This is a genomic window from Roseibium sp. 10G30-5 (assembly GCF_055809635.1).
Map to the genome: position 1 here is coordinate 284959 of NZ_JBVVUH010000001.1, position 57671 is coordinate 342629.

The following is a 57671-nucleotide window of genomic DNA, read 5'->3' on the forward strand; positions in this document are numbered from 1 at the left end:
ATCGCAGAGCGATCAAGGCTTAACCCCGCGGACCGCTACGGAATTCCGAGGACTCTTCGCACCATCTGGCGAGGATTTCCAAACGTCTGACCCCAGTGGTTCAATTGAATTCCTCCTAGCTCAAAGCCGGTCACCTGACAAGTCTGACAGGCCTTTAAAGGGATAGGTCGTCTGGATGAACGATCGTATCGTGTTGTTGATCGGGCAGAAAACCACGGCGTTTGGACAAAGATATTGCGGAAGCGCTGCGCCTCTGTCACGGTCCCGTGACCGGCGCGGCGACTGTGTTGGGATAAGGGCGGATCGCGCGCGTTGACTTAACTGCCACACTAGCATATTACTTTGCTTGATTGATAGGTTTGCCAGTCTGGAACGGCAAGATCCTCCGCCTCTCCTGAAGGGGAGAAGCCCAGTTCGGGCCGGGAGGGTCTGGAGTAGGACCGCCATCGTGCGGTCTTCGGGAAACCGTCAATCAACTCGACAGCATTATCGCCTGTCGAGGGCGGGCAGGAGGTCCGTCACTGTGGGGTCGGTCTCGCAATATGGGGCCGGGCCAATCGGGGCGCCAGGTTTCGTTGGTGGACGAGGCCGGGTTGCACGGAGGTTGTCCGGTTGATGTCAGCCGGGCTTGTTTCGAAACTTTGACACACCTGTGTTGGGGTTCAGGGAGGGGCTGTTGAGGCCCGTTCCGCTTCTGGGAGGAAGTTCTTATGAAGAATTTGAAGGTTCTGGCTGGTGCCCTCATGGCCGGCTTTGCAATGACCAGCATTGCATCCGCTTGCGAGACGACATTGCGCTCGTCTGATACGCATCCGGACGATTATCCGACGGTTTCTGCTGTCAAATACATGAGTAAAATCCTTGAAAAGAAGACCGATGGTCGTCTTTGTATCAAGGTCTTTCCGTCGTCGCAGCTCGGCGAGGAAAAAGACTCCATTGAGCAGACCAAGTTCGGTGTAATTGATCTCGACCGTGTGTCGATGGGCGTGTTTAACAACATCGTGCCGGAAACGAAGGTCACGACCCTGCCCTATATCTTCCGCTCGACCGAGCATGAGCATCACGTTCTGGACGGACCGATCGGCCATGAAATCCTGGATGCCTTCAAGCCTGCGGGTTTCATTGGCCTTGGCATTCTATGATTCCGGGTCACGCTCGTTCTACAACACCGAAAAGCCGATCCGGTCCATCAAGGACCTGAAGGGCATGAAGTTCCGCGTCATGCAGTCAGACATGTTCGTGGACATGATGAGCGCGCTTGGTGCCAACGCAACGCCAATGCCCTATGGCGAAGTCTATTCGTCACTGCAGACCGGCGTGATTGACGGTGCCGAAAACAACTGGCCGTCCTACGTCTCTTCCGGTCACTACCAGGTTGCCAAATACTACACCCTCGACCAGCATCTGATGGTGCCGGAAGTTCTGGTGATGTCTCAGGTGAGCTGGAACAAGCTGGACAAGAAAGACCAGGACGCCATCCGCGAAAGCGCCAAGGAATCCGTTCCTTACATGCGCAAGCTGTGGGCTGAAAAGTCTGCTGAAGATGAAAAGAAGGCCGTTGCCGCAGGTGTTCATGTCGTCAAGAACATTGACAAGGAGCCCTTCATCAAGGCGATGGACAGCGTCTACGCCAAGCAGGTGAAGTCCGACAAACTCAAGGATCTGGTCAAGCGTATCCGCGCGACCAAGTGATGAGCGTCCACCGCAGCCGGGTTCCCTCTTGATGAGGGGGCCCGGTTTCGGGGCCAGTCAAGTTAGCAGTCCCATGAAATCAGTTTCTGCCTTTCTGTCGATCGTGTCGCGCTACACGCTCTATCTGTCCGGAGCCGGTCTTGTCCTCATGACCGCCATCACCGGGGTTCAGGTGTTCTTTCGCTACGTCCTGAACAATTCGCTCGTCTGGAGCGAGCCGTTGTCCGTCATCCTGATGAGCTGGTTCATCCTGCTCGGGGCGGCCGCTGGCGTGCGCGAAGGCTATCACCTCAACTTCGATGTTCTGCTCTACGTTTTGTCCGAGCGTGCCCGCAACGTGCTGTTCACGATCTCCGATCTTGTGGTTGGGGCCTTTGGCTTCGGCATGGCCTTGGTTCGGCTGGCAGCTCATGATGGGCCAATGGGACATCATGCTGCCGTCGCTCGAAGTTTCGGGGGCGGTCAAATACATTCCTCTCGTTGCCGGGGGTATTGATCGATCTGTTTATTCTTGAACGTCTTGCACGACGTGCGGTCGGATTGCCGACCCGTCGGTTCGGAGACAATGCCGACGTGGTGGAAGGCTGATATGGACGCTTTTATTCTTTTCGGCACCTTTGCCGTACTTCTGATCATCGGAACGCCGGTGGCCTTCTGTCTGGGCGCTGCGTCCTTCGCCACCATTCTTTATCTTGGCTTGCCGCCCATCGTGGTGTTTCAGCGCCTGAATTCCGGCGTCTCGGTGATTACGCTGATGGCCATCCCGTTCTTCATCTATGCCGGGGAACTGATGGTGCGTGGCGACATTGCCCGCCGTCTGATCGCGTTGGCCGGGGCGATGGTTGGCCATCTGCGCGGGGGGCTTGGTCAGGTGAATATCGCGGCCTCTGTCATGTTCGGTGGCGTGTCCGGGTCGGCTGCCGCTGATGCCAGCGCCATTGGCGGGCTGATGGTGCCGCAGATGGTCAAGCGCGGTTATGATGCGTCCTATGGCGTCAATATTACAGTGGTGTCCTCGCTGATTGCGCTGATGCTGCCACCGTCACAGAACATGATCATCTATTCCATCTCGGCAGGCGGCAAGATTTCGATCGCCGATCTGTTCACCGCCGGTATCATTCCGGGGTTCGTGCTGGCTGCTACCTTGATGGTGACGGCCTGGATGGTGGCCCGCAAGCGCGATTATCCGACCGAGCCGTTTCCCGGCTGGCGCAAGTTTGCCTATTACTTCTTCAATGCAGTGCCAGGCATTCTGTTGATTGCAATCATCTTCGGCGGCGTCCGTTCCGGCGTCTTCACGGCCTCGGAAAGTTCTTGCATTGCTGTGCTTTATGCTCTGGCGGTAACGGTGTTTGCCTATCGGACCATGGGCTGGGCCGATTTTGTTGGTGCGACCATGGCGGCCGTCAAGACCACCGCAATGGTGCTCATGGTGATCGGCTCTGCGGGCGCCTTCGGCTGGTTGCTTGCGTATCTGCAAATTCCGTCGGAAATCGTCGGCTTCCTGAAAAGCGTTTCCAACGACAAGCTGGTGATCCTGCTGCTGATCAATGTGGCCTTGCTGATCCTCGGCACGTTCATGGATATGTCACCGCTGATCGTGATCACGACGCCGATCTTTCTGCCTGTGGCACAGGCCTTTGGCGTTGATCCGGTGCATTTCGGTGTGATCCTTATCCTGAACCTCGGCATTGGCCTGTGTACGCCGCCGGTTGGAACGATCCTGTTCGTCGGCTGTGCCGTGGGTAAGATCTCGGTCTGGGAATCGATCCGTACCATCTGGCCGTTCTACGGCGCGGCCTTCGTGACCTTGATGCTGGTCACATACATTCCAACCTTGTCGTTGTGGCTGCCGTCGCTGTTCCATTGAGCCGGCAGGTCCGCAGACGACTTCAAGCGAGAGACGGTGGCCCTCCCTGCCGCCTCTCCATCGGACCGAGGCATGGGCGAAAGGTGTTTTGCCCTGTCTCTTCGCACAATCGGTTGCGCTTGCGGCGCGACATGATTTTCAAGATTTCGAGAACAAAGGACTTTGCCAATGCTTACCGTAGAAACCCGCTATGCCATTGATCCGGAAACGGCTAAAGGGCTCGACACGGATGGCCTGCGGAATAATTTCCATATGGCCGGTCTGTTCCGCGAGGGCGAAATTCGCCTGACCTATACCCATTATGACCGAATGATCGTTGGTGCCGCTGTGCCGGCAGGCAAGAGCCTGACCCTTGATGAAGTCAAGGAAACCGGCACGCCGAGCGTTCTCGATCGCCGCGAAATGGCCGTGGTCAACATCGGTGACGAAGGCTCGGTGTCGGCGTCCAACGTCGATGAGACCTTTGAAATGAAGCGTGGCGATGTCGTTTATCTGCCGATGGGCGCAGGTGTCATCACCTTCGCAGGCAACGGTCGGTTCTACATCGTGTCGGCACCGGCACACCATGAATACCCGGCCCGTCTTATCCGCATCGAAGATGCTGCCAGTGTCCACCTGGGATCGCCGGACACCTCGAATGAGCGCACCATCTACCAGTTCGTTCACCCGACAGTGATGGAAAGCAATCAGCTTGTTGTCGGTTACACCAAGTTCCACAACGGCTCGGTCTGGAACACAATGCCTGCGCATCTGCATGATCGTCGCATGGAAGCTTATTGCTACTTCGATATGGAGCCGGACGCGCGCGTCTTCCACTTTATGGGAAAGCCGGATGAGACCCGTCATCTGGTGATCAAGAACGAAGAAGCCATTGTCTCCCCGCCCTGGTCGATCCATTGCGGCGCAGGCACAGGGAGCTATACCTTTATCTGGGCCATGGCAGGCGACAACGTCGACTACAAGGATGTTGAAATGGTTGCCATGGAGGACCTGCGGTGAGGTCTCCCTTCTCGCTTGAAGGCAAACGCGCGCTGGTGACCGGTGCCAATACAGGCATCGGTCAGGCTATCGCGCTTGCCATGGGTCGTGCCGGTGCGGAGGTTCTCTGCGCGGCACGGCGCGATTGTTCGCAAACCGTGTCGCAGTTGGCCAAGGGCCGCGAAGTCCGTGTCGATTTCGCCGATCCTATGGCGGCTGTGCCTCTCTTTGCCGATGAGCCGATCGACATTCTCGTCAATAACGCCGGGATTATTCGCCGTGCCGATGCGGTGGAATTCTCGGAAGCCGACTGGGATGATGTGGTCGATGTGAACATGAAGGCGGTGTTCTTCACCTGCCGGGCTTTTGCCAAGGCAGCATTGGCGCGTGGCACGGGTGGCAAGATCGTCAATATTGCATCGCTGCTGTCGTTTCAGGGAGGCATTCGCGTGCCGTCTTATACGGCCTCGAAGCACGGCGTTGCCGGTCTCACCAAGTTGATGGCGAACGAATGGGCGGCCAAGGGCATCAATGTGAATGCCATTGCGCCGGGCTATATTGAAACCAACAACACCGAGGCCCTGCAGCCAGGATCCTGATCGCAGCAAGGCGATTCTGGAGCGGATTCCGGCAGGGCGCTGGGGAGATGCAGCGGATATTGGCGAGACGGCCGTGTTCTTGTCTTCTCCCGCCGCCGCTTACATTCACGGGGCAGTGCTCAACGTGGATGGCGGCTGGATGGCCCGCTAAGTTTTCTAGTCTCGGATAAAAAAGAGCCGACCGTTTCAGAAACATTCTCGTTTCCTCAAACGGTCGGCTTTTTTCTGGAGGTGGGCCGGCTTGAACAGGCCGCCTTATTGCAGATCTTCTGGCTTGAGTGTCATGCCTTCGAGGGTGTCGAGCATCGGGTCCGACAGGTTGGCTCCGGCGAAAATACCGTTCATGCCTGCCATCAGTACCTTCTCGTGCTCGGTTTCCTTATAAAGCGGCCAGCTCACGCCGGTGCCCGTCGGGATGCCGGTTTTGGCGAAGGCCACCCAGCGATCCGCCAGTTCGCTTGACAGCGCTTGTGACCCGGCATCAGCATCCGGATCTGAGGCAATGTCGCCAAAGATATACGGCACTTCGTCGCGGTGATAGGCGCCCGGCTTGTCGGAACGGTCACTGGGACGAACCCAGTCAAACCGATAGACGAACACCGGCGAGCGACGCGATGCAGTGCGGGCGATGCGACGGGTATCCAGCCCGGCAAACAGTTCACTGGTGATCTGTTCGGCGCAGGCGCCGTCGCTTTGTGCGCCATATGTGTAGCAAAGGCTTTGCAGCTCTTTCCAATCTTCAGCCCCAACGTCCTTGGCAAAGTCAGACCAGTAAGACTTGCCGAAATAGCCGGTTTCCGCGCTGTTCCAACCAATGATCATCGGGATCGCCATGGCATCCTTCTCGGCGAAAGACTTGACGATGGTGTCCTTGACGACCTGCCCGTCAATGAAGGGCATGGTTTCATCCGGGGTGGTGTTCACATGCAGCAAGGCTTGTGCGGGCAGCGCCCGCATGTCGCCGAGGCCCGCGGCTCCAAGCTGCTCTTCAACCTTGCGAGAATCATCAATTGCCTGTTTGCGGCTGCGCACAGGCAGATCCAGCGCACCGGATTCGACAATGGCCTTTTGGAACAAGCCGCGCGCCAGTGGCGAGGTCATGAGATAAAGACTCGAAACGCCGCCGGAAGAGGCTCCAAACAGCGTGACATTGTTGGGATCCCCGCCAAATACGGCGATATTGTCCTTCACCCAATGCAACGCTGCGATGATGTCCATAAGGCCGTAATTGCCGTCAGCATGGTCGGATGCCTGCAATTTCGGGTCGGCGAAAGTGCCGAAAACGCCGAGACGATAATTCAGAGTGACGACAATGACGCCGCGTTTTGCCAGATTGTTGCCGTGATACAGCGACATGCTGCCTGAGCCATGGCGAAAGTCGCCGCCATGCACCCACACCATGACGGGCAAAGGCTTGGCCGTTACATCTGCAACCGGTGCAGCAGCGGTGCTGGTGGCTGAGGCGTCTGTCGCAACGTCACCGGCGGCAGCGCTTTTTGGCGCAATGCCATTGTGCGGACGCCAGATGTTCAGCGTCAGACAGTCTTCACTTTGCGGTTGTCCGGCAATGGCATTATCCGGTGCAGTCTTGGAGATTGTTTGCAGACAGACCGGGCCGAACGCCTGTGCGCTGCGGATGCCTTCCCACGCCTTTGGCGGTTGCGGGGGCATCCAGCGCAGGGGACCAAGTGGTGGTTGGGCATAAGGAATCCCACGAAAGACATCCAGACCCTTGTCGGTCGCAACACCTTTGAGACTGCCCTCTTTTGTTTTGACGACGGGGGCATCTTGCGCGAGAGCGGCAGACCCTGTCAGACACAGGCCGACTATGAGCACCAAAAGGGTGCCCAGGGCGCTCAATCGCGGGCTGGGGGCTGCCATCGTATAGGGTCCTCCTTGGGAGCCGGGGTGTGCCGTTCGAACTGTGGCACAAAGCTGCCCGCTTCTGCGGGCGATTTGTGTCCTACCTGTGACGGGCTTCGAAATATAGACGCTTTTAACATCCAGCAGAGGATTTTCCAGCTCTTTGAAGGAAACTCCTGCGGTTTAGCGATGTCTTCCGCTTGAGGAATGCCGGTCTGCCGCGCGTGTCAGCGCTTCATCGAGCGCGTTCAGGATTATGTGAACCTCGTTTTGCGTGATGACAAGAGGCGGCGAGAGAATGATGGTGCCGCCGGCCCTCCGGATCATGATGCCCGCTTTGAAGGCGATGTCCTGAACGTCACGGCCAAAGGCAATTGACACGGGAATGCGCGTTTCACGATCTTCGACCAGCTCGATTGCTGCCATCAGTCCCTGTCCGCGCACATCTCCGATCACTTCGTGTCTGTCTTGCAATTCTTGCAGGCCTTGCAACAATTCCTCGCCGCGCACTCTGGCGTTGTTGGCAAGATTGAGCCGCCGTGTCTCAGACAAGGCGGCCAGCGCTGCCGCCGCGCCGACCGGATGCCCGGACGACGTGTATCCGTGGCCAATGGCGCCGCGACTGTCGGTGTTTGCTTCAAAGGCCTGGGCGATCTGATCGCTGATCATCACGGCACCAAGTGGAAAATACCCGCTGGTCAGCGCCTTGGCTGTCGCCATCAGGTCCGGTGTAACGGACCACAGCCGCGACCCGCTCCAGGCTCCTGTGCGACCAAAGGCGGTCACCACCTCGTCGGCAATCAACAGAATGCCGTGGTTGTCGCAGATCCGGCGCAACAGAGGCAGAAGACTTTCGTGTGGCACCAGAACGCCGCCTGCCCCGAAAACCGGTTCGATGATCAGCGCAGCAATGGTATCGGCGCCTTGCAAGGCAATTTCGTCTTCCAGTGACTGCGCAATCACCGAGGCCAGGGCAGCAGGGTTTTCGATGCGAAAGGGATTGCGGTAGGTGTCGGGAGCCATCAGGTGAATAACACCGGGCAGCAATGGCTCATAATTGCGGCGAAAGCCGATGTTGCCATTGACCGAGGCCCCGCCGAAATGCGTGCCGTGATAGCCGCGCTTGAAGGCGATGAACTTGGTACGTTCTGGCTGACCAGCGAGCTTGTGATACTGACGCGCCAGTCGCAAACAGGTCTCTACGGAATCCGACCCACCTGAGGTCAGAAACGACCGGGTCAGGCCGTCGTCTGCGAACCATGCAGCCAACTCGCTTGACAGCTCGATCAGCGGCATCGTGGTGGTGTTGTCCAGCGCCGTGTAGAAAGGCAGGACGTCGAGCTGGCGCGCCATAGCGTCCTTGATCGGCTGACAGGAATAGCCAAGATTGACGTTCCACAGCCCTGCAACGGCATCCAGAACCGTGTGGCCATCTATATCGGTGATCATATTTCCCGACGCTGAAGCAATGATGCGGGGGGATGATCCTGGGTTTGGGCCGGATGCGCCATTGGATGCCAGACATGGCGGGCGTTCTGATCTCGGAAAAAGTCGTTATCACGCAAAAGTTGTCCTCCCTTGGAATGGCGCGCAATGCTCTTTCGCACATTCCAAGTGTCCTGACTACCGGGGCAAAGGGGCGCTGTCAAAGAGCAAACGATCACATTCAGGGCAGACATGAAACACCCCAGCCGCAGCGATCACTGCGACTGGGGGTTGTACTCCCGACGTGGCTTTCAAGCTCTGCTAAGGCGAAGCGGTTTCACACCGGCTGGGGGGCTCAGAGGCAAGGTGTGGCTGGCGTCAGGAGTGTGCCGGGCGCAAGTTTGGAAGGAACACGGTCAGCAGCCCGAAGGCAGGCAGATAGGAACAGACATGATAGACGAACTGAATGCTCGTCATGTCGGCCACTTCGCCCAGAACAGCCGCGCCAATGCCGCCCACGCCAAAGGCAAATCCGAAGAAAATACCACCAATGAAGCCCACTTTGTCGGGCATCAATTCTTGTGCAAAGACGATGATGGCCGAGAAGGCCGAGGCTAAGGACCACGCCGATAATTACGGTGAGGATCGCCGTCCAGAACAGGTTGGCATAGGGCAGCGCCAGCGTGAATGGCAGCACGCCAAGGATGGACACCCAGATGACTGCCTTGCGGCCGATACGGTCACCAACCGGGCCACCAATGATCGTGCCGGCAGCAACGGCTGCCAGGAACAGGAACAGCAACATCTGTGACTGGCGAATGGATACGTGGAACGTCTGGATCAGGTAGAAGGTATAATAGCTCGAAAGGCTGGCCAGATAGACGTATTTGGAAAACACCAGCAGACCAAGCACCAGCAGTGTGATGATGATGCGGCCCCTGGGCAGATCCGGGGCGGCATGAATGGCAACACGCTTGGACCCGGAGCGGCGTTGTTCGGCATACCAGTTGCCCACCCGCCACAAGACGACCATGGCGACCATGGCAGCGAAGGAGAACCACGCAACACTGGACTGGCCATGCGGCAAAACGATGAGAGCCGCCAGAATAGGACCAAGCGATGTGCCGAAGTTGCCACCAACCTGAAACAGCGACTGCGCCAGACCGTGACGCCCGCCGGAGGCAATACGGGCCACGCGGGTGGATTCCGGATGAAAGATCGAAGATCCCATGCCGATCAGCGCACTGGCGACAAGCAGCAGCGTGAAACTATGTGCATAGGCCAGCAGGATCAGGCCGAAGAAGGTGAACCCCATCGCCGTTGCCAACGAGTAAGGCTTGGGATGTTTGTCTGTATAGATGCCGACGAGCGGTTGCAGCAGTGACGCCGTGAATTGGAATGTCAGCGTCAGCAGGCCGATCTGGCCAAAATCGAGGGCATAGGTTTCTTTCAAAAGCGGATAAAGGCCAATCAGCATGGACTGCATCATGTCGTTGAGCATGTGGCAGAAACTGATAGCGCCGATAATGGCAAAGGCGGTGCCGGTCGCAGACGGAGGCGGGGTGCGCGTGGCAGTGACATTGCTCACGAGGAGGTCCTTTCCGGACGGGCCTGTTTTCGGTAGATCGTGCTTGGCACACCGGGATTCGGTGGAAGCATGAACGGTCCGGGCCCTCCATAAAGAAGACCGGGACGCACACCAAAACAGGCGAGGCTGAAGATGATGGCGTGAGCAGTCTCCGGGGTGTCTCCAGTCAAGCTGGACCGGGCGAGCTGCTTAGCTTGATCTTGTTTTAGGCAAGCATTGCGTGATAATCTCGCGCTTGAATATCAACTATCGTCGCGAACGGATCAAAGATGGACACGAAGGTCTACGTCGTCACCGATCACATCAAGATCCTGTCCCGGGATGATCCCTTGCGTTACGAAACGCAGCCGCATTCCCATGTTGAAGGGCAGTTGCTGTATGCCATTCGTGGTGTTGTCTCGCTGACCACTGAGAAAGGTACATGGTTTGCCCCGCCGCATCGCGCCGTATGGGTGCCTGGCGGGCTGGAGCACATCACCAGTTCGCTGGCTGGAATTCAGCTTCGCTCGGTCAAGGTTGCGCCGCCCGCCCTTGCCGGTTTGCCGCAGGAGCCGATGGTAGCGGAAGTGTCGCCTTTGTTGCGAGAGATCATCCTGAAGATGGTCGAGGTCAGTCAGTCGCCGGGCGATGCGGGTTATACATCTGCGTTGACGACCTTGCTTTTGAAGGAATTGGCCTTTTTGCCCTCGGTTCCGCTCAATCTGCCGACGCCCAATCACACCGAGTTGGCCGCGCTGTGCAGATCTTTTCGCGCGGCCCCTGCCGAAGATATTGCGCTGGAGGATGGCGCCCGCCGGCTTCATATGAGCCGTGCCAGTTTCATTCGTCTTTTCCAACGGGAAACCGGCATGAGTTTCGGGCGCTGGAAGCAACAGGCCCGGCTGATGAGTGCTGTGCCCCTGCTGGCAGAGGGGCGTTCGGTGCTTTCCGTTGCCCTGGACTGCGGGTATAGCAGCCCAAGCGCCTTCGCCAATGCCTTTCACAAATCTCTCGGGCACACGCCGAGCAGCTATTTCTCATCAACACGATCATCGCCATCGCAGCAGGAGCATCCGGGTGTGTCGCCGATGATGCCTTCGCTTGTCGTGGGGGGAAATTCGGAATGCCCGGCTTTTCCGGATACCTCGGAAAATACCGCTAGGGCAGCGAGAGGGACGGTTAAACAGTTTTCTTAAATGGCTGATTTTACGTATATACTTGGTCAAACTTCTGCTTAGTTTGCCGCCGAAATCTGCCACCCCGAGAGAACAGGACTGCCTATGTCTCATTCGCTTTTTGATCGACTTGATACCCCATCCCTGGTTCTCGATGAACATAAGATGCTGGCCAATATTGCCCGCTTGAAGAATCACATCCAGGTTATGGGAGCGACGCTGCGACCGCACCTGAAGACCGCCAAGTCGATTGACGTTGCGCGACACCTTCTTGAGGGCGGGAATGGGCCGGCCACCGTCTCCACCCTGGCGGAAGCAGAGTATTTTGCCGCAGCCGGGGTGCAGGACATTCTCTATGCCGTCGGCATTGCCCCGCAGAAATTGCCGCGGGTGGCCGCAATTCGGGCCGCAGGCTGCGATCTGTCGATTATTCTGGATTCCATGGCGCAGGCAGAAGCGGTGATTGCTGCCAATGACACAGATACCCCTTTTGCTGTGTTGATTGAGATTGATTGCGATGGGCATCGAGGTGGGCTTAAAGCGAACGATCCGGCGTTGGTTGCGATCGCCCGTCGCCTTCATGAGGCTGGCGTGTCGCTGCGCGGTGTGCTGACACACGCCGGTGAAAGCTACGGTGTGTCTGGTGTTGAGGCGCATGCCGCTTTTGCCGAGCAGGAACGTGCCGCCATTGTTGCTGCCGCAGAGGCTGTGCGGGCAGCGGGTCTACCCTGCCCCATTGTCAGCATGGGCTCAACGCCAACAGCCCATGCCGTGCGGGATCTGACCGGGGTGACGGAAGTCCGCGCCGGAGTCTATGTCTTCTTCGATCTGGTGATGGCCGGCATTGGCGTGTGCCAACCGGAAGACATTGCCACCTCGGTACTGACGACGGTAATCGGTGTGCAAGAGGATAAGGGCTGGATCCTTGTCGATGCGGGATGGATGGCAATGTCGCGGGATCGTGGCACGGCCAATCAGGCCATCGATCAGGGCTATGGTCTTGTGTGTGACGAAGACGGCACGATCGTTCCGGATCTGATCATGATCGGCGCCAATCAAGAGCACGGTATTCTGGCTTTGCGCGAGGGCGCATCCGGATCGGTGCCGGTTCTTGACGTCGGTGCACGCTTGCGCATCCTGCCCAACCATGCTTGTGCGACGGCAGCACAGTTCCCATGTTATCAAGTGGTTATGGGGAGTGAGGCGACAACGCTGGAGACTTGGCCACGTCTGTCGGGGTGGTGAAAACGCCCGTTGGTTGCCATCCTCTCTAACGATTGGGTGCGTCTTTGACCGTTCCGATCGGTCTTCGGTCGTGAGTGCTGATCTGGAAGAGAGGCACATATCAAACCAGAAAGACCAAGAGCCGGTAATTTGTGATCCCAAATGAGTTGACTTTGTCAGGGTTCCGAATTTTTGTGTCCATATTGGAGAAATTCAACCATAGGATACTTGTCGCACTGCAAAAAAGCAGCTTATTGTTTCTGAGCTGCAACTCTCCATTGAAGGGTCGGCCAATGCCCGTTCTGACGCGCGTCCGTTTGATGTCTGGTGCTCTTGTCGAATGTCGTGAGGGTGTGAAGCCTTTTGGTGGACCGTCGACGTGCAGGGTACCGAAAGCTCTTTCTGGTATTCGCGGCGGTTCTGTTTTGGGTATGCGCGCTAATAAAGACTGATGTCTTGTCGTCTCGCCTCCACGGCGTATGACTTTCTCCGGGTCCCTGACGGAGGATAAACAGTCTCTGCCCGAAGATGTTTCCATGCGATGCAGGTGTACAATCTGCATGTCTACCGTATATGAAGACTGAGAACAAAAAATACTGCCAGAAATCTGGCCGTGAAAAAGATCACATGTCTGGAGATTCACTCGTTTACTCGTCTCTCCTCTTAGTTAAATCCGCGATTTTTTAACAAAATCGTAGACAATGCCGATTTTTTACGCCCTCGGCCATAGAATGGGCAAAATAAGTTGGAACGTCGTGCCCCATGAATAACCTTGATCTTACAGGCTGTGACCGAGAGCCTATCCATTTGCTGGGAAGCATTCAGTCTTTTGGCTGTCTCTTCGCCCTGACATCTGACTGGCTGATCGCACATGTCAGTGAAAACTGTGATCGCTTCACAGGGAGAAAAGCCGAAGCGCTGCTGGGGACGCCAGCAGATGCTGTGTTCAGTTCCAATGCCATTCACGATCTGCGCACGCGGCTTCAGCTCTTGCAGGGCGAGCCGGAAACAGAACGCCTTTTTGCAGTCGACCTGTTCGCTGATGACCGCCAGTTCGACGTAGCGGTTCATCTGTCGGATGGGCTGATCATACTTGAATTCGAGCTGACCATTCGAGGGCGCGGCATTGATCCGATCTCGCAGGTGCGCTCGATGATGAACCGTCTGAGCCCCGCCCAAACCGTTGATGATTACATCAAGCAGGCCGCGCGTCAGGTGCGCGGCGTGACGGATTTTGATCGCGTGATGGTCTACCGGTTTCTGGAAGATGGCAGCGGCGAAGTTGTTGCGGAAGCACGCGCGCCCAACATCGAAAGTTATCTGGGCCTTCGTTATCCGGCGTCTGATATTCCCAAGCAGGCTCGTGAGCTTTATCTGAAGAACCGCTTTCGCATTATCAGTGATGTCAATGATGTGCCCTCGCCGCTGGTGCCGCAGACCGACACAGAAGGCAACCCGGTTGATCTGTCCTTGAGCGTGCTGCGGTCTGTTTCACCTGTTCATATTCAATATCTGCGTAACATGGGCGTTGGTGCCTCTCTGTCAATTTCCATTATCGTTGGTGGCAAATTGTGGGGCATGTTCGCCTGCCACCATTACGGACCAAAGCTGATGGGTTTTGACCGGCGTACGGTGGCCGAGTTGTTTGCCCAGATGTTCTCGCTTGAGCTGGCACGACGCGAAAGCGAAGAGCTGTTTGATCTTGAGCGGCGCGCCCGTGCGGTGCACGAGCGGGTTATGGCCGGGATTTCGATGCATGGCAGTGTGTTCCAGAATCTTTCAGCCTATCTGGATGCCTTCCGCAATATCGTTGCTTGCGACGGGGTCGGCCTTTGGGTCGACGGTCAGTTCAGCCTGGGAGGGTTTTGCAGCTTCTCATAGCGATATGCAGAAGCTCCTGCCAGTGTTGAACCGCAGCGGGGCAAGTCGTGTCTTTCGGTCTCATCGGGTGAAGTCTCTGCTGCCATCGGGCAGCACTCTGGACGGACCTGTCGGTGGTATTCTCGCCATCCCGGTGTCGCGCACCCCGCGAGATTATCTGATTTTCTTCCGCAAGGAGTTGACCCAGACAGTGGTCTGGGCGGGGAACCCGGACAAAAGCGCTGCGGAGACGTCAGAGACCGGACAGTTGACACCGCGCAAGAGCTTCGAGGCACTGGAAGGTTGAAGTTCGCGATATGTCTGATCCGTGGAATCACCGTGATGTGGCATTGGGCGAGATCCCTGCGGGTGACCCTGCTCGAAGTGATTTTGAGATCGCTTGACGAAGGATCCCGCCTGCGGCAGAGCGCACATGAAAAGCAGGAATTGCTGATCAGTGAGTTGAACCACCGGGTGCGCAATATTCTGACTTTGATCCGGGGTGTCGTGTCGCAAACGTCGAAGACGGCCGCCTCGCTAGATGAAATGACGGATATTCTGAGCGGACGCATCAATGCCCTTGCGCGGGCTCATGATCAGATCACTGAAGACAATTGGTCGCCTGGCTCGTTCCGCAAGTTGTTGAATCGGGAAATTCACGCCTATGTCGGCGATGGGGTCGCGGATCGAGTCACCATTGAGGGGCCTGATGTGCAGGTAACACCTCAGGCTTTTTCGACCTGGCGTTGGTGTTTCACGAGATGGTCACCAACTGCGCCAAATATGGTGCGTTGAGTGTCCCGGACGGGCGTTTGTCGATCTCGTGGCGGCTTGGCGATATGGGCCAGTTGCGCATCGAATGGGTGGAAGCTGGCGGGCCAATGGTCGAAGTGCCCAAGCATCGCGGGTTCGGCTCGACGATCATTGAACGCTCAATTCCCTTTGAGTTGAAGGGAAGTGCGGATCTCGAATTTGCCGTGTCTGGGCTGCGCGCGGTCTTCAATCTCCCGTCGCTGCATTTCTCCTTTGCCGAGGACGAGGAAACGGACGAGAAGATCGCGGCACGGGTCGTAGAAGATGTCGATTTCGATGGCAGCGGCAAAACCGCTATGCTCGTCGAGGACAATGCCATCATCGCACTGGATGCAGAAGATATGCTGACAGGTATGGGCTTTGACTCGGTGCTTGTGGTGGATTCCGTTTCCAAGGCCCTTGGCTTGTTGCAGACCAACAAGGTTGACGTTGCCGTGTTGGATATTTCGCTTGGCGAGGAAACCAGTATTGCCATTGGGGAGCGGCTGCTCCAGATGGAAATTCCCTTCATGTTTGCCAGCGGCTACGGCGAGGCGGCTGAAATGCCCGATTCACATAGCCGATGTGACCGTACTGACAAAACCCTATGCCGAAGATAGCGTGAAGGCGGAGCTGGCACGCCTCCTGTAAGGCGGAGTCGTATCTGCCTTTTCATCGTTGGTCTGAAGGCCGCACGTGGCTTGGGCTCTGTGTTTTGGGGACCGGAACAAGCCTCTGCGTCTTGCAGGTTTCGAGTGGAATAGTGGGCGAAATTTCGTCTATGCCTTTGAGGGAAAGACAGAATCGGACAAGAGCCTCTCTTGACCATTCATCTTAATTGCTAAGAAATCTGGCCGGTTTAAGAGATTTCCGCATTTTAGGCGATTTTTGCTAAAATGCGGAATAAGTCATAAAAACAGTTGCTTATCGCCTTTCCTTAAGACTGGTTAACAGGCGTTAACTTTAAAAGAATTGACGTGCCTGCCTGTATTGACGAATTATTTCCGCAAGAAATCGGATTTTGGCAATCAGGCGGAAATTATGGACCATCCCGACGCGGCACGATTTGAAGCGATAGACCCGGAACAGGGCATGTCGGATTTTCTCCGCGCCATGGTCGAGGACTACAATGCGCTGACCGATACGATCGATCAGACCAGCAAGGCGCATTTCCCTCCCAATGCTCAGAAGGTTTTGCGCAAGTTCTCCGCGTCGGAGGCCGCAAAATTCGTTGGTGTGACGCCGCGCTACCTTGGCATGATCGCCGATGAGATCAATCTGGAAACCGAGCGCGACGGGCGCAATGCCCGAAGCTATACGTTGCGCGACCTCAATGCGCTGCGCAAGGCGCTGGCAGACAAAGCCGGATATGATACGGCGAAAGGAATTTCCTATTTACCGCGTCGACGCGAGGGCGATCCCTTGCGCGTGCTGGCGATGGCCAACTTCAAGGGCGGCAGTGCCAAGAGCACCTCTGCCGTGCATCTGGCGCAATATTTTGCGCTACGCGGCTACCGTGTGCTGATGATTGACCTTGATCCGCAAGGATCCGCCAGCGCGCTGTTTGGTGTGCCGCCTGAAAAAACGGACGAGGAAAGCACCGCATACGCCATCTTGCGCTCCGAAGACACACGTCGCGTTTCGGAGGTCGCCCTGAAGACCTATTTCGACAATCTCGACCTGATCCCCGGTGGTCGGTCGCTCAGTTCCTGGGAATTTGATGCGCCCCGGGTCGCCGTTGAGGCAAAATACGAGCAGGCGCGTATCCGCGAACGCATTGAGGAACTGAACGCCCGTCTTGATCGCGCTGAACTCAGTGTGTCGTCGGCCGAGGCCGTCAAGCAGGAGATTCAGGCGCTGGAAGGTCAGATCCGCGATCTGTGGTTCCACCGGGCTTATTTCGCGCGTCTGTCCTGGGCCTTGCAGGATGTACAGGATGATTATGACATCGTCATCTGCGATACGGCACCCAACCTTGGATACGTCACCAATGCGGCGATGTTTGCAGCAGACAATCTGGTCGTTACCATTCATCCGCAGTGGCTCGATTGCGAGTCCATGGCGCAATATCTCTATACCTATCTGCGTCAGCAGCAGGATTTTGAAGCGGCGATGAAAGCCATCGGCGGCGGCGATTTCTGGTTGAGAAGACGCTGCATTATCTCATCACCCGCCATGACACGACATCGGCACCTGAGGCTCTTGTTGTGGCAATGCTGCGCAATCACCTCGGCAATGTGCTGACCAATGTGATGGTGAAATCTTCGGCCATTGCCGAGGCCGGCACCTATCAGCAATCGCTTTATGAAGCCGACCGTGGCCGCTTCACGCGCCAGACCTACGAGCGGGCCATGGAAGCGATGAACGGTGTCAACGGCGAAGTGGAATCCATCCTGCGGAAATCCTAGGGGCGTTCATGACCAAGAGAAAAGACGCGCAAAACGCACTGTCGGAACTCTGGAGCAAGCCTCGGACCAAGGCTCCGCCCCCGCCGCCGTCCTCACTCTCGCAACGTGAAGAGCCGCGCCGCGAGAGCGAACGAAGCAACACCTCGCCGCTTGGGTTGATGTCCGATGTCTTGTCGGGCCTTGGCACGGGCGGCGGATCTGCATCTGTCAGCACGTCTGATATCCAACCGCTTGACCCGGCACTGATCGACCCGTCTCCCTATCGCGACCGTCTGGAAGAAGACCGTGATCCGGAATTCGAAGGCCTGCTCGATTCCATTCAGTCCTCCGGCCAGCAAGTGCCTATTCTGGTGCGCCCACATCCCGATCATGCGGACCGTTTTCAGGTTGCCTATGGTCATCGCCGCCTGAAGGCTTGCACGACGCTGGACCGTACTGTGCGGGCTATCATCCGTCCCTTGAATGATGACGAACTGATCATTGCCCAGTCAAAGGAAAACCTTGACCGCAAGGATCTCACCTTCATCGAGAAGTGCTTGTTTGTCTCGTCCATGCGCGCTCTTGGGGTGACGCGGGCAACGATCTCAAAGGCGCTGGGAGGGGGAAAGAAACCCGAAATTCGGTCAATTATTACAATGCCGCCGAAGAAATTCCGGAAGATCTGATCCGAAAAATCGGACCGGCACCATCGGTCAAGGGGCCAAAATGGCGTGCCTTTGCCGGGCATTTCGAGGCTGGCACCGTGCCCAAGCGTGTTCAGATCAAGCTGGACCAGGTGATGAGCGCCGACGCATGGGCAAAGGCAGATTCCAATCGCCGCTTCTCCATGCTGGCAAAGGCGCTTGAAGAGCCTGTTGCCAAGGCTGCAGAGGCCGAAGCGCTGGTGCAGGACGCAAGAGGCAGAACCGTGGTCCGGATCAAACGGGGCGCCCGCGCAACGACATTCACCGTTGACCAGAAGGCGGCGCCTGATCTGGACAGTTTTCTGCAACGCAAGTTGCCAGAATTGATCGCCGAATTCGAAGGCAAGAGAGAGGATGATCAGGATCTCTGACAGAACGCATAAATCAGTTATCCCTCACGAAATCGCTTGGGAATGGCAGATTTCTGCGACTTTTGGAAATCTTATCCCCCTTGCTTGGGTTCGGGATAGAATGAAGCACCCCGAGAGGGGAAACCCGGGAGCACTACCGATGAACTAGAGCACATACGAAATGAGCCCACCAGCGGGAACTGGCAGGCTCATATTTAGTCGAAATCACCGTCCAAGTGGGACGACGATCCGTAATCGCACTTCCAACATACGAATCGTTCGCCCGGAATTCAAGCTCTGATTCGCGTCAGAGATCGCTTTCCTATGTCTTCCTGCTGGTTTTTCGGCTTCCGACCTTATTGAGACTGACAGGACTGCTGAGCCTCATGGCCGCAGAACGGTAGAATTATGTCTGAAGCACCTCACGTTGCAGGCTTCCGGAAGGTGACGCCGGGAGTTCTCGCATCTGCACGTCTTGCGATGGCAAATGACGTGCCTACAGTGACCAAGGGCGAGGTTGCGATTGCGCTGAAGCGCGCCGCACGGCCGCTTGGTATCGACGGCACCACGTATCATGTCCTTGATATTCTGCTTGGCCTATCCAAGGCGCGGGATTGGGAAAACGGTAATCGACCGGTTGTGGCCATTTCCAATGAAAAGCTGGCAGATTATGTCTGCCGCAGCGAGCGGACGGTCATTCGAGCGATCAAGCGGCTGGTCGAGGCGGGTATTCTGTCTTACCGCGACAGCAGCACCGGTCGTCGTTGGGTCCACCGAAGCGCGGATGGACAGATCTCAAGAGCGTATGGCCTGGATTTCCGCCCCGCCCAGGTACGCTATCGTGAGATCTGTCGGTTGGCGGATGAATATCAGGCTGAATTGAATGCAGCACGAGAAGCAAAGCGTGCTGTGACACGCCTCTCCCGGGCCGTGGCCGATATTCTGGCGACAGATCATGTCAGCAATGAAAAAACCAAAGATGCACAACACACCTTTCGAGAAATCCTAAGCAGGGATGACATTGGAAGACCGTCTGGCAGCGCTGCAGGCTCTTTATGACGACCTGATAGGAGAGTCTGTAGAGGCACACAGACAGGAAGAAACGTCTGAAAATGCTGATATGTCATGTGAGCCTGACAAGGATGTCACCCTATTATATATTACAAGCTCTCAAACTCATCTAAATCATTGTAAAAAAATCGGACGTCTGCTAACGCAGCCGAAAATACAATTCCTACTGACGACAGCAAAGCTGTCGAAGAAGCTCCCGAAAGGGAGCAAGCGGAGCGGCCTTGCTAAGGACTTAGATCCACCTGTGCGGAAGACAGGCCGTGACGCAAAACAGTCCAGCCTCTCACCTCACCTGCGAAGTGTTTCCATCGGATTGATTGAAGCAGCCTGTCAGGCAGTGCAATCTGATTTTGGTCTTCAAATACGAAGCTGGCCAGAATTAACACGGGCCGCGGAAACCTTACGTGTTGGCATTGGCCTGTCGGAAGGCGCCTATGATTTGGCTGTGCGGCGGCTGGATCGCAATACAGCCGCCGCCATTCTGGTGGTTGTGGCGGAAAAGGCTCTCCGCGATCCAGATCAGATCTCCAAACCTGGAGGATACTTCCGCGCTATGGTCGATCGGGCTGCCGAAGGCAAACTGGCTCTGACAAAATCCTTGTTCGGCTTGGCGGACGGGCGTTATGCAAAACCCTGATCAAAACCTCCATAGCAAGTTTCGATCAGGGCAGTCCGTCGAGATTTGCGCCGAACAAACTCTATTCTGGCTGGTGTCTCCGGTTGGTCAGGCGTTGCCAATTTCCATGGGCAAAAGCCGCGGTTTCAGTTTCGTTCAGACCGCATGTTTCAAGAAACGTTCTGGAGTTGCGCCCCTCACGATACTGATAGGGAAAATCGGCGGAAAACAACAGGCGATCCGGACCGACAATCGCCTTAGCGCGTTCAAGGTAAGTTGGCAGAAAAAGCCCACTGGCCGTGACATAGAGATTGCGTTTCAAGTAGGCCGCTATGGATTGCGTCAACCCGGACACCTGATCCATAGCGGCGATGCGCTCGGCATAAAACAGCACGACCTCCCCCCAATGCCCCAGAATGATCTGAAGATTCGGCATGCGATCGAAATGTCCAGCAAGGACAAGTCGGAGAAATTGAATCCCGGCGTCATAATGCCAGCCCAGACCAAAACTGGAAAACGCCGCATCAACTTGGGGCACGAAGCCGGAGTAATAAGCATCGCGAACCGATTTGGGAGGGATGCGTGGGTGCAACAGAACCGGAACGCCCAGGTCTGCTGCAGTTTGGAAGACGGGCAAAAAAACCGCTGCATCCAGATTAGCTTCGTCTACCCGGCCACAAAGCATGGTGCCCTTGAAGCCGAGCGACTTGATACAGCGGTCCAGTTCTTTCGCCGCTGCGGCCGGCTGTGAGATCGGAAGAGTTGCGAAACCCTGAAATCGATCCGGATGACGGGCGATGGCTTCCGCGAGCATATCATTCATGCGATGAGCAAGTTCGACACTTTCGGGGCCGAGATCATGAAGCGCGGGCGGGGTGAGTGAAAGCACCTGCACATCCACCCCGCTTTCGTCCATCAGGGCAATGCGTTGATCCGCAAGATCGAGAAGGCGATGCTCTATTTCACCGGAATGAAACGCGACGCTGGGATCGGTCGCCTCAATGCCGATTGCAGACCATGCCCGCTGAACCTCCGGCGTGAGAAAATGTTCTTCAATGGCAATAAGCTGCATTTTGCTTTCTTTCACCACGGCACGGTCTGTCCCCGATAGTCCAGATATTCCAGACCCGGCCGGACTTGCTTGGCCAGAAGAACCTCAACAAGGCTTGGAATGCTTTCTTCAATGGTCAGTCGAGCGTCTGGCCCGCCAAGCTCGGTTTTCACCCAACCCGGCGCCATGACCACAAGGGGATGATCCGTTCCGGCAAGTCGAGCAGCGAAACTGCGCATGAACATGTTGAGCGCGGCCTTGCTGCCCCGGTACACTTCACGAAGGCCTTTCTCGTTGTTGGCGATACTGCCCTGCCCGGATGACATGACGCCAAGCAGCCCCGTTGGGGTAACAAAAGGAGCCAGAGTTTCAAGAACCCGCATCGGGCTCAGAGCGTTTGTTACCATCAGGTTGACGAAATCCTCCGTCGAGACCTCGCTGATCAATTGTGTCGGATCCGGATTGGTGGTCCCGGCATTGACGAACAGCATGTCGACCTGTCGACCCGAAAGGTGGTCATGCAATTCGGCCAGTTGCTGTGGCTCGCAGATGTCGAGGATCTCGATCTCGACACGGTCCTTGTAGGTTTCCGCCAGATCATGAAAGGGGGTGTGCCCGCTGCCCGCCCGGACAGTGCCAATAACAGTCCAGCCCTTTTTGAGAAATTCTTCCGCCATGGCATGGCCCAACCCGCGCGATGCGCCGATCAGGAGGAGTGTGCCTGAAGTGTTGTTCGATGTATCTTGAAACATGAGAGTGTCCTTGAAGCGTGGAAAACAGATCGAATATAAGGAGCGAGAAGACAGGCGACAGACGCATCAGATGAAAGATATAATTGCGCCTGACGCTATGCTTCCATTTGAAAGCAGAGGGATTTGACGGGATGAGCGATGTTGACCTCAATTTGCTGGTGGCGTTGGATGTGCTGCTGGCTGAAGGCAGCGTTACGGGGGCCGCGCGCCATCTTGGTCTGAGCACCTCCGCAATGAGCCGCACATTGACGCGGCTTCGACAGGCAACAGGTGATCCGCTTTTGGTGCGTGCGGGCCGGGGTTTGGTGCCAACCCCTCATGCGGTCGAGCTGCGCGACCGGGTGCATGATCTGGCGTTGGAGGCACAGGCCGTTCTACGACCCTACGTCAACACGCTTGATCTCAAGTCTCTGCGACAGACCTTTACAATCCGGGTCAGTGAAGCCTTTCTGGAATTCCTGTCGCCAACCGTGGTGGCGGCCGTGACCGTTGTGGCCCCGCAGGTTTGTCTGCGCTTTGTCGCCAAGCCGGACAAGGAGGCTGGGCCGCTGCGCGATGGTGAAATTGATCTGGAGATCGGGGTTTTGGGCACCAGCGCGCCGGAAATTCGCACGCATCTGATGTTCCGGGATTGTTTTGTCGGTGTGGCCCGGCTTGGGCATCCCCTCTTGCGCCGCGACGCGATCAGCGCCTCCGATTACGCCGCCTGTGATCATATCGTTGCTTCCAAAGACAAAACCAGTTGGAGCGCAATTGATGCGGCCTTGGCCGACCTTGATCTTGCACGCGCGGTTCGGGTCATTGTACCGGGGTACCCCGATGCCATGCGGATTGCGCAGCAATCAGACCTGTAGTGACACTTGTTCCACGCTCTTGTCTAAGGGCGATTTTATCGGCTGAAGAGGCGGTTACCACCGCCGGTCTTGGGTGCTTCAAAGTTCCGGTGACCCTGCCGGATTTCAATATTTTGGCGATGTGGCATCCGCGCATGGATGCCGACCCGGCGCATAAGTGGTTGCGTGAGAAGGTTATTTCCGTATGCCGAGCAGCTTATCCAGCCTCTTGAAAAAGCCGGATTTCGGTTTTGAAAACTTCAGTATATAACTTGACTCTTAAACTCATATTTTATTAAGTGCATCTAGCTGCCGCCACGCGATTCTGCGCTTTCTCATCACATTTCTAATCTTTAGGGGGGATCGCATCCGATGCGTCGTCCGAACAATCGCGGCTGCGTAGTAGCTGCTCGCCCACCTTTGTCCAAACGAGCCTGCCTGATGACCGGAGCGAGTTTTCTGACTCTGGCGCTTTTGTCACAAGGCGCGCTCGCACAGGATGCGACCGACACATCAAAGGCCGTAACAAATACGTCGGCAACGACATCAGGGAATGTTGTCCTTGATCAGGTGACGGTGACGTTGGCGGGCGCAAGTGGCGAAGACACCACGGATTATGTAGCGGACCAGTCGGATGTCGGCACCAAAACCGGTACGTCCATCCTTGATACGCCTGCGGCTGTGACCGTGGTGACGGAAAAGGAAATGCAAACCCGCAACGTGCAGAACACTCAGGAAGCTGTGGCCTATACGTCTTCTGTGGTGACAGACGAATATGGTTCTGATGACCGCTATGATTATTTCCGTATTCGCGGCTTTGGCGAGACAACGCTCGGGACATATCGGGATGGTCTGCCCGCCCGGGTCCTGAGGCTGGTATACCGCCGCACGCGTTGAGCCTTACGGGCTTGAACGAGTTGAAGTTCTCAAAGGCTCAACCTCATCGCTCTTCGGCCTGAACCAACCAGGTGGCCTGATCAATGCCGTGACCAAGCGACCGCAGGACACGGCGCATCACGAGGCCTATGTCACCGTTGGCGGTGACAATCACTATGAGACCGGCTTTGACATCGGAGGTCCGATTGATAAGGACGCTCATTGGAAATACCGCCTGACAGCCAAGGGCCAGAAGGCCGATGCCCAGTATGAGTATTCAAAGGATGATCGGCTTTATATCGCGCCGGCCCTCACCTACACGCCGGATGATTCTACCGAAATCACCTTTCTGGCGGATTACAGCAAGCGCGATGGCACGCCCGCGCATGAATATGTTCAGGGCAGTGGCATCGACATCTACACCTTTCTCGGCGAGCCGGATTACAATCGCTTCAACACCCGTCAGGCGGATTTCACCTATTTGTTTCGGCATGACTTCTCGGATAATCTGACGTTCCGCCAGAAAGCACGCTATTCGGCAGTGAAACTGGATTACGCCGAGGTCTATGGCGCGTCTACCGATGATACCGCGGACAGGGTCTCCTTTGGCACAGACGGGGAATCCAAGCGTTTTGCCATCGACAACCAGCTTCAGTACGATTCTCACTATCGGGCGCTCGACAACAAATTGTTGTTGGGGCTGAGCTATGCCTATGACGATACAACCGAAAACATCACTTATGGCACGGCCGGCCCACTGGATATCTATGATCCAAGCTATTGTGGCATGTCGTGCATCACGGAACCGACCTATCTGTATTGGAACATCAAGCAGAAGGCTCTGGGTCTATATGCTCAGGATGAGCTGACATTCTTCGACAAGCTGACTGTCACCGGCGGCCTGCGCTATGATCACGTTGACAGCGATGTGACCTACAAGGACACTGGCGTTGAAGAAGATACGTCGGCGCATGACATCACGTCTCGGGTTGGGGTGTCCTACAAGGTAACGCCGCAGATCTCGGCTTATGCCAATTACTCGGAGTCCTTCCAGCCACTTGTCTCCCCTGCAACCGCCTATGGCTCCAGCGACACGTCGCTCAAACCTCAACAGGGCACGCAATATGAAGTCGGGCTGAAATATCGTCCCGATCTTGATCGCCTGAAGGCTCTCTTCACGGTGTCCCTGTTCGATCTGACGCAGACCAACGTGCAGACAACGGACCCGATCACCAGCCTGACCCGGCAAACCGGCGAAGTTCGAGTGCGGGGCATGGAAGTCGAAGGACGTCTGACGTTCAATGAACGCTGGAACGCGACCTTCGCCTATTCCTACTGGGATCCCGAGATCACAGCGGATGCGGACAGTTCTGTCGTGGGCAATGATCCTTCTCTGGTGCCGCACAACGTGGCCTCCGCCTGGTTGGATTACACCATTCCGGCAAGTGATCGGCTGGGAGAGTTGCGCCTGGGGGCTGGTGTTCGCTTTGTCGGATCAACCTTCAGCGACAATGCCAACACAGAGAAGAACCCGGGGCACACTGTATTTGACGCCATGGCGTCTTATCAGGTGACGAAAAATCTCAACTTGCAGCTCAACGCGACCAATCTTCTCGACCGTCGCTACACGTCCGTTTGCTCCAGTGGCACCTGCTACTACGGCGACGGCCGCACCATTCTGGCAACCCTGAAAGCAACCTGGTAACCGGCACTGGTCATATGCGGGGCTCCGACGTGGTTGGAGCCCCGCTTTGTTTTTTGAGACATGAACGAGGACCAGACTATGGCTGGTGCACTGCGCGACCCGATGGCGGCAATGCTGACGACAGCCTTGGGAACCAAGGCAGCGTTTTTCGACGGCAATTTCAGTCTGGATGCGGGCGGGCGTGGCACACGTGTCTCATGCACTTCACTTTTTACGGCTGAGGGATTTGCTCCGCTTTTTCAGATGCATAGGGCAAGGCATCCTTCTGCAGATGACCGGGCGCTGGTGTCGCTCTGGAGCCGATATTATCTCGCCTTGTTGGCGTTGTGCCCTGTCGCGTTGTGGATCAGGGAGCGTCGGGTGCTGCCGCTGGCCATGCAGGAGATGTCGGCGATTTACGACCCGCAGACCGGTTTGCCGATTTGTTTCGAAATTGCGCATTCGGGTGAGAGATGTCCGGACCAGCCCCTTGACGAAGCTTTCGGACCCCTGCTTTTCGATCATCTGGACCCGGCAATCACCTTTCTGCAACGCGAGTTGAAGGTCGGCCGGCGTTTGCTCTGGTCAAATCTGGCGGGTTACCTCGATTGGGTCCTGCATGCGTTTGCGGCTGAAGATGGGATGCCAGATCCGGTGGCTCATCAGCTTCTCGACAGCCCGGTGCTCTGCGGTCGGAAAAATCCACTGTGCGGCTTGATCCGTCATTTGCATGAGCCCGCGTCTGATGGCTGCACGTGCACCCGCAAGGTGTGTTGCCTGAGCTATCTGGTGCCCGGCGCCGGCGGTTGCGGTTCGGCCTGCCCCCTGCCACAAGGCCAGACGCTGTTACGATAACAGACTGCGCAGTTTTGACGGGCTGTTTGAGTTCTCCGAGTGTCAGACCTTGCGGCGCATCAGAACCATGACAAAGGGTGCGCCGATCAGCGCCGCAATCAATCCGGCAGGCAGATCATATGGATAGGCCAGATTGCGGCCGATCCAATCGGCAACAACCATGATCATTCCCCCTGCGGCAATCGAGCCGAGCGTTTGCCCGAGCGCGCGATGCAATCCGCTTTCGCGGGCAATATGGGGAGCCATCAGACCTGCAAAACTCAATGGCCCGGCGGCCATGGTCGCCCCGGCACTGAGCAATCCGGCCAGGCCGAACAAGGTGAGATGTGCTGGTTTTAGCCGCAGGCCAAGGCTGGAGGCGGATGCGGGGCCAAGTGGCAGCAGGTTCAACCAGCGATGCAGCGCCAACGTCGCAAGCATCAGCACCACGCAGACGATGGCAAGGAAGATCATCAGCGGCATTTGGGCATTGTAGGTGGAGCCGGACATCCAGCGCAGCAGGAACAGGGCGCGCGGATCGCCCTTGGCAGCAATGATCCCGACAAGAGCGTCAACGATCGCGCTGAGGGCGACTCCGGCCATCAACAGCTTTTCAGGTTCGAAGTGGCCCCTGCTTGCAAGAGAAAACACCACGGCCAAAACGGCAAACGCGCCAAGACTTGCAAAGACAAGTTGCAACGGTAATGACGGCGCAGCCACCAGAAAGACCAATACGGTGACGCCACACGTGGCTCCGGCGCTGATGCCAAGCACTTCCGGGCTGGCCATTTCATTGCCGGTAAGCCGTTGCAGGATGGTTCCGGCGGCGCCTGCCATCATTCCGGCCAACAGGGCCGACATCACTCTGGGCAGTCGTAGCGACAGAATATCCGCACGGAATTCGGCCACCGGAAGGCCAAGCCCCCCCGGGAAGCGGGCCAATCAACAATGCGCCAACAAGACAAATGAACGGCAACACCACCAGACCAGCGATCAGCAGGGGTTTGCGGGTCATGCCATGCTGTAAAAAACCGCCTGCTGCCGAGCCAATAGAGCGATGCGACGCCTTGAGATGGCGCAACATGAGCAGCAGCAGCGGCCCGCCCAGTACAGCGGTCACAGTGCCGGTGGGAATGAAATCCTTTAGCGCCCCGGACGCGACGATCACCAGTTCGTCGGTCAGCCACAGCAGAGTTGCTCCGGCGAGGGCAGACCACAGCAGTTGTTCGTGCGGGCGCCGTGCTCCGCCGAGCCGCGCCACGGCTGGGCCAACAAGGCCGATGAACCCGATCACGCCGACCGCACTGGTGACCAGGGCGGTCAGGGCGGTGGCGATCACGAGAACGCCGGTTCTCAGAAAGCGGATGTTAAGGCCGAGCGCGCGCGCATTTTCCTCTCCGGCCTCAAGAACGGCAAGTGGGCGCAGCAGCGGCAGAGCAAGTGCGGCCAGAACCACGGCCTTGGGCAGCAACGACAGGCACAAGGTCCAGCTTTGCTGTGACAAGGATCCGGCGCCCCAGATAAACAGGCTTGCGAGCCACTTCGCATTCATCAGCGTCAGGAGAGCTGCGAGAGCGCCACACCACAGACTGACGATCAATCCCGCCAACACCAGACTGAAGGGAGAGAAACCACGCCTTGCCCCGAGCGCCATCACCAACGCGACGGCAATGCCACTGCCAGCAAGCGAGACGATGTCGCGCCCGATGCCGAGCAACGCGGGTGCAAACAGCATGACAATGACAAGGGCCAGATTGGCGCCTGCTGAAATGCCGAGCGTTGCAGGAGAGGCCAGCGGATTGCGCAGTACCATTTGAAACAGCGCCCCGGACATGCCAAGCATGGCCCCACACAGCAACGCCATCGCCACTCTGGGCAAGGTGGCATAGACCAGCAGCATATGCTGAACGTCATAGGTGTCGGTGCTGTTGACGAGTGCGGTGTTCGAAGACGAGGAAAGCAGGGGAACAATCTGCGAGACTGTCAAGCCGAGCGCCAGCACCGCCATTCCGGCAAGGATGAGCGATATCCGGAGCGGGCCACCAGATCGATGTGAAAGCGTTGCCGTTGTCATGCCTGTTGCTCTACATAGTCGGTCACCTGCCGGGCAAAGCGCAGGGCTTCCACCACCATGCCGAACATCAATGCTGGGTCCATTTCGCCGAAACGCCCCTTCTTTACGAAAGGCAAATGGGTCCACAGCGGGCTGTGCGCCAAAGTAGGCAGCACATCGGAGGGGATTGGCTTGATCGCCACAAGACGCGTGTTCTCATCGCTGATGGCCGCCAGATCCGGGATGGTGATATTGGCGAAGCCCCAATATGTCCCGGGCTGCGTCCAGGCATTCTGGAGGCCGAGCCGGGTCAGGACATCGTCATAGAGGCCGGGGTGGCTGTAAACGCGCAGGTTGCGACTGTCGAGAAAACTGATGAGCAGCAGCGACGGTGCTCCAACGCGGGCAAGGCGCTTTCGGCAGTCGTCAAACACGTCATTGGCGTGGGTGAGAAACGCCTCCCCTTGCGCGCGTCGTCCGATATGTCCGGCAAGTCGGCGGGTTGCGGCAATCGCCTTGGGCAGGATTGGACCCGAACTCTGGTCGTAGACATCAAGCCGCAAGGTGGGTGCGATCGGCTCGATCTTGGGCCGTACCGCATCCAGATAGGGCGTTGTCAGGATCAGCGTGGGCTGCAATTGCATCAGTGCTTCCAGATTGACGGACATCGCCTGCCCGACATCGGCCACCCCTTCGGGCATCTTCGGCTCGACCACCCATTTGCTCCAGGCGTCGAGATCTGCCACGCCGACAGGCGTCACACCAAGCGCCAGAAGCGTTGAGGCCAGACCATAATCGAGGCTGACGATGCGCTCAGATCCGCTGGCAAACACCATGGGCGCCATGGCAGTTGAGGCGAGAAAGCCTGTGCCTGCTGCAAGAAAATGTCTGCGGGTCAGACGTCCGCCTTGCGGCAGTATGAGAGGCCGTCCGGTCATGTGGTCTTCCATCAATCAACAGGCGCAGGCGACGGGAATGTTCAGGCTCGGGTGCGGTGTGACCTCCATCCTGATGCCGTAAATCATGTGCAGGGTTTCTGGTGTCATCAGGGCGTGTGGGCTGCCTTCGGCGACGATCCGTCCGGCCTTCAGGGCGATCAGCCGGTCACAGAAACGCATTGCCATGTTGACATCATGCAGCACGACCACAACACCAATTCTCTTGGCGCGGGCCTGATCGCGCATGATGCGCAAGACTTCGACCTGATGGGCAATATCAAGGGCGGAGGTGGGTTCGTCCAAAAGCATGAACCGACTTTGTTGCGCCAGCAGCATGGCAAGCAGAACGCGCTGGCGTTCACCGCCTGACAGGGTTGCAACCCAGCGCTGCTCAAGATCGTCGACACCGGTTTGAACCATGGCGTGCCGGACAGCAGCGCGGTCCGTGTCGGTGATGCGACCCAGAGCGCCGTGCCAGGGTAGCGTCCACACGCCACCAATTCGCCGACCTTCATCGGGCCTGAAGCGGCGCTGTCTTGCGGCAGATAGGCAATGTCACGGGCGAATGCTCGGGCAGCAATGGTGTGGGTCACCCGGCCATTGAGCTGAACAGTTCCCGAGGTTGGTTCGATCTGTCGGGCCAGAGTTTTCAAAAAGGTGGATTTTCCAGAGCCATTGTGACCGATCAATCCGACAACGTCACCGGTGCGAAAGCTGCCACTGACATCATTGAGCAGTGTTTTTTCGCCAATGCACATGGTTATGGCGTTGGCCTCAAGCAGGCAGACATCGGGTCGTGCGTCGGGCTGGGCGGGATGTGAGGGCATGGTGGACTCCAGAGAACTGACTTGGCTTTAGAAAATATGAATATAATAGTCAAGTATTAGTCGATCTTTGATGCAGCCGGAGTGACGGAAGGCGGTGTGAAGATTGGAGAGAATGTCGGTGGCAGGACCATCTTGGGCAGGCTTCATAAGCATCTCTAATGGAAGATCGGTTCAATGTGAATTTCCTAAAGGCGCCGGTGCACCCTATCTTTGGTGTCCGATAAAGGCCCCCTGCTCATTCTCATGAGGATCAAGATCATGCTCCCCGTTCCGTTGAACATCGAAGAGGCTTTCGACCGTGTCACCGACTATTGGTTCCCGAAGGTTGTGGGGCAGGTCAATGATCAGCTTCTCAAGGTTGCGAAACTGAAAGGCGAATTCGTCTGGCACGCGCATGAGGGCGAGGAGGAGCTGTTCTACATCGTTCGTGGTCAGCTTCGGATTGAATTTGAAGATGGCCCAGTGGATTTCGGAGCAGGATCTTTTTTGACGATCCCCAAGGGTTTGCGGCATAATCCGGTGGCCGAGGAAGAGTGCTGGGTGCTGTTGATCGAGCCTGCATCGACGAAGCAGACCGGCGATCTGGTGACGGAGAAGACCCGGTCTCTGGCTGAACAGATGGCTTGAAACCAAGGGCCTGCGGGATGTGCAAGCCGTGCGCGGCGCTTTTGAATATACGCTGAAGCCTATAAATCGACTTTATTTCTTTCGGCGTATATCTTGAGTTTATACGATAGATCGGGTATCCTGAGTTTATACGCCGTGGCGTATCAGGAGGATTGATCTGATGGACCAGCTTGCCCGCAGCCCGCAGCAGATAGGAGCGCTCTTGCGCCGTGCGCGCAAAGCGAAAGGCTTGAGTCAGGCCGATCTTGGTGCGCGCATCGGCTTTCGGCAGGCAACAATTTCGCAAATGGAAACCGGCAATCCGGCGGTCCGCCTCGACACGTTGCTGGCGGTTCTGGCGGCGCTCAATCTGGAGTTTCGCATTGGGGAACGCGTCACTTCGGCGGCGGACAGCCTCAGCATCGAGGACATATTGCGCTGATGGGCCGTCGTCCCGCCCATCCGCCGCTGCGGGTCTATTTGCACAACCGGTTGGTTGGCGTTCTCAGCCGGGACGCTTCGGGTGCCATTGCCTTTCGCTATGACGGGACCTGGGTGGATCAGCCCGGTGCTATTCCGGTGTCCCTTTCGCTTCCATTGCGTGAGGACGCCTATCGCGGCGATGCTGTGTCCGCGGTTTTTGAAAATCTGCTGCCCGATTCGGATGGTTTGCGTCGACGCGTCGCCGAGCGTGTGGGCGCGCGCGGAACCGATGCTTTTTCCATGCTCGCACGCATTGGTGCAGATTGCGTCGGGGCCTTGCAATTCGTGCCGGGCGACGCGGATCGACAGGCAGATCGGCTGGATGGTGAGCCTCTGGATGCGGCAGGGGTTGAGCATCTCCTGACCCATCTTGCGCAGGCACCTTTAGGTCTGCAACGCGACGACGCCTTTCGTATTTCAGTGGCGGGCGCGCAGGAGAAGACCGCCCTCACCTTTCACGATGGTCGCTGGTTGAAGCCACATGGCACCACCCCCACAACCCATATCTTCAAGACTCAGATTGGCCATCTGCCCAATGGTGTCGATTTGTCAAACAGCGTTGAAAACGAGTTTTACTGTCTGAAGCTTGCCGAATTGGTTGGGCTGCCGGCCAATGCGGCACGGATTGAAACCTTCGGTAAAACCAAGGCGCTGGTGATCGAGCGGTTTGACCGGCGCCGGACGGCAGATGGTCGCCTTCTACGCCTGCCTCAGGAAGATTGCTGTCAGGCGTTGTCTGTGCCGCCGACGTTGAAATATGAAAATGAAGGCGGGCCGGGGATCAGTGCAATTGGGCAGTTTTTACAAGCCTCTGATACGCCTATCGATGACCTTGCCCGTTTTCTTGCCGCGCAGTTGTTCTTCTGGATGATCGGGGCCACTGACGGCCACGCCAAGAATTTCAGCGTGTTCCTGCGCGCGGGTGGCGCGTTCGCGATGACGCCTCTCTATGATATTCTCAGTGCCGAGCCCAGTCTGGCGCTTGGCCAGATCACTCAACGCCAGATGAAACTGGCGATGGCCTTTGGACGAAATCGGCATTACCGACTGACTGAAATTCATCCCCGGCACTTGCAGCAGACGTGCCAATCGGCAGGTCTCGCGCCTGTGGCCCTGCATCAGGCAACCAGCCTTCTGGTGGAAAAGACTGGCCTGGCCTTCGACGCCATTGAAGCGCAATTACCGGAAGCCTTTCCAGAGGAGATCCATGCTGCGATCAAGACGGCTGCCCTGCCCCGTCTGGCGGCCCTGACCGCTTTTCACGAGACGCTTTAGGCGCGTGATCCTAGGACAGACGATCCTGCGACAAGCGATAGTCCAGCAGCAAGGGGAAGGCTGCGAGGATCAGCAGGGGAATGGCAAACACCACACTGGTGACGATCCCGCAGGTGGTGAACAGCCAGGCCCCGATAACACCGCCGCTGAAAAACAGGGACACCAAGGATAACAGCAATGCGAGTTTGGCGCGGTTGGCCACGACTGGAGGATGGTTCGGATCCGGGACACGCGGATTGATGTAGATCAAGCGGCCCAACTCGATGCCGATGTCCGTTACCATTCCGGTGACATGGGTGGTACGGATGCGGGCGTTGGACAGCTTGGTGATCATGGCGTTTTGCAAGCCCATCTGGAAGCACAACAAACCGATGATGAACAGCGTGTTGTGAACGAGCGATGCGTCCGGAAACAGCCCGGTGGCGGCAAAGACGATGATGAGCAGAGCTTGCAGACACAAAGGCATCGCATAGCGCGAATGCAGTTCGCGGCGGCGACCCCAGTTGATCAGCACCGTCGATAGAATGGCACCGAGCAAAAAGAAGCCAAGCCCGGTGATGCCATGCAGCAGCAGATCCACCTTCCAGGTCACCAGATGCTCGGCCAATGAGGCGACAATCCCTGACATATGCGAGGTGTATTGATGCACGGAGATGTAGCCGCCCGCATTAATGGCTCCGGCGACGAGCGCCAGATAAAGGGCAAGGTCCCGGTCGCTGCGGTCTGTGCGGTCGCTATCGGCCAGGCTTTTGAAATAGGTGTACATGCAAAGGGTCCGCCAGAGTGCCTGTCGGTGATAGGCCGACGAGATCCACCCTGACAAGAGTGCTTGCTGCGGTCAATTGGCGCAGACCGACAAACCCCCGGCAGCGGCAGTTCGCAACCGAGGGTTCTGGAGGTCAGATCGGCAGCTGTCGGAGCTGTCGAGCAGGTCAGGCGTTGGCAAGCGCATTCAGGCGGGTGAGGACCGCTTCTGGCAGGCTCAGGCTTGCGGCGGCAATATTGTCGCGCAGATGGCTGCGAGAGGAGGTGCCCGGAATGACGAGCATGTTGGGGCTGCGTTGCAGCAGCCAGGCGAGGGCAACAGCCTGCTGGCTTGCACCAAGGTCTTGCGCAATATTGGCCAGTTCATCCGACTGGATTGGCGAGAAGCCGCCCAACGGGAAGTATGGCACATAGGCAATGCCATCTTTGGCGAGGCCGTCCACCATGTCATCATCGTCGCGCTTGACCAGATTGTAGTGGTTCTGGACACAGACGATCGGCGCAATGTCGCGGGCAACCTTGATCTGCTCGCTGGTGACGGTGCTCAGACCGATATGCTTGATCAAGCCTTCACTTTGCATCGCCTTCATGGTGTTCATCGGTGCGACCATGTCGTCGTCCGGGCCACTCATGCGCAGGTTGACGATGTCGATCTGGTCAAGCTTCAGATTGTCGAGATTGTCCTGAACCGACTTGCGCAGAAAATCGTCTGAGTGATCAAGGATCCAGTCGCCCTTGTCGTCACGCCACGCACCAATCTTGGTGACCAGTGTCAGCGCATCTGGATAGGGAGCAAGGGTTTCGCGGATCAGGCGGTTGGTGACATACGGCCCATAGAAGTCGCTGGTGTCGATATGGTCAATGCCGAGGTCAAGGGCTTCACGCAACACGGCGCGGGCTTCGTCTTCATCCTTGGGCGGGCCGAACACATGCGGACCGGCCAGTTGCATGGCACCATAGCCCATGCGGTTGACCGAGATGTCGGTTCCCGGAAAGGTGAAACGTCCGGCGGCTGCGGCGTCGGGTTTTTGGGAAGAGGCTTGTGTCATGAGATTTCTCCTGTGGCTGGCACCTACATAATATAGGTTTTGTGATTTGATAATTGGCCTAATGCCGAATAGTGTGATCGGTATGCCGAACAATGAAACACCCGCATCGCTGGATGATCTGGCCGTCTTTCTCAGCGTCGTGCGCGCGGAAGGCTTTCGGGATGCTGCGCGCCGCATCGGCTCCTCTCCCTCGACAGTCAGCGAGACCATCACGCGGCTTGAAACCGCGCTCGGGATTCAGCTTTTTGCCCGTACCACGCGCAGCGTCGCGCCGACCGAGGCGGGGCGCGCGTTGGCTCAGCGCCTGACCCCTTTGTTTGCGGAAACATCTGTCGCCGTTGAAGAGGCCATGAGTTCCCGCAATGCGGTGCGTGGAACTTTGCGGCTGAATGTTCCTGATGCGGTGATGGTGGATATTTTGCCGCCGCTTGTCGAGGCGTTTCTCCTCCGCTATCCCGAAGTCCGCTTCGACATTACCGTGGATGACCGACTGGTCGATGCCATCGCGGCGGGCGCGGATGCAGGCATTCGTTACGGAGAATTTCTGGCACAGGACATGGTGGCGATCCCCTTGGGGCCGCGCCTGCAAATGGGCGCTGTTGGAGCGTCTCCGGCTTATCTCGACGAGATGCAGTCGTTGGGGCCAATCCGGCATCCGCGGGATCTCTTGCACCATCGCTGTATTCTGGGGCGGTTTGCAAGCGGTGCGCTCACGGATTGGGAGTTTGAGCGCGACGGTGACGTGATAAACGTTGATCCGCCCGCGCGCATGATCGTCAGCACCCAAGCCGTTGCGTCGGCCATTACCCATGCAATCAATGGCTTTGGGCCAATTTACAGCTTCAGAAACTGGCTGGACCCGCATTTCGAAGCGGGCACTCTGGTTCCCATTCTGTCCGACTGGTGGCCAGAATTCGAGGGACCGCAGTTGTATTTTCCCAACCGACGATTTCTGCCAGCGCCTTTGCGCGCGTTTGTCGACTTCCTGAAAACGCAGGGAAAGACGCGGTTGTCCGCTGACGATCTATCCTTCAGAAGCTGACCGGGTTCAGGCGCTCACACGCTCAAGGCCATCTTCGTCCATGTCATCGGGGCGCTCGAACACCTTGTCGAGGCTCATCGGGCGACCGAAGTAATATCCCTGGAACAGATTGCAGCCTTCAAGAGTCAGAATGTTGACCTGCGATGCGGTTTCGACCCCTTCAATCAGAACGGGTGTCTCCAGGCTCTTGCCAAGCGCCAGAATGGCACGGATGAAGGCCTTGGCCTGACGGTCGCGTTCCAGATCATACACGAAGCTCTTGTCGACCTTGATCTTGTCGAATGGGAAAGATCGCAATGTTTCCAGTGACGAATAGCCGGTGCCAAAGTCATCGATGGCGATGGTCACGCCCATGTCCTTGATCTGGCGCAAAATATGAAGCGCCCGCATCTTGTCGGCGATAATGGCGGATTCGGTCACTTCCAGCTCCAGACGCTCTGGCGGAAGCCCGGTTGCCACCAATGTTTCACGCACCTTGTCGACGAGGTGCACATTGGACAATTGCAATGGTGACAGGTTGACGGCAATTTTCGCCGGAATCTTCCACTGAACCGCATCCCGGCAGGCGCGTTCCAGAACCCACTCGCCAAGCGGCACGATGGAGCCACTCTCCTCGGCGATTGGAATGAAGTCATCGGGCCCAATGCGTCCGTGTACCGGATGCATCCAGCGCAGCAGCACTTCATAACCGGTGATCTCATTGGAACCAGCCGCACATTGCACCTGATAATTCAGGTAGAATTCGTCGTTGTCCAGACCTGTCCAGATATCACGGGCCAACGCACGGCGCTCCCGCTCTGCATCATCCATGGCCGCCTGATAAAAGCAGATATGCTCGTCCAGATTTTCCTTGGCACGGTACATGGCCATATCGGCGTTATTGAGTAGCTTTTCGCGATTGTCGGCATCAATTGGATAAATAGCAACGCCAAGGCTTGCGCCCGGCGTGATCTCGCCATGGTCGTAATGTACCTTGCCGGTCAACGCACGGGTCAGACGATTGAGGAAGTCCTGAAGATCAGAATCGTCCTGATAATGCTTCAAGGCAACAAACTCGTCGCCGCCGAAACGGCCGATAACCTCACCTTCCTTGAAAGCGTCGCGTGTGCGTTCCGCAAGCAGGCAGAGAATTTCATCCCCGACAGAGTGTCCATAGGTGTCGTTGATGTCCTTGAAGCGGTCGAGGTCGACATTGACCACTGCAACGCGGCTTTTTTGCAGATCAGCCCGTGTCAGCTCAAGATCAAGCGTCTCCATGAATTGACGACGGTTCGGCAGGCCGGTGAGTGAATCGTGTCGCGCCATATGCATGACACGCTGTTCGGACAACGCCCGTTCGGTGATATCCTCGATGGTCATCACCCAGCCGCCGGTTTCCACGGGCACGTGCACTGTGCGGATGTGTTTGCCTGATGGCAACTGAGCTGTCGCCTCGCCACCACCACGGGCGATGATGTCGGTATAACGCTTGAACCGCTCGCCGGAGGACACGGAGTTGAAGGCACAAAGCTCTTTCAGGCTCTTGCCCGTCAGGTCGATATCATTGGAAATATCCATGATCTCGCTCAGGCGCTTGTTATACATGACCAATGCACCATGCTCGTCGAATAGGCAAAGTGCATTGCCCATATGCGTCAGGGCAAGGCTGAGGTTGTCGGTGGTTTCCTGAAGCTTGGCCGCGTTGCGGCGCTGCTCGGTGCGGTCGCGGGTGATGACCGCAAAGCCAATGATGCGCCCATCTTCGCCCCGAATGGCGTCGATCACCAGTTCAACCCACATCAAAGTACCGTTCTTGCGCATCCGCCAGCCAGCATCCTCGAAATGGCCCAACTGGCGAGCTGATCGGAGGATGTTATCCGGGATGCCCTTGGCACGGTCTTCTTCAGTGAAAAAACGGGAGTAAGGTTCCCCGATGATTTCGGCTTCCGTATAGCCTTTGCTTTGTTGCGCGCCGGTGTTCCAGTTGATCACCCGCCCTTCCGCATCAAGCATGTAGAGAGCATGGTCTCGAACCGCCTGCACCAGCATGGTGAAGCGTTTCTCGCTTGCGTTTGTTCTGATGTCCGAACGCATGGCAAATGTGGTGGCGGTCAAGCCACAAATCAGCAAGGAGAACGCCAGAGTTCCGATCATGAACGCCAGTGTATGCGGCGACAGATTTTGCGTGACATCCATGGCGTGATGGTCGGGAATAATTTTCATCGCAGCCATGGCCGTGAAATGCAGGCTCACGACTGAGAGTGTAAAGAACAGACAGGATACGGTGCGGGCGGGAGACTGATTGCGAATACGATTGCTGGCGAGAAAGGCGGGAACCGCGAACAACAGCGCGAGCGCGATGGCGGCTTCGACATAGTGATCGTCCCAAGTCATCGTTCCGGCGATCATGAACGCGCGCATGCCGAGAAAATGCATCGAGGAAACGCCAAGGCCAAAAACGATACCGGCCGGGAAAACGGCCCATTTCGCACGAACGTAGGTGTTGATGGCCAGAGCTAGGCTGGTTGTCGCAATCGCAACAACCAGGAAATAATGGTCAGGACCGGGGCATAGACAACCTCTGTTCCGGCATTATAGGCCAGCATAGCAATAAAATGCGTTGCCCAGATACCAAACCCGCCAATACAGCCGCCTGTCAGAAGCCAGACGATCCTTGCATTGCTTTCGGACGACTTACTGCGCTGCAAGAGCAGCGTCGTAACGAAGCTCGTCAGAGTGCACAGGAGGCCAGCAACAAGCACCAAGCGAATATCATGCTGGACGAAAAAGAAAGCCGCAATTTTGTTCATCTATGTCTCGTGTCATGCTGTTCGACCATGTCTTGAACCGAGTGTCTGAATTTCGGCAAATGTCGAGATTATTTAAAGAAGGACTGAGAATTCGCCTCCATTCGACTTCTCATACGCTGTGATTTGCAATCTGGACCTGAAACAATTGATATTTTCCTGCGATCTGGCGCAAAAATTTCTGGGCTGCCAAGCTTCCTGGCGAGCAGTTTAATTGGTCAGCTTGAAGGTTGGGTCTGTAACGTATTGTAAAATATACGTAATATGTAGCGTCAGGTTGTCAGAGGCTTCAGGAACCCGTCTCTCGAAGAGTAAGAGTTTGTTAAGTATAGGAAAAGATTTTTTGGAACTTTCAGCGATATTCAGCCGGTCTGGACAGATTTCGCGCATCCACGGCGATCAAAAGTGCGCAGGACGTCTTGCTTGCACATCTTGTACTTGGGACAAAAAAAGGGCTGGCGCGGAGATACGCCAGCCCTTTTCGATGTCGCATTGTGCTCGTCATCAGCGATCTGGACAGATCAGCATCAGCCGCTACAGGACACGCAGCCTTCGACCTGGGTGCCCTCCAGCGCCATCTGGCGCAGGCGGATGTAGTAGATCGTCTTGATCCCCTGCTTCCAGGCGTAGATCTGCGCCTTGTTGATATCGCGCGTGGTGGCGGTATCGCGGAAATAGAGGGTCAGTGACAGACCCTGATCCACATGCTGCTGTGCGGCTGCATAGGTGTCGATGATCGCATTCGGTCCGATCTCATAGGCATCCCGATAAAATTCGAGATTGTCATTGGTCATGAACGGAGCCGGATAGTAAACGCGGCCGATCTTGCCTTCCTTGCGGATTTCGATCTTCGAGGCGATCGGGTGGATCGAAGCGGTCGAGTTGTTGATGTAGCTGATCGAACCAGTGGGCGGGACCGCCTGAATGTTGCGGTTGTAGAGCCCATAGGTCATGACGTCGGCCTTCAATTCGCGCCAGTCTGCCTGTGTTGGAATGAAGACGCCCGCCTGATCGAACAACCTCTGCGCCCGTTCTGTCTTCGGAACCCAGGGTGATCGGTGTATTTGTCGAAGAAAGCCCCGCTTGCGTAGGTGCTGTCTTCAAATCCGACGAACATTTCTTGGCGTTCCCGAGCAATGCGGTTGGAGGCGCGCAAGGCGTGGAACAACACCGTGTAGAAATAGATGTTGGTGAAGTCGAGGGCTTCTGGCGAGCCGTAGTGGATCCGCTCACGGGCGAGATAGCCATGCAGGTTCATCTGGCCGAGGCCGATGGCGTGGCTTTCATCGTTGCCCTTGAGGATGGTCGGTACGCAGGAATTGTCGTTCTTGTAAGACACGATGGTCAGCCCGCGAACGGCCGTATCGACGAAGGTGCCAATATCACCACCGTCCATGACCGCGGCAATGTTCATCGTGCCGATATTACACGAAATATCCTTGCCGACCGTTTCGTATGTCAGGTCATCGCCCATCTTGGAAGGCGTGTTGACCTGAAGGATTTCCGAACACAGGTTGGACATGTTGATACGACCGGCAATCGGATTGTTCCGGTTGGTCGTGTCTTCAAAGACGATATACGGATAACCGCTTTCGAACTGAATTTCGGCAATCGTCTGGAAGAAGTCGCGGGCATTGACCTTCTTCTTGGCGATCTTGTCGTTGGCGACCATCTCGTCATATTTCTCGGTGATCGAGATGTCCGACATGGGTTTGCCATAGACCTTCTGCACGTCATGCGGTGAGAACAGGTACATGTCCTCGTTGCGCTTTGCGAGTTCGAAGGTGATGTCCGGAATGACCACGCCAAGAGAGAGGGTCTTGATGCGGATCTTTTCGTCGGCATTTTCGCGCTTGGTGTCGAGGAAGCGCATGATGTCCGGGTGGTGGGCGTTGATGTAGACGGCCCCTGCCCCCTGGCGTGTGCCAAGCTGGTGGGCATAGGAGAACGTGTCCTCAAGCAGCTTCATTACCGGAATAACGCCGGATGCCTGATTGGCGATGCCTTTGATCGGCGCGCCTGATTCACGAACATTGGTTAGCAACAGGCCGACGCCGCCGCCGCGACGCGACAGCTGCATGGCGGAATTGATCGAGCGGCCAATCGACTCCATGTCATCTTCGATGCGCAGCAGAAAGCATGAAATGTAACCTCCACGCTGCTTCTTGCCGGCGTTCTGGAACGTCGGTGTAGACGGCTGAAAACGACCCGAAATCATGTCATCCATCAGCCGCATGGCGAGGTTTTCGTCGCCATCTGCAAAGGACAGCGCATTCATGACGACGCGGTCTGCAAAACGTTCAAGGTACAATTTGCCGTCGAACGTCTTCAGAGCGTAGCTCGTGTAAAACTTGAACGCGCCCAGAAAACTTTGAAAGCGGAACTTGCGCTCATGCGCCGCGTGGAAGATCGCGGTGATGAAGGCAGGGTCGTATCGGTGAATTACCTCAGCTTCATAATAGCCTTCGCTGACCAGGAACTTGAGTTTCTGATCCAGTGACTGGAAGGCCACTGTGTTCTTGTTCACGTGCTGCAGAAAATATTGCCGCGTTGCTTCGTGGTCAGCCGAGAACTGAATGCGACCCTCTGCATCATACAGATTGAGCATCGCATTGAAGGCATGAAAATCGAGGGTGGTTTGTAACGCGCGTGGCCTGTCGAGAGTGATCGTATTCAAAGCTGCCATCCCCTGTTTACTAAATTACTCAGGTCTTCGATGGGGCGAAGTCCGAATGTTTTTGGTTCGGGGCGATGCTGGAGAGGCGAACCTCTTGAAGCCGGGACCCGAAGTAATTTTGGTGGCCTGAGGCGCGAGCGTCTCGGGCAGGTGCCAAGGTTTCCATATCGTTAATGGAATCGTTACAAGTTGCATGAACTTGTTAACTAGTCCTTTACCATTATGCTATGTCATTTTGAAGAAGCACAAACGGTTTTTTAATAATCATGGCAGGAAATTAGTCATCAAGTGGCTGAAAACACGGCTTTATTGCCAAAGTTTTCTCCAAACTGCCAAATTTAGGGGGCTTAAGAGTCGAATTATGGTTAACGTTACTTGTGCCGTCTTGGCACAGTTGGTTTTGCCTCTACGTGGGTCAAGGTTAATGAATGTTAACGAATTTGACGCAAACATGACCTGTCGCGACGTTCTTGAAAGTCGGTTTCAGGGGTTCAAAACCCGAGGGACGGGAGGGGGAAACTTTCCGCCTTAGGCCAGGTTGATGTGGCAGGCGACGGGAATGCGCACGCGGCTTGCTATCTTGAAACAGACAATTGACAGCCGGAAAGTTGCGTAGGAGAGTGCAAATCAATTATACGTAGTATTTGGCAGTCGGTTGCAGACTGGCGGTTGACAGAGATGGTTTTTTCCATTCCGTTACGGCATTATCATTTTTTAGAAATTTCCGGGGAGATGACACATGACTGATCGTCGTGTCCAAACGATTAGATCCGTGATTTTTTCCTGCCAGAGCAAACCCGAAAAATGGCGTTGCCTGTATGAGGTATCCGACCAGCTTAATGATCGGGATTTCTGGCATCTCTTCATTACGGTCTGGCAGCAGTGTGATCGTGACCCTGCCAGCATGGCGCTGATCGGTGAAATGGTCGATCGTCGTTTGACGCAGCCCGCCGTCAGTTCATGGTTGGGAATGGATCGGCTCAACCGCGTGTTTCTGGAGCGCCAGGCCTCTGTTCTGAATGTGTTTCGGGGCTGCTCGGACGAGGAGGAGGATCACGGTTGGTCTTTCAGCTTCTCGCAGGAGAAGGCGCGTTGGTTTGCCCGCAACCGCGTGACGGTTGGACGTCCTGTCGTCTACATGGCGCGCGTCGCGCGTGACGATGTGATGTTCGTGTCCAATCAGGAAAGTGAAGTCGTGTTGCACCCCGCGACGCTTCAGGGTCTGGCGATGGTGGAGGTGCTTGAGCAGACGTCGGACGAACGCTCCGCCGCATCCCTCTTCAAGCAGCGCCAATCGGCCCTCGGTGTCAGTGCAGATGGAAGTCTGACAGTCGAATTGTCGCGCATGCGCAAATCGGCGACCGATGAAACAGCGCCGGGGTATCTGGCCGCGCTTGAGGATGAGGCAAGTCGCTTGAAAACCCTCGGGTTCTCCAGTCTTGCCAGTAAAATGGAAGCGCGTATTGCGATGTTGCGTGCGCACATCGGACCTTTTGATGCGGGTCTCGGTGCGTCGGTTGGTCCTGCCTTCCTGTAGTCCTGTTCTCTCCCCTCCCCTGCCCGGATGCTGTATTCGGCCTGGCTGTGAATGTGGCGCCCCGCTCTTTCTTGTGTTGTGAACTGTTCGCTTGCGACGTTACGGTGTGTCCATTGCGGTGCGGGACGGATCAATCGCGCGCGCCTCGCATGGGGTCTTGCTGATCAAGCGTGAGACAGTGCGAGAGGCCGATCTGTCGATCCGGCGTTAAGATCGTCAGGCGAGCGTCGTGCGAGTTTCCCGCGCCTGCGGCGCGCGCGTGAGAGCCCCCCTCCCCTCCCCTCTTCTGCGCCAGCGTGGTCTGAGCCTGCGGGCATTCCTTCTGATATGATAAAGATTGTAGCACGCGGTCCTGCTGGTAATCGTCGACAAGGCGGGGTGTTGGTGGAGGCCGGATCATCAAACGGCGAAAAGGCGCAACAGTCGAGTTCTCTGCCCGTCACTTGTCTTGTGCGTTTGATTTAACAGGGAAAATTCGGGGTAAAAGTTTTTACCCCTTGCGAGTGCCGGAGCTGATGTGGGTTGAGTTCAGGTCGGGCCATGCCTGTTAGGCGCAAAAAAGCAGGGGTAAAAACTTTTACCCCTGCCCTCTTTGGTGTTGCTTGCGCCGCCGCTTAGAAGCTCAATCGTCGCTGCGAGCGATCTGCCATCCGGCCCAGGATTGGCTCACTGGCATGATCTCAAGCGCGTTGATGTTGACATGTGGCGGTTGGTTGGCCACCCAGAAAATGGTGTTGGCGATGTCTTCTGGTTGTAGCGGTGCTGCGCCGCCATAGAGCTTGTCGTAGGCGTCCTGATTGCCGCCGGTGCGGACCAATGTGAACTCACTCTCACACAGGCCCGGTTCAATGGAGGTGACCCGTACACCCTTGCCATGCAGATCGGAGCGCAAGCCGAGTGATAACTGACGTACAAAAGCCTTGGTCGCCGCATAGACATTGCCGCCCGGATAGAGATAGTTCGCGGCGACGGATGAAAGATTGATCACCACGCCCTTTTGCGCGATCAGCGTCGGAAGAAGAAGCTCCGTCACGATGGCAAGGCCTGTGACGTTGGTGTCGATCATCGTCTTCCAGTCGGCAAGCTTGATGTCTGGCGCGTTTGCCGTTCCAAGCGCGAGACCGGCATTGTTGACGAGCACATCGATCTTGCTGAAGCCTTCCGGCAAGGCCTCTAAAGCCGTCCGTGTGGCAGCTTCGTCTGTGATGTCGAAGGCCAGTGGATGAAAGGCATCGCCCAACTCTGTCTGAAGAGCCTCAAGGCGTTCGGCCCGGCGACCTGTGCCGATGACCTTCCAGCCGTTTTGCGCGAAAAGGCGTGCTGTGGCCTGTCCGAAGCCAGCAGTGGCTCCGGTAATAAGAACTGTTCCGGTCATGAAACCTTCCCTGTCTGAAACGTGACTCATGCCCCTGACTTGGGGTGTGAACGCAAAGATGCAACTCAAATGGTGACGTGGATTCGAAGTCCATCCCCGGGGTATACCCTAAGCACTTCTGTGGGTCAGGCAATGACCTGCCAGCAGGCAAGTGTGGCTGGCCCGATGAAAACTTCGCTCTGGCTCTACGATGTCTCCCGAAAGACGCCTAACGCTTGATCTCATTGCAGACGCTTACGCGAAGGTTCGCCTCATGGATCAGCTCACTCAGACACCGCTTGCCGATCAGGCTCATGGTTTGAATATGGACCATCACTGGTTGCCCTTTACCAACAACCGCTTGTTTCGGGAAACGCCGCAGCTGTTCCAGAAGGCCAAAGGCGTGCGGTATTGGACACCAGAGGGACGCGAGGTTCTGGATGGGTGCTCCGGTTTGTTTACCTGTGCTGCAGGCCATGGCCGTACGGAGATCGCCACCGCCGTGCATGATCAGTTGCTGGAACTGGATTACTCACCGCACTTCCAGCGCGCCGCACCAGTCTCTTTCGAGTTGGCCGAGCGGTTAAGTGATCTGTTGCCCGATGGGCTGGATCGTTTGTTCTTTGCCTCATCAGGCTCTGAAGCGGTCGATAGCGCCATGAAGATCTGTCTGGCGTATCATCGCGCCAGAGGTGAGGGGCAGCGCACGCGGTTCGTCTCACGCACCTGTAGGGCTATCACGGTGTCAACCTCGGCGGCACATCGCTGGGGGGGATGGTCAACAACCGCCGCGAGTTTGCAGGCGTCACCTGCGACGTCATGCATATGCGACACACATGGTCCGAGGATCAGCGGTTCACTCGCGGCCAGCCGGAGACAGGCGCGCTGCGGGCCGACGATCTGGAAGATATTTGCAAGACATATGGCGCCGACACCATCGCGGCGGTCTTTGTCGAACCGATTGCTGGCTCCGTCGGGACAATTGTTCCGCCGGCCGGCTACCTGAAGCGCCTGCGTGAGATCGCCGACAAATACGGCATTCTGCTGGTGTTCGACGAGGTGATCACCGGTTTTGGGCGCACCGGCTCTGCTTTTGCGGCGCAGGAGTTTGAGGTGACGCCGGATCTGATGACCATGGCGAAGGCTTTGACCAACGGCGCCGTGCCGATGAGCGCAGTCGCGGTGAGGCGCGAGATCCAGCACACGATCATCGATGCAGCCGTCGGCGACCGGCCTGAGTTGATGCATGGCTATACCTATTCGGCACATCCCGTTGCCTGCGCCGCAGCTCTTGCCACCTTACAGATCTATGAAGATGAAAACCTGTTTGACCGCGGGCGGTCTCTGTCGACATCGTTCCTGGATGGGTTGTTTTCCTTGCGCAATTTACCGCAGATCTATGACTTGCGTGGCTATGGCATGATAGGGGGCGTGCAATTGACGCCTCGGAACCTTGCCCGGTGAGAAGGGCTCACTGGTGCAGCGGTTGTTGTTCGATGCCGGTGTTCACGTCAAGGCGACAGGTGATACTCTGATCCTGGCGCCTGCGCTGGTCAGCGAAGAGGAAGACCTCGCGCGTCTGTTCGACACTTTGCAGCGTGTACTTGGGTCGGCAGATCTTGGTTAATATTTGTTAACCACTGGCGTCATGCCGGTCCGCACCCTGGCGGGCAGGGGAGGGGGTGCAGGTGTCGACCACCTCGCCCAGAAGGCGGATCCCCGGTTCGATCTGCGCCCGGTCGATGGCGCCAAAGCCCAGACGCAGGTAGTCGCCCGGCGGGCTATCGGTGTGAAAATGCACGGCTCCGGGCTCCACCAGAACGCCTTTGGTCCTGGCCTTGTCGCGCACATGCTCGGCGCTGCACCCGTCCGGCAATCGCACCCAGAGCGCCGAGCCACCAGTGGTCATGGTCGTCTCGCATCCCGGCAGGTAGCGTTCGACGGCCTTCATCATCGCACTCCAGCGCAAGGACAGCGTCTTGCGCTGGCGCCGGATGTGAGCATCGTAGTGCCCTTCTGCCATGAACAGCGCCAGCGTCCTCAGGTCGAGGGCGGAGGGGTGGCGATACATCAGCCGGCGCAGGGCGCGCAATTCGCTGATGATGCTCGGATGTGCCGCAATGAAGCCAAGACGCAGGCCGGGGAACAGCGGCTTCGACAGACTGGCCACATGGATGACCCGTCCCGTTCGGTCGAAGGCTCTCACAGACGCCTTTTGAGCGCCGACAAAGTTCATCTCCTGCTCATATTGGTCTTCCAGGATCATGAAGTCATGGGTTTCGGCTGCGGCCAAAAGGCCCAACCGTCGTTCCATCGACATGGTAACGCTGGTGGGGGATTGATGTCCCGGTGTGACATAGACCATATCGGTGCCCGCTAACCTTGGGGATATGCGTAAGCCATTGGAATCAATGGGATGTGTAACGAGATTTGCACCATGCGCCAGAAAGATATTACGGGCGTCGACGTAACCTGGTTCTTCGATATCAACACGCCAGCCGGGCCGTGAAAACAGGGCTGCGACCAGATAAAGGGCGTTTTGCGCGCCGATGGTCAGCAAAATTTCGTCCGGCGTCGCTCGAAAGCCGCGTTGTGGCAAGACACGACGAATGATCTGGTGCAGGAGCATGGGGTCATCGCCGTCTACTCCATCTCCCACCCAGCTTGAGACATGTTGCGCGGTGCCTGCCTGACGGACGCAATCGCGCCAGCGCGCGATGGAGATCTTGTCGGCGGAGTACTGGCCATAGACGAAAGGGTAGGGGTAGCTCTGCCAGTCGGCGGGCTTCTGGATGTTTTTCTGGCCCAGATAACTCTGGCCGATCCGTGCCGCCAGATTGAGCGGTTTTTGCGCGGGCGGCAATGTGTCCTTGGCGCGTTCATCCAGCCGGATACTGAGTTGCTCGCGCACGTAGCTTTCATTGATGAAGTAGCCGCGCCGATCGACGGGTGTCAGATAGCCATCTTCCACCATGCGTTCATAGACAAGAGACACGGTGTTGCGCGACACACTGAGCCGTTGCGACAGGGCACGGGTCGCGGGTAACGGTTCATGGAACGGCCAGGACCCATCCAGAATGGCGTCGATCAGACGTTCCTGAATCTGCTGCTGCAACCGTCTCGTCGGGTTGAAGGGGGCTGAGAAATATTGATCCAGCATCCGGGCTTACCTATCGGGTGCCGTTGAGAGGCGGCTTGCACGGCCTTGAGTGTCTTGGCGTTAATGTCATGGCCACCTCGGTATGGGGTTGGGAGCTGTTCTTCCGCACATGCGAAAGAAACGAAGCTGCCAAGCGTTCGGACTGGCTGCACCGGTGCGGGCAACGCGGCTTGCGGGCAAACCGCGCGGGTCAATCCGGCGAACTGGCCTGTCAGGCGCAAGGACGAGCCCCGAGAAGAGCGCAAAAATCCCTTAGAGGCAAGGGCTTGGATCAAAACCCGTCAACTGCGGTCGTCGATGGTTCAAAACTCTGATACACTCTGGCACCATAGTTTTTATCTTCTGGCTCTAAGGGGAGGGCAGAGCCGGCAATAGTGTTTCTTTCCAGTAGTGTAGTGGATGTACGGGGCATTTGACCCAAATTAAAGATCGGCACCTTGCACTGCGGCATAAGCTCTCATTTTTCTTTTGCGACATGACCTAACGAGGGGACGTCATGACAGTAAATTCGAAAGGCCGGGGCGCATCGCGCCGTACAGTCCTGAAGGGGACGATGATTGCTGGCGCCGGACTGGCGATGCCGGCAGTCATCAGCTCGCGTGTGCTCGCATCATCTGGCGAAATCAACATCATGATGTGGTCGGACTATTTGCCGGAAAGCTTTACCAGCGCTTTCGAGAGCGGCACCGGCATCAAGATCAATTTCACCGGCATCGGCTCGAATGAGGAAATCCTCAATAAATTGAAGGCCACCAATGGCGAAGGCTTCGATATTGTCTCGCCGACGATGAACCGGAACCTGCAATGGAAAGGCCTTGGCCTCTTGCAGCCTTTCGATATGGACCGGGTGCCGATCGACCACGTCAATCCGTCGATGGCGCTTGGCGACAAATATTGGAATTTTGACGAGAAGGGCACCTTCTGGATTCCTCATATCTGGGGCACTGAAGGCATTGCATGGCGCACCGATGAGTTTACACCCGCGGGCGAGTTCCCAAGCTATTATGATGTCTGGGACGATGCCAACGCGGGCAAGACCATGGGCCGTGGTCATTCCATGCTGCTGGGTCTGGGCCTTGGTCTGGAAGCCCGTGGCGAGATGGAAAAAGGCTCTATGTGGGCCGCATATGACAGCCCGGAAAAGATGGACGAAGTCTGGTCCAAGCTGATCAAGATCGCGATCGAAAAGAAGCCCAACATCAAGCTGATCTGGAATGATGCCGATACCCAGAAGAACGGTCTCTTGAACGAGGGTGTCATCGTCGGCCAGACGTGGGATGGCCCGCCACTGGCGCTCAAGACGGCAGGTGAGCCGGTCATGTACCGGGCGCCGAAGGAAGGCGCTCTTGCCTGGATCGATGGCATGGCAATGCCCAAAGGCGCCAAGAACATTGATCAGGTTTATGAGTTCATCAAGGCGGCCTATACGCCGAAGCTGGCTGGGACTGCCATCAAGACGCATGGCTACAATTCTCCGGTGATTGATGCGGCCAAGTTTGCTGGCGAAACCTATGCCAAGAACTTCGCTGATGCTTATCCAGGCGATGCTCTGAAGAACCTGAACCCCTGGCCGGCCGAGGCTCCATGGTACGCGGCAAAGCGTACAGAATACACCAATCAGTTCCTTTCGGCCTGATGATTTTCTGACGGGAAGGCGGCGCAGGGGCCGGTTGATGGCCTGAGGAATGCCGCCTTTCTGTGTCTTCGATTTTTGACCTGGGTGCGAGACGGGAAGCCTTTTGCGGCTGGCGCGTCTCGAGACCCGGACTCATGTTCGCTGCCGGACGCGGCGATCTCACAAATGCACTTTTCGAGAGGCTTGATGAGCGACAAAGACATCGTTCTGGAGCATGTGTCGATCCGGTTTGGATCTTATACCGCCGTCGATAATGCCCATCTGCGGATCAAGAGCGGCGAGTTCTTCTCTTTCCTTGGCCCATCTGGTTGCGGCAAGACAACACTGCTGCGCTGCGTCTCCGGTTTCAACGAGCCGACAGAAGGGCGTGTGCTGCTCGGTGGCAAGGATATGGCGGGGATTGGCCCAAACCGCAGGCCGACGGCGTTGATCTTTCAAAATCTTGCGCTGTTCCCGTTGATGTCCGTCGCGGAAAACATCGCCTTTCCACTGGAAGTGCGCGGTGTGAGCAAGAAAGATCGACGCAAGCGGGCCGATGAACTGCTTGATCTGATTGCGCTGCCTGATGTTGGCGACAAGAAGGTGCATGAGCTGTCCGGTGGGCAGCGGCAACGGGTTGCCATTGCGCGTGCGCTTGCGGTTGAACCGGATATTCTGCTGCTCGACGAACCATTGTCGGCGCTGGACCTGAAATTGCGCCATCACATGCGTACCGAGCTGCGGGCCATTCAGCAACGTGTCGGCCTGACCTTCATTTACATCACCCATGATCAGGGCGAGGCCTTGACCATGTCGGACCGGGTGGCGGTGATGAATGCGGGCGTGATCGAGCAGGTGGGCGATCCGGAATCCATCTACAATCGTCCGAAAACCGCCTTTGTTGCGTCTTTCGTGGGCGAGAGCAACGCGATCGCTGGCAAGGTCGTGTCGCAAACGGAAAAGCTGGTGACGCTGGACACCCCGCTTGGCACTTTGACGGGCACCGCAGGCGGAGGCCGCAAGTTCCGCAGTGGCGAGCAGTGTTTCCTGTTTATTCGTCCTGAACAACTTGGCATTGCCGTGCAGGCCGCAGGGGAGGGGGCTCCGCTTAACCGGCTGACGACCCAGTGGATCAAGGAAGAGTTTGAAGGCAATTCGCGGTTGATGTTTCTGGAGAAGGACGGCATCGGCCTGCGCATGGCGCGCGTCAACACGGGGGCTCCGGCTCCGATCTTGTCAGACGGCGCGCTCGACGTGACCTTTGGCGCGGATCAGGCTCTGGTGCTGCCGCATGGCGATCTGGCGGGGGCATGAGCATGAATGCCATTTCTGAAAGCCTTCGCACCGTCTCTGGCAAACATGGGCTTGGCGTCGCCTGTTTCGTCGGTTGTGCCATCTTCGCCTGGGTGGTGGTGTTGATCACCCTGCCGCAGGTGGCCATGTTTGATTATTCTTTCAGCCTGAACCTGCCCAAAGCTGATCTTGGTACGGCGAAAGATGTCTATACGCTTGACAACTATCGCTATTTCTTCTTCGGCAATAGTTCCGGTTTTAATACGCTGGATATGGGCATTCTGGTCAAGACGCTGGTGGCGGCCGTCTTCGTGACGATGCTGGACATCGTCATCTGCTACCCCATCGCCTTCATTCTTGCCCATTCGGCCAGTGGCGTTGCGGCGCGCATGATGGTGATCGGCCTGATCGTGCCCTTCTGGATCAATGAGATCCTGCGCGCCTTTGCCTTTCGGGTGCTGTTTGGGACAACAGGCGTCATCAATGGGCTGGGCGCTTATCTGGGCTTGTGGGACACGCCGATTGATTTCATTCGTGCCGATGTGGCGCTCTATTCCGGCCTGACCTACGCTTACATCCTCTTGATGATCTTCCCGATCTTCAATGCTGTCGAGGCGCTGGATCGCAACCAGATCGAGGCGGCGCGCGATATGGGAGCAAGCTGGTGGCGGGTTCACTGGCGCGTGGTGTTGCCCATGGCCAAGCCCGGCATCGCGTCTGGTGCGACCATGGTGTTCATGCTGACGGCGGGCGCTCTGGCCGCACCGCAGATTCTGGGCGGCCCGTCCAGCCTGTGGTTCACCCAGTTGATTTATCAATGGTTCAATGAATCGGCGAATTGGCACCGGGGATCCGCTTATGCGGTGATCCTGCTGGTGGTCTGCCTGTCCTTTGTGCTGGGCATGATGCGCCTGTTCAAGGTGTCGATCGGGGAGATCGGCCGATGAACCGGGCGACAGGCGGTGGCGTGATCGCATTCGGATATTCATGCCTGTTCTTTGCATTCCTGTTCGGACCGCTGGTGATCATGGTGGTCACGGCGTTCAATTCCTCGTCCTTTCCGCGGATCATGCCGTGGGAGTGCTTCACAACCGACTGGTTTCGGGTGCTGGTGCGCGATGATCGGCTGATGTCAGGGCTGGCCAACAGTCTGATCATTGCCGTCGGTGTTGTGCTGATTGCTGTGCCGATCGGTCTGGCGGGCGCGCTCGCCTTGTCGGAACTGGGACCGAAGGTGCGTGCTGGTCTTTATACGGTTCTCATCACGCCGATCCTTATTCCCGGCGTTGTTCTGGGCATCTCGACCATCGTGTTCTGGCGTGGGGTGGGCAGCGTTCTGGGCGGGGGCTATGGCTCCGCCTTTTACAATGGCATGTTCCTGACACTGGTCGGGCAGGTGACCTTCATTGCAGCTTACTCGATGCTGGTGCTGATGGCGCGGTTGCAACGCTTTGATCCCACCCAGACGGAAGCCGCGCTGGACCTTGGCGCCACACCGGGGCAGGCGTTCCGCAAGATCTTGTTGCCGTTTATGGCCCCGGCACTTGGATCGGCTGGATTCCTCGCATTTCTGGCCAGTTTCGAGAACTACAATACAACCGTTTTCACCATTCTGTCGCAGAGCACATTCACTACGGCGCTGGCCTCCAAGGTGCGGTTGGGAACGGACCCGTCTTTGTCGGCGCTGGCGGTGATCATTATCGCATTGACCCTGATCGGAGCCATCGTCCACGAGGCCTATGCCCGTCGCAAGGAAGCACTGCGCAGCGGTCGGGCGGCGCAATCGCGCATTTATGGCAATCCGGTTCTGCGGATCGTTGCCCATCCCCTTGGTGTGCTTGTTCTGTTAGCTGTTGTAGCCTCCATCGCGGTCTATCAGGGCAGTCAGTACAACTCGGATGTCTGTACCGCCAACTTGTTGAAAGTGAAGCGTGAGCGCCAGCAGATGCTGCTCGATGAGCAGATGCGCAAGATCAAGGCACGGCAACAGAAACAGCAGGCGGAGCAGGCGAAAAAGGCAGGTGACGCCAGCCCGTCCACGGCCGGGTCGGGTGCCTTCGGCGGGGCATTTGGCGCAGGGTCTCTGGCGCCTGGTGGCGGGCAGACCAAGGCTGCGCCCGCACCGCCGGCGAACGCGAAGAAAGGTGATGCGGCATCTGGCACTGGCGGTGGTGGCTTCGGCGGTGCTTTCTCGCCCTAGCTCACTTGCGCCGGACCAGTCTTCTGTAGCCTCCGGCAAAGAACCTGAAAACAAGAAGGACGCTGGTGCCTTTGGCGGTGCGTTTTCCCCGGGGAGCCTTGCGCCAGCCAAGTGAGAAGCAATCACGAACGCGCCCGTATCGGGCGCGTTCACGCAATCGGGTGGCCCGACCTTCAGTGTCGTTATGACGCATCTGTTCGGGGTTTATTCATCACACCGAGAGCTATCAGGGTAAATGTCATGAAGCGTTAAAACAGCTGCGCTTAACTCAAGCTGACGCGAGGTTTTTTTGAAATCCCACGACGCTCTCGGCAGGAAGAGGCGGCGTGTTTGGGGTTCCGGGCTACGGTCTTATGTTTTCCAGCTCACTTCAGGAGAGCGTGGTCCGGATCATGGGCCCGCAGAGGCCACAACCCGGCCCTGCGGGCCTTGTTTTTGGGGATGTAGGGCAGGCAGGGATAAGCGCGATTGCCGGAAGCGGGCAGACCAGGTTTCAGGCTCTGGCCGTCCCAAGCAGATCCGCGAGACTGTGGGTGTCTTCGGTGTCGCGTTTCAGGTTGAGGCCGGAAAGCAGATCGACGATGTGGCTCTTCATGATGGCCGAGGCCGCAGGGCCGTTGCCGCTTTCAATGGCGGCAATCAGGGCATCATGGGCGTGGCCCTCGCAGGTTGTGTCGCGGCGTTGCCAGAACAGCGCAATGATCAATGAAGAACGTGACACCAGATCGCGGACGTAATCCGTAAGGATCTGCTGCCCGGCAATCTCGGCAATCAGAATATGAAATTGCGCGCTTTGCAGCAGCGCTTCACTCTCCTGACCAGGCTGATGAGACCTTGTGCTCCTCGTCGATCTGGCGGCGCAGGCGAGCGATGTCGGCGCTGGTGGCGCGTTCGCTTGCAAGACTGGCCAGATAGGGCTCGATCAACGCTCTTGCGTCAAACACCTGTCGGGCTTCTTCCGGCGTTGGCTGGGCGACGAAAGCCCCGCGATTGGGTTGCAGCGAGACAAGGCTGTCATGCGCCAGTGCTTGCAGCACGGATCGGATGATGGTGCGGCTGACGGAATAGATTGTCGCCAGTTCGTCTTCCGAGAGCTTGCGTCCGGGGGCCAGCCGGTGACCAACGATGGCGCTGCGCAGGTCGTTATAAACCACGCTCCAACGCCGCTCTTTCGTTTTGTTGGCCTCGGCCCCGGTTTTGGTTCGCATCATTTTCTCCTGGGCGGTACACTTGTAAGCTGCCCGCGCGGACCACTTCTGACACCTGTCCGCCTGCCATCCCGTTGACACACGGGCCTCAAACGCGCAAGGGCCAGCCCCCGCACATCATCGGCCTTGAATATAGCAAAGATCGTATGAAGTTTGTGCCAACTTTGTATGCAATCTGGTCTGCAATTGTGAGCGAATGCAAAAAATGACAGCAGTTAAGGTTGCGGAAAAGCAGGGGCTCCCGCTTTGCGAGCGTTTTGAATGTATTATGTTTTACAATGTGTTAATCTGATTTAATGGCCTTTTTCAGCAGTTGGCACGGACCTTGCCAATAGAGTAGTGACATGATGCTGATAGAGGTCCGGTTATGACGGCAGCAGCGCTGGAACTGGTTGCACTGACGAAACAATATGGCTCCACCACTGCGGTAGACGCCATCGATCTGAGAATTCCCGCCGGCACTTATTGCTGTTTTCTGGGGCCTTCGGGCTGTGGCAAGTCGTCAACGCTGCGCATGGTCGCAGGCCATGAACGGGTCAGCGAAGGCGATATCATTCTGGGCAATCAGAATGTGACCGATCTGGCACCGGCGCGGCGCGGCACGGCGATGATGTTTCAAAGCTATGCATTGTTTCCGCATCTCAGTGTGCGCGACAATGTGGCCTTCTCGCTCAAGATGAAGGGCAAATCCAAGGCGGAGCGTTTTGCGCGGGCAGATGAAATGCTGGCCCTCGTAGACATGGGGGCATTCGCAGCTCGTTTGCCCTCGCAGTTGTCCGGTGGCCAACAGCAGCGCGTCGCTCTTGCCCGCGCACTCGTCACCAACCCCTCCATTCTGCTGCTGGATGAGCCGCTGTCGGCGCTCGATCCCTTCTTGCGCATCCGGGTGCGTGGAGAACTGAAGCGCATCCAGAAAGAGCTCGGCATTTCATTCATTCACGTCACCCATACGCAGGAAGAAGCGATGGCGCTGGCCGATCTGATCGTCGTGATGAAGGACGGCAAGATCGAGCAGTCGGGCGATGCGCGCACCATTTTCAATGCGCCGCGTACCGAATTTGTGGCGCGCTTCATGGGGGGGCACAACGTCATTCCGCTGGAAGATCGCAAGGTGGCAGTCCGCTCCGATCAGATGCGCATCAACCGCAACGGCAAGGCTGAAGACCTGTCTTTGCCGGGTGTTGTGACCGGCGTCGAATATCAGGGAACAACGGTACATGTGGCGCTTGCCACGCCGTCGGCTGGGGAAATGTCGGTGGTGGTGCCGGACCAGATCTTTTTCAGCCAGCCTTTCGAGGTTGGCGAAAGCATGCATGTCGAGTGGGCGGGCACCGACATGCATTCTCTCGCTCCAAGTGGTGCGCAATAGGCCGAGGCCCGAAACCCTCATTCCAGACAGGGGAAGAATGGAAATGAAATATCGTTTGAACGGAAAGCTGGTGGACCGGCGCAGTTTTCTCAAGGGCACGGCCGCTGCTGCCGGTACGGCTCTGGGTGCGCAGGCCATTACGGGGTTTCCAGCCGTTCTGGCTGCTGAAGGTGTGACGCTGCGCTATCTTGGCACCGCGACCAACCAGTCGATGGCGATTGCCAAGAAGGCCAAGGAAGACACCGGCATCACCATTGAATATATTCCGGTGACCACCGATGACGTCACCAAGCGCATCATCACTCAGCCGAATTCCTTCGATCTGGTGGATACCGAATATTTCTCGCTGCCGAACCTGGTGCCGTCGGGCAACCTGATGGGTATGGACGCCAATAAGATCAAGCTGGCCGATCAGATCACCACGGTCCTCTCCAAGGGCATGATTGATGGCAAGGACATCGGTAATCAGGGCACGGCCCCTTGGAAGACCTATTATCTTGACGGCAAGCATTCCAAGTCCTTTTCCAAGGAGCAGACGGAATGGATGACGTTGATCCCGACGACTTATAACGCCGATTCTCTTGGTGACCGTCCGGATATGATCGACCATGAGATCAAGAACTGGTCGGCTCTTCTTGATCCGAAGCTGAAAGGCAAGGTCGCATTGATCAACATCCCGTCCATCGGCATCATGGACGCTGCGATGGCCATCGAGTCCGCTGGTCTGATTCAGTACAAGGACAAGGGTAATCAGACAAAAGCCGAAATCGACAAGACCATGGAAATCCTGACGAAGGCCAAGAAAGACGGACAGTTCCGGGCTTTCTGGACCGATTTCAATGAATCCGTGAACCTGATGTCGTCCGGCGAAGTTGTGTTGCAGTCCATGTGGTCTCCGGCCGTGACGGCTGTGCGCTCCAAAGGCCTGAAGTGCTCTTATCTGGCGCTTGAAGAAGGCTACCGCGGATGGGCCTCCGGGTTTGCGCTGCCGCGCACCCTGAAGGGCAAGAAGCTTGATGCTGCCTATGAGTTCATCAACTGGTTCCTGTCTGGTTGGGCCGGGGCTTATCTGTCGCGCTAGGGCTATTACCCGGCAGTTCTCGACACAGCCAAGAAGGACATGGAAGGCTATGAGTGGGACTATTGGTACGAAGGCAAGCCTGCGGCCAAGGACATTCATGCACCTGACGGAACGCTGATCGAAAAGGCCGGTGCCGTTCGTGATGGTGGCTCTTATGACACCCGCATGAGCCGTATTGCCTGCTGGAACTCGGTCATGGATGAGAACCAGTATCTCGTCCAGAAGTGGAACGAGTTCATCGCGGCATAACGATCATGAGCACACAGGAACAGACAGGGGCGGCGGTGCCGTCCCACACCGGCTCTGCCGGCACCTCCACCGGGCGCGCACGCGGCAGGAAGACCCGCCCCTTGCGTGACCGGATGGCGGGCTATTGGCAGGCGGCACCGATGGCATTCGTTTTCCTGCTGTTCTTTGTGCTGCCGCTTGTCGTCGTTCTCGTCGTCAGCTTCTGGCGCTTTAACGCCTACTCCATCATCCCGGCATTCACCTTCGACAATTACACCAATGTGTTTTCGTCGTGCATGGTGAAATTGCCGGGATTATGCACCACCTTCGCCACCTATCTGTCGACGTTGAAGTTCTGCTTCCTCGTCTGGGCAGGCACGTTGGTGCTCGGCTTTACCATTGCGTATTTTCTGGCGTTTCATGTCCGCACGCTAACCATGCAGGTGGTGCTGGCGTTGATCTGCATCGTGCCGTTCTGGACATCCAATGTCATTCGCATGATTTCGTGGATCCCCCTGCTTGGACGGGAAGGGTTGATCAACAGCTTCCTGCTCAACATGGGCATCATCGACAAGCCGGTAAACTGGTTTCTCTATTCCGATTTTGCGGTGGTGCTGGCTTTCATTCACCTGTTCACTGCCTTCATGATGGTGCCGATCCTCAACTCCATGTTCCGCATCGACAAAGCGTTGATCGAGGCGGCCTATGACGGCGGCGCCAGCGGTTGGCAGACCTTGTGGAATGTCATCATTCCGCTGTGCAAGCCCGGCATTGCCATCGGCTCTATCTTTGTCATCACCATCGTTATGGGCGATTTCACCACCATTGGCGTGATGGGCGGGCAGCAGATCGCGTCAGTCGGCAAGATCATCAACGTCCAGACCAATTACTTGCAGTTTCCGCTGGCTTCCGCCAATGCAGTGATCCTGCTCATGGTGGTGCTGGCCATCATCTGGGGCATGACCCGCCTCATCGACATTCGCAAGGAGCTTTGAGCCATGAGGGAACGTCGATCCAGATCGTTTTATGTGCTGGCCGCTGTCTTCACGCTGTTTGTGCTGTTCCTCTATGGTCCAGTGCTCACCATCCTGGTGCTGTCGTTTCAAGGTCCGCAAGGCGGTCTGACCTTCCCGATGAATGGCGTGTCGCTGCATTGGTTCAAGCGGCTGACAGAAGGCGTTGGCCTCATTGATATTTCGGTGGGCTTATGGAATTCGCTGGAACTCGGCCTCGTGGTGATGGTCATCACCGTGGTATTTTCGGTCATGGCGGGCCTTGCCTTCCGACATAAGTTCAAGGGCAACACGCTTCTGTTTTACACCGCAGTGGCCAGTCTGATCATGCCGTCGATCATCGTGTCGCTTGGCATCGCGCTGGAATTCCACTTGCTCGACACCTGGGTGATGGATCTGGCGGATACCTTCCAGATCGACTGGATTTACGATCATTTCCAGACCTCGGCCGGGCTGTTTACCTCCGGTCTTGGCGCGCATCTGTCGTGGACATTGCCGTTCGGCCTGCTGATCATGTTTGCCGTCTTCAACCGCTTCAACGTGGCCTACGAAGAAGCGGCACGCGATCTGGGGGCGTCATCGTGGCAGACGATCCGCTATGTCGTGCTGCCGATGATTGCGCCCTCGCTCGTGGGCGTTGCACTTTTCGGCTTTACCCTGTCGTGGGACGAACTGGCCCGCTCCAGTCAGGCGATGGGCTCGGCCAACACCTTGCCGATTGAGTTGAAGGCCCTGACCACCACGGTGACAACGCCGTCGATCTATGCGCTTGGCACTCTGACCACAGCCGTGTCGCTGTTGGTGATCGGACTGGCATTGGCCACGGTGTACATCGTACAGCGGCGGCGGCGTCGCAGTGGCAATGATGCGGGCAGTGGGCTGGTGTGATGGCGCGTATTCTCATCGTCA

At 56.9% G+C, this 57671-nt stretch carries 43 protein-coding genes and 11 pseudogenes (1 of these 54 running past the window's edge); 37 read left to right on the plus strand and 17 right to left on the minus strand.

The window, feature by feature from the left end; translation table 11 throughout:
- The first annotated feature begins 710 nt into the window (after positions 1 to 710).
- From AC0L7U_RS20340 to kduD, 5 genes and pseudogenes are all read left to right on the plus strand, one after another.
- Positions 711 to 1692, plus strand: a pseudogene (locus AC0L7U_RS20340) (TRAP transporter substrate-binding protein).
- A 73-nt stretch (positions 1693 to 1765) separates the two neighbouring features.
- Positions 1766 to 2188, plus strand: coding sequence for a TRAP transporter small permease (locus tag AC0L7U_RS20345; protein WP_473696381.1), 423 nt, complete (start codon positions 1766 to 1768; stop codon positions 2186 to 2188).
- A gap of 93 nt (positions 2189 to 2281) precedes the next feature.
- A complete protein-coding gene (locus tag AC0L7U_RS20350; protein WP_473696383.1) occupies positions 2282 to 3562 on the plus strand; it encodes a TRAP transporter large permease in 1281 nt (426 codons plus the stop codon).
- Between the two features lie 168 nt (positions 3563 to 3730).
- Positions 3731 to 4561, plus strand: a complete 831-nt coding sequence (kduI, locus tag AC0L7U_RS20355; RefSeq protein WP_473696385.1) for a 5-dehydro-4-deoxy-D-glucuronate isomerase — start codon at positions 3731 to 3733, stop codon at positions 4559 to 4561.
- Positions 4558 to 5290: pseudogene (gene kduD / locus AC0L7U_RS20360) on the plus strand (2-dehydro-3-deoxy-D-gluconate 5-dehydrogenase KduD). Before kduI ends, kduD begins: the two are co-directional and overlap by 4 nt.
- 104 nt (positions 5291 to 5394) lie before the next feature.
- On the opposite strand, the gene AC0L7U_RS20365 reads toward kduD, so the two are convergent.
- From AC0L7U_RS20365 to AC0L7U_RS20375, 3 genes and pseudogenes are all read right to left on the minus strand, one after another.
- Positions 5395 to 7020, minus strand: a complete 1626-nt coding sequence (locus AC0L7U_RS20365; RefSeq protein ID WP_473696387.1) for a carboxylesterase/lipase family protein — start codon at positions 7018 to 7020, stop codon at positions 5395 to 5397.
- Between the two features lie 165 nt (positions 7021 to 7185).
- A pseudogene (locus AC0L7U_RS20370) lies at positions 7186 to 8567 on the minus strand (aminotransferase class III-fold pyridoxal phosphate-dependent enzyme).
- A 238-nt stretch (positions 8568 to 8805) separates the two neighbouring features.
- A pseudogene (locus tag AC0L7U_RS20375) lies at positions 8806 to 9955 on the minus strand (MFS transporter).
- Between the two features lie 329 nt (positions 9956 to 10284).
- Between AC0L7U_RS20375 and AC0L7U_RS20380 the strand changes: the two are divergent.
- The 10 genes from AC0L7U_RS20380 to AC0L7U_RS20425 all read left to right on the plus strand — a co-directional run bounded on the left by AC0L7U_RS20380 (position 10285) and on the right by AC0L7U_RS20425 (position 18507).
- Positions 10285 to 11190: an AraC family ligand binding domain-containing protein gene (locus AC0L7U_RS20380; RefSeq protein ID WP_473696389.1), complete on the plus strand. Its 906-nt coding sequence runs from the start codon at positions 10285 to 10287 to the stop codon at positions 11188 to 11190.
- A gap of 84 nt (positions 11191 to 11274) precedes the next feature.
- Positions 11275 to 12414, plus strand: coding sequence for a DSD1 family PLP-dependent enzyme (locus tag AC0L7U_RS20385; RefSeq protein ID WP_473696391.1), 1140 nt, complete (start codon positions 11275 to 11277; stop codon positions 12412 to 12414).
- Positions 12415 to 13155: 741 nt separating this feature from the next.
- On the plus strand, positions 13156 to 14274 hold the full coding sequence (locus tag AC0L7U_RS20390; RefSeq protein ID WP_473696393.1) for a GAF domain-containing protein: 1119 nt from the start codon (positions 13156 to 13158) through the stop codon (positions 14272 to 14274).
- Positions 14275 to 14278: 4 nt separating this feature from the next.
- Entirely contained in the window at positions 14279 to 14560 is a 282-nt protein-coding gene (locus tag AC0L7U_RS20395; RefSeq protein ID WP_473696395.1) for a GAF domain-containing protein, read from the plus strand.
- A complete protein-coding gene (locus tag AC0L7U_RS20400; protein WP_473696397.1) occupies positions 14557 to 15048 on the plus strand; it encodes an HWE histidine kinase domain-containing protein in 492 nt (163 codons plus the stop codon). Before AC0L7U_RS20395 ends, AC0L7U_RS20400 begins: the two co-directional genes overlap by 4 nt.
- Entirely contained in the window at positions 15015 to 15665 is a 651-nt protein-coding gene (locus tag AC0L7U_RS20405; RefSeq protein WP_473696399.1) for a response regulator, read from the plus strand. The genes AC0L7U_RS20400 and AC0L7U_RS20405 overlap by 34 nt, the downstream gene beginning before the upstream one ends.
- A gap of 421 nt (positions 15666 to 16086) precedes the next feature.
- Positions 16087 to 17289: an AAA family ATPase gene (locus AC0L7U_RS20410; protein ID WP_473696401.1), complete on the plus strand. Its 1203-nt coding sequence runs from the start codon at positions 16087 to 16089 to the stop codon at positions 17287 to 17289.
- Positions 17259 to 17453: a hypothetical protein gene (locus AC0L7U_RS20415; RefSeq protein ID WP_473696403.1), complete on the plus strand. Its 195-nt coding sequence runs from the start codon at positions 17259 to 17261 to the stop codon at positions 17451 to 17453. Before AC0L7U_RS20410 ends, AC0L7U_RS20415 begins: the two co-directional genes overlap by 31 nt.
- Before the next feature lie 8 nt (positions 17454 to 17461).
- A complete protein-coding gene (locus tag AC0L7U_RS20420) occupies positions 17462 to 18118 on the plus strand; it encodes a ParB/RepB/Spo0J family partition protein (RefSeq protein WP_473696405.1) in 657 nt (218 codons plus the stop codon).
- Positions 18119 to 18195: 77 nt separating this feature from the next.
- Complete coding sequence (locus AC0L7U_RS20425) at positions 18196 to 18507, plus strand: hypothetical protein (RefSeq protein WP_473696407.1); 312 nt, start codon at positions 18196 to 18198, stop codon at positions 18505 to 18507.
- Between the two features lie 335 nt (positions 18508 to 18842).
- Here the strand turns inward: AC0L7U_RS20425 and AC0L7U_RS20430 are convergent, their stop codons facing one another.
- Positions 18843 to 18896 carry a hypothetical protein gene (locus AC0L7U_RS20430; RefSeq protein WP_473696531.1) on the minus strand — a complete coding sequence of 18 codons (54 nt, stop codon included), beginning with the start codon at positions 18894 to 18896 and terminating at the stop codon, positions 18843 to 18845.
- On the opposite strand from AC0L7U_RS20430, the gene repC (AC0L7U_RS20435) reads away from it, so the two are divergent.
- Positions 18895 to 19545 carry a plasmid replication protein RepC gene (gene repC, locus AC0L7U_RS20435; protein WP_473696409.1) on the plus strand — a complete coding sequence of 217 codons (651 nt, stop codon included), beginning with the start codon at positions 18895 to 18897 and terminating at the stop codon, positions 19543 to 19545. The genes AC0L7U_RS20430 and repC (AC0L7U_RS20435) overlap by 2 nt on opposite strands.
- Positions 19508 to 20194, plus strand: a complete 687-nt coding sequence (gene repC / locus AC0L7U_RS20440) for a replication initiation protein RepC (RefSeq protein ID WP_473696411.1) — start codon at positions 19508 to 19510, stop codon at positions 20192 to 20194. Before repC (AC0L7U_RS20435) ends, repC (AC0L7U_RS20440) begins: the two co-directional genes overlap by 38 nt.
- A 61-nt stretch (positions 20195 to 20255) precedes the next feature.
- On the opposite strand, the gene AC0L7U_RS20445 is transcribed toward repC (AC0L7U_RS20440), so the two are convergent.
- Both AC0L7U_RS20445 and AC0L7U_RS20450 read right to left on the minus strand, forming a co-directional pair.
- Positions 20256 to 21245: an amidohydrolase family protein gene (locus tag AC0L7U_RS20445; RefSeq protein ID WP_473696413.1), complete on the minus strand. Its 990-nt coding sequence runs from the start codon at positions 21243 to 21245 to the stop codon at positions 20256 to 20258.
- Positions 21246 to 21256: 11 nt separating this feature from the next.
- Positions 21257 to 21976: an SDR family NAD(P)-dependent oxidoreductase gene (locus AC0L7U_RS20450; RefSeq protein WP_473696415.1), complete on the minus strand. Its 720-nt coding sequence runs from the start codon at positions 21974 to 21976 to the stop codon at positions 21257 to 21259.
- 131 nt (positions 21977 to 22107) lie between these two features.
- Between AC0L7U_RS20450 and AC0L7U_RS20455 the strand changes: the two genes are divergently transcribed.
- The 5 genes and pseudogenes from AC0L7U_RS20455 to fhuF all read left to right on the plus strand — a co-directional run bounded on the left by AC0L7U_RS20455 (position 22108) and on the right by fhuF (position 26224).
- Positions 22108 to 22830, plus strand: a complete 723-nt coding sequence (locus AC0L7U_RS20455) for a LysR family transcriptional regulator (RefSeq protein WP_473696417.1) — start codon at positions 22108 to 22110, stop codon at positions 22828 to 22830.
- Positions 22830 to 23042 (plus strand): hypothetical protein, encoded by a 213-nt coding sequence (locus tag AC0L7U_RS20460; protein ID WP_473696419.1) that lies wholly within the window; start codon positions 22830 to 22832, stop codon positions 23040 to 23042. Before AC0L7U_RS20455 ends, AC0L7U_RS20460 begins: the two co-directional genes overlap by 1 nt.
- Before the next feature lie 208 nt (positions 23043 to 23250).
- Positions 23251 to 23706 carry a TonB-dependent receptor plug domain-containing protein gene (locus AC0L7U_RS20465; RefSeq protein ID WP_473696421.1) on the plus strand — a complete coding sequence of 152 codons (456 nt, stop codon included), beginning with the start codon at positions 23251 to 23253 and terminating at the stop codon, positions 23704 to 23706.
- Positions 23707 to 23755: 49 nt separating this feature from the next.
- Positions 23756 to 25390: pseudogene (locus AC0L7U_RS20470) on the plus strand (TonB-dependent siderophore receptor); the annotation flags it as partial.
- A gap of 78 nt (positions 25391 to 25468) precedes the next feature.
- Positions 25469 to 26224 carry a siderophore-iron reductase FhuF gene (gene fhuF / locus AC0L7U_RS20475; RefSeq protein ID WP_473696423.1) on the plus strand — a complete coding sequence of 252 codons (756 nt, stop codon included), beginning with the start codon at positions 25469 to 25471 and terminating at the stop codon, positions 26222 to 26224.
- A gap of 42 nt (positions 26225 to 26266) precedes the next feature.
- Here the strand turns inward: fhuF and fhuB are convergent.
- The 3 genes and pseudogenes from fhuB to AC0L7U_RS20490 form a co-directional block, all read right to left on the minus strand.
- Positions 26267 to 28277, minus strand: a pseudogene (gene fhuB, locus AC0L7U_RS20480) (Fe(3+)-hydroxamate ABC transporter permease FhuB).
- Positions 28274 to 29194: an iron-siderophore ABC transporter substrate-binding protein gene (locus AC0L7U_RS20485; protein WP_473696425.1), complete on the minus strand. Its 921-nt coding sequence runs from the start codon at positions 29192 to 29194 to the stop codon at positions 28274 to 28276. The pseudogene fhuB and the gene AC0L7U_RS20485 overlap by 4 nt, the downstream one beginning before the upstream one ends.
- 15 nt (positions 29195 to 29209) lie before the next feature.
- Positions 29210 to 30021 (minus strand): annotated as a pseudogene (locus AC0L7U_RS20490) (ABC transporter ATP-binding protein).
- Positions 30022 to 30279: 258 nt separating this feature from the next.
- Between AC0L7U_RS20490 and AC0L7U_RS20495 the strand changes: the two are divergent.
- From AC0L7U_RS20495 to AC0L7U_RS20505, 3 genes are all read left to right on the plus strand, one after another.
- On the plus strand, positions 30280 to 30648 hold the full coding sequence (locus AC0L7U_RS20495) for a cupin domain-containing protein (RefSeq protein ID WP_473696427.1): 369 nt from the start codon (positions 30280 to 30282) through the stop codon (positions 30646 to 30648).
- A gap of 160 nt (positions 30649 to 30808) precedes the next feature.
- Positions 30809 to 31069, plus strand: coding sequence for a helix-turn-helix domain-containing protein (locus AC0L7U_RS20500; protein WP_473696429.1), 261 nt, complete (start codon positions 30809 to 30811; stop codon positions 31067 to 31069).
- A complete protein-coding gene (locus tag AC0L7U_RS20505) occupies positions 31069 to 32385 on the plus strand; it encodes a type II toxin-antitoxin system HipA family toxin (protein ID WP_473696431.1) in 1317 nt (438 codons plus the stop codon). The genes AC0L7U_RS20500 and AC0L7U_RS20505 overlap by 1 nt, the downstream gene beginning before the upstream one ends.
- A 10-nt stretch (positions 32386 to 32395) precedes the next feature.
- Here AC0L7U_RS20505 and AC0L7U_RS20510 read toward each other — a convergent pair whose 3' ends face one another.
- On the minus strand, positions 32396 to 33208 hold the full coding sequence (locus AC0L7U_RS20510; protein ID WP_473696433.1) for a YoaK family protein: 813 nt from the start codon (positions 33206 to 33208) through the stop codon (positions 32396 to 32398).
- A 109-nt stretch (positions 33209 to 33317) separates the two neighbouring features.
- Positions 33318 to 34199, minus strand: coding sequence for an oxidoreductase (locus AC0L7U_RS20515; RefSeq protein ID WP_473696435.1), 882 nt, complete (start codon positions 34197 to 34199; stop codon positions 33318 to 33320).
- A gap of 61 nt (positions 34200 to 34260) precedes the next feature.
- On the opposite strand from AC0L7U_RS20515, the gene AC0L7U_RS20520 reads away from it, so the two are divergent.
- Positions 34261 to 35241 carry a LysR family transcriptional regulator gene (locus tag AC0L7U_RS20520; protein ID WP_473696437.1) on the plus strand — a complete coding sequence of 327 codons (981 nt, stop codon included), beginning with the start codon at positions 34261 to 34263 and terminating at the stop codon, positions 35239 to 35241.
- Positions 35242 to 35247: 6 nt separating this feature from the next.
- Here AC0L7U_RS20520 and AC0L7U_RS20525 read toward each other — a convergent pair whose 3' ends face one another.
- The 3 genes and pseudogenes from AC0L7U_RS20525 to nrdE all read right to left on the minus strand — a co-directional run bounded on the left by AC0L7U_RS20525 (position 35248) and on the right by nrdE (position 40713).
- Positions 35248 to 37656 carry a bifunctional diguanylate cyclase/phosphodiesterase gene (locus AC0L7U_RS20525; protein WP_473696439.1) on the minus strand — a complete coding sequence of 803 codons (2409 nt, stop codon included), beginning with the start codon at positions 37654 to 37656 and terminating at the stop codon, positions 35248 to 35250.
- Between the two features lie 80 nt (positions 37657 to 37736).
- Positions 37737 to 38030 carry an MHYT domain-containing protein gene (locus tag AC0L7U_RS20530; protein ID WP_473696441.1) on the minus strand — a complete coding sequence of 98 codons (294 nt, stop codon included), beginning with the start codon at positions 38028 to 38030 and terminating at the stop codon, positions 37737 to 37739.
- Between the two features lie 524 nt (positions 38031 to 38554).
- A pseudogene (gene nrdE, locus AC0L7U_RS20535) lies at positions 38555 to 40713 on the minus strand (class 1b ribonucleoside-diphosphate reductase subunit alpha).
- Between the two features lie 730 nt (positions 40714 to 41443).
- Between nrdE and AC0L7U_RS20540 the strand changes: the two are divergent.
- Positions 41444 to 42241, plus strand: a complete 798-nt coding sequence (locus AC0L7U_RS20540; protein WP_473696443.1) for a hypothetical protein — start codon at positions 41444 to 41446, stop codon at positions 42239 to 42241.
- 622 nt (positions 42242 to 42863) lie between these two features.
- Here the strand turns inward: AC0L7U_RS20540 and AC0L7U_RS20545 are convergent.
- A complete protein-coding gene (locus AC0L7U_RS20545) occupies positions 42864 to 43616 on the minus strand; it encodes an SDR family oxidoreductase (protein WP_473696445.1) in 753 nt (250 codons plus the stop codon).
- Positions 43617 to 43920: 304 nt separating this feature from the next.
- Between AC0L7U_RS20545 and aptA the strand changes: the two are divergent.
- A pseudogene (gene aptA / locus AC0L7U_RS20550) lies at positions 43921 to 45222 on the plus strand (omega-aminotransferase AptA).
- A 6-nt stretch (positions 45223 to 45228) separates the two neighbouring features.
- On the opposite strand, the gene AC0L7U_RS20555 reads toward aptA, so the two are convergent.
- Positions 45229 to 46755: an aminotransferase-like domain-containing protein gene (locus AC0L7U_RS20555; RefSeq protein ID WP_473696447.1), complete on the minus strand. Its 1527-nt coding sequence runs from the start codon at positions 46753 to 46755 to the stop codon at positions 45229 to 45231.
- A gap of 496 nt (positions 46756 to 47251) precedes the next feature.
- Here AC0L7U_RS20555 and AC0L7U_RS20560 point away from each other — a divergent pair, with 496 nt between their 5' ends.
- The 4 genes from AC0L7U_RS20560 (at position 47252) to AC0L7U_RS20575 (ending at position 51863) form a co-directional block, all read left to right on the plus strand.
- Positions 47252 to 48391 (plus strand): ABC transporter substrate-binding protein, encoded by a 1140-nt coding sequence (locus tag AC0L7U_RS20560; RefSeq protein WP_473696449.1) that lies wholly within the window; start codon positions 47252 to 47254, stop codon positions 48389 to 48391.
- A gap of 186 nt (positions 48392 to 48577) precedes the next feature.
- Positions 48578 to 49684, plus strand: a complete 1107-nt coding sequence (locus AC0L7U_RS20565; protein ID WP_473696451.1) for an ABC transporter ATP-binding protein — start codon at positions 48578 to 48580, stop codon at positions 49682 to 49684.
- A gap of 11 nt (positions 49685 to 49695) precedes the next feature.
- Positions 49696 to 50610, plus strand: a complete 915-nt coding sequence (locus AC0L7U_RS20570) for an ABC transporter permease (protein ID WP_473696533.1) — start codon at positions 49696 to 49698, stop codon at positions 50608 to 50610.
- A complete protein-coding gene (locus AC0L7U_RS20575; RefSeq protein WP_473696453.1) occupies positions 50607 to 51863 on the plus strand; it encodes an ABC transporter permease in 1257 nt (418 codons plus the stop codon). Before AC0L7U_RS20570 ends, AC0L7U_RS20575 begins: the two co-directional genes overlap by 4 nt.
- A gap of 493 nt (positions 51864 to 52356) precedes the next feature.
- Here AC0L7U_RS20575 and AC0L7U_RS20580 read toward each other — a convergent pair.
- Positions 52357 to 53074: pseudogene (locus tag AC0L7U_RS20580) on the minus strand (GntR family transcriptional regulator).
- A 364-nt stretch (positions 53075 to 53438) separates the two neighbouring features.
- Between AC0L7U_RS20580 and AC0L7U_RS20585 the strand changes: the two are divergent.
- The 5 genes and pseudogenes from AC0L7U_RS20585 to AC0L7U_RS20605 form a co-directional block, all read left to right on the plus strand.
- Complete coding sequence (locus AC0L7U_RS20585) at positions 53439 to 54440, plus strand: ABC transporter ATP-binding protein (RefSeq protein ID WP_473696455.1); 1002 nt, start codon at positions 53439 to 53441, stop codon at positions 54438 to 54440.
- Positions 54441 to 54477: 37 nt separating this feature from the next.
- Positions 54478 to 55770, plus strand: a pseudogene (locus AC0L7U_RS20590) (ABC transporter substrate-binding protein).
- Between the two features lie 113 nt (positions 55771 to 55883).
- A complete protein-coding gene (locus tag AC0L7U_RS20595) occupies positions 55884 to 56744 on the plus strand; it encodes an ABC transporter permease (RefSeq protein WP_473696535.1) in 861 nt (286 codons plus the stop codon).
- A gap of 3 nt (positions 56745 to 56747) precedes the next feature.
- A complete protein-coding gene (locus AC0L7U_RS20600) occupies positions 56748 to 57650 on the plus strand; it encodes an ABC transporter permease (RefSeq protein WP_473696457.1) in 903 nt (300 codons plus the stop codon).
- Positions 57625 to 57671: the start of an aspartate/glutamate racemase family protein gene (locus AC0L7U_RS20605; RefSeq protein WP_473696459.1), read on the plus strand. Its footprint extends 691 nt past the window's final position; 47 of the gene's 738 nt are visible here — the first part of the coding sequence; it begins with the start codon at positions 57625 to 57627; its stop codon lies off the right edge, out of view. Before AC0L7U_RS20600 ends, AC0L7U_RS20605 begins: the two co-directional genes overlap by 26 nt.

What these genes read in the sequence shown, in the direction of transcription:
- AC0L7U_RS20345 (WP_473696381.1), top strand. Translation starts at nt 1,766, where the DNA reads ATGAAATCAGTTTCTGCCTTTCTGTCGATCGTGTCGCGCTACACGCTC.
- AC0L7U_RS20350 (WP_473696383.1), top strand. Translation starts at nt 2,282, where the DNA reads ATGGACGCTTTTATTCTTTTCGGCACCTTTGCCGTACTTCTGATCATC.
- kduI (WP_473696385.1), top strand. Translation starts at nt 3,731, where the DNA reads ATGCTTACCGTAGAAACCCGCTATGCCATTGATCCGGAAACGGCTAAA.
- AC0L7U_RS20365 (WP_473696387.1), bottom strand. Translation starts at nt 7,020, where the DNA reads ATGGCAGCCCCCAGCCCGCGATTGAGCGCCCTGGGCACCCTTTTGGTG.
- AC0L7U_RS20380 (WP_473696389.1), top strand. Translation starts at nt 10,285, where the DNA reads ATGGACACGAAGGTCTACGTCGTCACCGATCACATCAAGATCCTGTCC.
- AC0L7U_RS20385 (WP_473696391.1), top strand. Translation starts at nt 11,275, where the DNA reads ATGTCTCATTCGCTTTTTGATCGACTTGATACCCCATCCCTGGTTCTC.
- AC0L7U_RS20390 (WP_473696393.1), top strand. Translation starts at nt 13,156, where the DNA reads ATGAATAACCTTGATCTTACAGGCTGTGACCGAGAGCCTATCCATTTG.
- AC0L7U_RS20395 (WP_473696395.1), top strand. Translation starts at nt 14,279, where the DNA reads ATGCAGAAGCTCCTGCCAGTGTTGAACCGCAGCGGGGCAAGTCGTGTC.
- AC0L7U_RS20405 (WP_473696399.1), top strand. Translation starts at nt 15,015, where the DNA reads ATGGTCACCAACTGCGCCAAATATGGTGCGTTGAGTGTCCCGGACGGG.
- AC0L7U_RS20410 (WP_473696401.1), top strand. Translation starts at nt 16,087, where the DNA reads ATGGACCATCCCGACGCGGCACGATTTGAAGCGATAGACCCGGAACAG.
- AC0L7U_RS20415 (WP_473696403.1), top strand. Translation starts at nt 17,259, where the DNA reads ATGCTGCGCAATCACCTCGGCAATGTGCTGACCAATGTGATGGTGAAA.
- AC0L7U_RS20420 (WP_473696405.1), top strand. Translation starts at nt 17,462, where the DNA reads ATGACCAAGAGAAAAGACGCGCAAAACGCACTGTCGGAACTCTGGAGC.
- repC (WP_473696409.1), top strand. Translation starts at nt 18,895, where the DNA reads ATGTCTGAAGCACCTCACGTTGCAGGCTTCCGGAAGGTGACGCCGGGA.
- AC0L7U_RS20445 (WP_473696413.1), bottom strand. Translation starts at nt 21,245, where the DNA reads ATGCAGCTTATTGCCATTGAAGAACATTTTCTCACGCCGGAGGTTCAG.
- AC0L7U_RS20450 (WP_473696415.1), bottom strand. Translation starts at nt 21,976, where the DNA reads ATGTTTCAAGATACATCGAACAACACTTCAGGCACACTCCTCCTGATC.
- AC0L7U_RS20455 (WP_473696417.1), top strand. Translation starts at nt 22,108, where the DNA reads ATGAGCGATGTTGACCTCAATTTGCTGGTGGCGTTGGATGTGCTGCTG.
- AC0L7U_RS20465 (WP_473696421.1), top strand. Translation starts at nt 23,251, where the DNA reads ATGACCGGAGCGAGTTTTCTGACTCTGGCGCTTTTGTCACAAGGCGCG.
- fhuF (WP_473696423.1), top strand. Translation starts at nt 25,469, where the DNA reads ATGGCTGGTGCACTGCGCGACCCGATGGCGGCAATGCTGACGACAGCC.
- AC0L7U_RS20485 (WP_473696425.1), bottom strand. Translation starts at nt 29,194, where the DNA reads ATGACCGGACGGCCTCTCATACTGCCGCAAGGCGGACGTCTGACCCGC.
- AC0L7U_RS20495 (WP_473696427.1), top strand. Translation starts at nt 30,280, where the DNA reads ATGCTCCCCGTTCCGTTGAACATCGAAGAGGCTTTCGACCGTGTCACC.
- AC0L7U_RS20500 (WP_473696429.1), top strand. Translation starts at nt 30,809, where the DNA reads ATGGACCAGCTTGCCCGCAGCCCGCAGCAGATAGGAGCGCTCTTGCGC.
- AC0L7U_RS20505 (WP_473696431.1), top strand. Translation starts at nt 31,069, where the DNA reads ATGGGCCGTCGTCCCGCCCATCCGCCGCTGCGGGTCTATTTGCACAAC.
- AC0L7U_RS20515 (WP_473696435.1), bottom strand. Translation starts at nt 34,199, where the DNA reads ATGACACAAGCCTCTTCCCAAAAACCCGACGCCGCAGCCGCCGGACGT.
- AC0L7U_RS20520 (WP_473696437.1), top strand. Translation starts at nt 34,261, where the DNA reads ATGCCGAATAGTGTGATCGGTATGCCGAACAATGAAACACCCGCATCG.
- AC0L7U_RS20525 (WP_473696439.1), bottom strand. Translation starts at nt 37,656, where the DNA reads ATGCATTTTCTCGGCATGCGCGCGTTCATGATCGCCGGAACGATGACT.
- AC0L7U_RS20530 (WP_473696441.1), bottom strand. Translation starts at nt 38,030, where the DNA reads ATGAACAAAATTGCGGCTTTCTTTTTCGTCCAGCATGATATTCGCTTG.
- AC0L7U_RS20540 (WP_473696443.1), top strand. Translation starts at nt 41,444, where the DNA reads ATGACTGATCGTCGTGTCCAAACGATTAGATCCGTGATTTTTTCCTGC.
- AC0L7U_RS20545 (WP_473696445.1), bottom strand. Translation starts at nt 43,616, where the DNA reads ATGACCGGAACAGTTCTTATTACCGGAGCCACTGCTGGCTTCGGACAG.
- AC0L7U_RS20555 (WP_473696447.1), bottom strand. Translation starts at nt 46,755, where the DNA reads ATGCTGGATCAATATTTCTCAGCCCCCTTCAACCCGACGAGACGGTTG.
- AC0L7U_RS20560 (WP_473696449.1), top strand. Translation starts at nt 47,252, where the DNA reads ATGACAGTAAATTCGAAAGGCCGGGGCGCATCGCGCCGTACAGTCCTG.
- AC0L7U_RS20565 (WP_473696451.1), top strand. Translation starts at nt 48,578, where the DNA reads ATGAGCGACAAAGACATCGTTCTGGAGCATGTGTCGATCCGGTTTGGA.
- AC0L7U_RS20575 (WP_473696453.1), top strand. Translation starts at nt 50,607, where the DNA reads ATGAACCGGGCGACAGGCGGTGGCGTGATCGCATTCGGATATTCATGC.
- AC0L7U_RS20585 (WP_473696455.1), top strand. Translation starts at nt 53,439, where the DNA reads ATGACGGCAGCAGCGCTGGAACTGGTTGCACTGACGAAACAATATGGC.
- AC0L7U_RS20595 (WP_473696535.1), top strand. Translation starts at nt 55,884, where the DNA reads ATGGCGGGCTATTGGCAGGCGGCACCGATGGCATTCGTTTTCCTGCTG.
- AC0L7U_RS20600 (WP_473696457.1), top strand. Translation starts at nt 56,748, where the DNA reads ATGAGGGAACGTCGATCCAGATCGTTTTATGTGCTGGCCGCTGTCTTC.